The 57,486-nt window shown below is 43.7% G+C and carries 53 protein-coding genes, 7 tRNA genes and 2 pseudogenes (2 of these 62 only partly in view); 37 read left to right on the top strand and 25 right to left on the bottom strand.

The annotated features are described in order from the left end of the window. The 3 genes in view from DS891_RS22005 to DS891_RS21995 are tightly spaced (at most 45 nt apart) and all read right to left on the bottom strand, a layout consistent with a single transcriptional unit that may run on beyond the window. Nucleotides 1-71 carry the beginning of a PAS domain-containing sensor histidine kinase gene (locus DS891_RS22005; protein WP_010607885.1) on the bottom strand. It extends 1,225 nt beyond the left edge of the window, so 71 of the gene's 1,296 nt are visible here — the first part of the coding sequence; the start codon lies at nucleotides 69-71; its stop codon lies off the left edge, out of view. Continuing rightward, nucleotides 58-1,419 carry a sigma-54 dependent transcriptional regulator gene (locus DS891_RS22000; RefSeq protein WP_102055873.1) on the bottom strand — a complete coding sequence of 454 codons (1,362 nt, stop codon included), beginning with the start codon at nucleotides 1,417-1,419 and terminating at the stop codon, nucleotides 58-60. Before DS891_RS22000 ends, DS891_RS22005 begins: the two co-directional genes overlap by 14 nt. Nucleotides 1,420-1,464: 45 nt before the next feature. Next, nucleotides 1,465-3,909 (bottom strand): ABC transporter permease, encoded by a 2,445-nt coding sequence (locus DS891_RS21995; RefSeq protein WP_227387609.1) that lies wholly within the window; start codon nucleotides 3,907-3,909, stop codon nucleotides 1,465-1,467. Nucleotides 3,910-4,296: 387 nt separating this feature from the next. Here DS891_RS21995 and typA point away from each other — a divergent pair, with 387 nt between their 5' ends. Then, entirely contained in the window at nucleotides 4,297-6,117 is a 1,821-nt protein-coding gene (gene typA / locus DS891_RS21990; RefSeq protein WP_174170929.1) for a translational GTPase TypA, read from the top strand. Between the two features lie 97 nt (nucleotides 6,118-6,214). Here typA and DS891_RS21985 read toward each other — a convergent pair whose 3' ends face one another. From DS891_RS21985 to DS891_RS21965, 5 genes are all read right to left on the bottom strand, one after another. Further along, a complete protein-coding gene (locus tag DS891_RS21985) occupies nucleotides 6,215-7,063 on the bottom strand; it encodes a CZB domain-containing protein (RefSeq protein ID WP_010607888.1) in 849 nt (282 codons plus the stop codon). Between the two features lie 41 nt (nucleotides 7,064-7,104). Then, nucleotides 7,105-8,202 (bottom strand): ABC transporter substrate-binding protein, encoded by a 1,098-nt coding sequence (locus DS891_RS21980; protein ID WP_010607889.1) that lies wholly within the window; start codon nucleotides 8,200-8,202, stop codon nucleotides 7,105-7,107. Beyond that, entirely contained in the window at nucleotides 8,183-10,252 is a 2,070-nt protein-coding gene (locus DS891_RS21975; protein ID WP_174170928.1) for a GNAT family N-acetyltransferase, read from the bottom strand. The genes DS891_RS21980 and DS891_RS21975 overlap by 20 nt, the downstream gene beginning before the upstream one ends. Continuing rightward, nucleotides 10,230-12,395 carry a DNA helicase II gene (uvrD, locus tag DS891_RS21970; protein WP_010607891.1) on the bottom strand — a complete coding sequence of 722 codons (2,166 nt, stop codon included), beginning with the start codon at nucleotides 12,393-12,395 and terminating at the stop codon, nucleotides 10,230-10,232. Before uvrD ends, DS891_RS21975 begins: the two co-directional genes overlap by 23 nt. Nucleotides 12,396-12,540: 145 nt before the next feature. Further along, entirely contained in the window at nucleotides 12,541-13,485 is a 945-nt protein-coding gene (locus DS891_RS21965; protein WP_010607892.1) for a chemotaxis protein CheV, read from the bottom strand. 122 nt (nucleotides 13,486-13,607) lie between these two features. On the opposite strand from DS891_RS21965, the gene DS891_RS21960 reads away from it, so the two are divergent. Next, on the top strand, nucleotides 13,608-14,687 hold the full coding sequence (locus DS891_RS21960) for a potassium channel family protein (protein ID WP_010607893.1): 1,080 nt from the start codon (nucleotides 13,608-13,610) through the stop codon (nucleotides 14,685-14,687). Beyond that, nucleotides 14,687-14,869 carry a hypothetical protein gene (locus DS891_RS21955; protein WP_010374482.1) on the top strand — a complete coding sequence of 61 codons (183 nt, stop codon included), beginning with the start codon at nucleotides 14,687-14,689 and terminating at the stop codon, nucleotides 14,867-14,869. The genes DS891_RS21960 and DS891_RS21955 overlap by 1 nt, the downstream gene beginning before the upstream one ends. Here the strand turns inward: DS891_RS21955 and DS891_RS21950 are convergent. Continuing rightward, entirely contained in the window at nucleotides 14,866-15,327 is a 462-nt protein-coding gene (locus tag DS891_RS21950; RefSeq protein WP_102055875.1) for an EVE domain-containing protein, read from the bottom strand. The genes DS891_RS21955 and DS891_RS21950 overlap by 4 nt on opposite strands. A gap of 153 nt (nucleotides 15,328-15,480) precedes the next feature. Between DS891_RS21950 and tesB the strand changes: the two genes are divergently transcribed. The 4 genes from tesB to DS891_RS21930 all read left to right on the top strand — a co-directional run bounded on the left by tesB (nucleotide 15,481) and on the right by DS891_RS21930 (nucleotide 18,380). Then, nucleotides 15,481-16,338: an acyl-CoA thioesterase II gene (gene tesB / locus DS891_RS21945; protein WP_095728597.1), complete on the top strand. Its 858-nt coding sequence runs from the start codon at nucleotides 15,481-15,483 to the stop codon at nucleotides 16,336-16,338. Between the two features lie 334 nt (nucleotides 16,339-16,672). Then, nucleotides 16,673-17,341 carry a CsgG/HfaB family protein gene (locus DS891_RS21940; protein ID WP_174170927.1) on the top strand — a complete coding sequence of 223 codons (669 nt, stop codon included), beginning with the start codon at nucleotides 16,673-16,675 and terminating at the stop codon, nucleotides 17,339-17,341. A 36-nt stretch (nucleotides 17,342-17,377) separates the two neighbouring features. Beyond that, nucleotides 17,378-17,722: a DUF4810 domain-containing protein gene (locus tag DS891_RS21935; protein WP_102055877.1), complete on the top strand. Its 345-nt coding sequence runs from the start codon at nucleotides 17,378-17,380 to the stop codon at nucleotides 17,720-17,722. Nucleotide 17,723: 1 nt separating this feature from the next. Then, a complete protein-coding gene (locus tag DS891_RS21930) occupies nucleotides 17,724-18,380 on the top strand; it encodes a DUF799 domain-containing protein (RefSeq protein ID WP_174170926.1) in 657 nt (218 codons plus the stop codon). Nucleotides 18,381-18,384: 4 nt separating this feature from the next. On the opposite strand, the gene DS891_RS21925 is transcribed toward DS891_RS21930, so the two are convergent. Both DS891_RS21925 and DS891_RS21920 read right to left on the bottom strand, forming a co-directional pair. Continuing rightward, nucleotides 18,385-19,905 (bottom strand): DUF4105 domain-containing protein, encoded by a 1,521-nt coding sequence (locus DS891_RS21925; RefSeq protein ID WP_254606015.1) that lies wholly within the window; start codon nucleotides 19,903-19,905, stop codon nucleotides 18,385-18,387. A 333-nt stretch (nucleotides 19,906-20,238) separates the two neighbouring features. Next, entirely contained in the window at nucleotides 20,239-20,709 is a 471-nt protein-coding gene (locus tag DS891_RS21920; RefSeq protein WP_069023445.1) for a DUF3015 family protein, read from the bottom strand. A 180-nt stretch (nucleotides 20,710-20,889) separates the two neighbouring features. On the opposite strand from DS891_RS21920, the gene DS891_RS21915 reads away from it, so the two are divergent. After that, entirely contained in the window at nucleotides 20,890-21,690 is an 801-nt protein-coding gene (locus DS891_RS21915) for a VOC family protein (protein ID WP_010607902.1), read from the top strand. Here DS891_RS21915 and DS891_RS21910 read toward each other — a convergent pair. Next, on the bottom strand, nucleotides 21,687-22,415 hold the full coding sequence (locus tag DS891_RS21910) for a transporter substrate-binding domain-containing protein (protein ID WP_174170925.1): 729 nt from the start codon (nucleotides 22,413-22,415) through the stop codon (nucleotides 21,687-21,689). The two genes, DS891_RS21915 and DS891_RS21910, sit on opposite strands and share 4 nt — an antisense overlap. A gap of 157 nt (nucleotides 22,416-22,572) precedes the next feature. On the opposite strand from DS891_RS21910, the gene DS891_RS21905 reads away from it, so the two are divergent. The 3 genes from DS891_RS21905 (at nucleotide 22,573) to DS891_RS21895 (ending at nucleotide 26,031) form a co-directional block, all read left to right on the top strand. Beyond that, nucleotides 22,573-23,238: an SDR family oxidoreductase gene (locus DS891_RS21905; RefSeq protein ID WP_010607904.1), complete on the top strand. Its 666-nt coding sequence runs from the start codon at nucleotides 22,573-22,575 to the stop codon at nucleotides 23,236-23,238. An 87-nt stretch (nucleotides 23,239-23,325) separates the two neighbouring features. Then, entirely contained in the window at nucleotides 23,326-23,697 is a 372-nt protein-coding gene (locus DS891_RS21900) for a hypothetical protein (RefSeq protein ID WP_010374501.1), read from the top strand. Further along, a complete protein-coding gene (locus DS891_RS21895) occupies nucleotides 23,698-26,031 on the top strand; it encodes a fatty acid cis/trans isomerase (protein ID WP_174170924.1) in 2,334 nt (777 codons plus the stop codon). 39 nt (nucleotides 26,032-26,070) lie between these two features. On the opposite strand, the gene DS891_RS21890 is transcribed toward DS891_RS21895, so the two are convergent. Beyond that, entirely contained in the window at nucleotides 26,071-26,697 is a 627-nt protein-coding gene (locus tag DS891_RS21890; protein ID WP_069023437.1) for a peroxiredoxin-like family protein, read from the bottom strand. Nucleotides 26,698-26,811: 114 nt separating this feature from the next. Here DS891_RS21890 and DS891_RS21885 point away from each other — a divergent pair, with 114 nt between their 5' ends. Then, nucleotides 26,812-27,432: a dUTP diphosphatase gene (locus DS891_RS21885; protein ID WP_174170923.1), complete on the top strand. Its 621-nt coding sequence runs from the start codon at nucleotides 26,812-26,814 to the stop codon at nucleotides 27,430-27,432. Here the strand turns inward: DS891_RS21885 and yrfG are convergent. Next, nucleotides 27,429-28,088 carry a GMP/IMP nucleotidase gene (gene yrfG / locus DS891_RS21880; RefSeq protein ID WP_174170922.1) on the bottom strand — a complete coding sequence of 220 codons (660 nt, stop codon included), beginning with the start codon at nucleotides 28,086-28,088 and terminating at the stop codon, nucleotides 27,429-27,431. The two genes, DS891_RS21885 and yrfG, sit on opposite strands and share 4 nt — an antisense overlap. A 61-nt stretch (nucleotides 28,089-28,149) precedes the next feature. Between yrfG and nudE the strand changes: the two genes are divergently transcribed. From nudE to DS891_RS21850, 6 genes are all read left to right on the top strand, one after another. After that, on the top strand, nucleotides 28,150-28,713 hold the full coding sequence (gene nudE / locus DS891_RS21875) for an ADP compounds hydrolase NudE (RefSeq protein WP_010607909.1): 564 nt from the start codon (nucleotides 28,150-28,152) through the stop codon (nucleotides 28,711-28,713). Nucleotide 28,714: 1 nt separating this feature from the next. Next, nucleotides 28,715-29,518: a 3'(2'),5'-bisphosphate nucleotidase CysQ gene (gene cysQ / locus DS891_RS21870; RefSeq protein WP_010374513.1), complete on the top strand. Its 804-nt coding sequence runs from the start codon at nucleotides 28,715-28,717 to the stop codon at nucleotides 29,516-29,518. A gap of 241 nt (nucleotides 29,519-29,759) precedes the next feature. Beyond that, nucleotides 29,760-29,836, top strand: a tRNA-Met gene (locus DS891_RS21865). A 165-nt stretch (nucleotides 29,837-30,001) separates the two neighbouring features. After that, nucleotides 30,002-30,078: transfer RNA gene (locus DS891_RS21860), tRNA-Met, on the top strand. A gap of 165 nt (nucleotides 30,079-30,243) precedes the next feature. Next, nucleotides 30,244-30,320, top strand: a tRNA-Met gene (locus DS891_RS21855). A gap of 965 nt (nucleotides 30,321-31,285) precedes the next feature. Then, nucleotides 31,286-32,875 (top strand): methyl-accepting chemotaxis protein, encoded by a 1,590-nt coding sequence (locus DS891_RS21850; RefSeq protein ID WP_102055883.1) that lies wholly within the window; start codon nucleotides 31,286-31,288, stop codon nucleotides 32,873-32,875. 68 nt (nucleotides 32,876-32,943) lie between these two features. On the opposite strand, the gene DS891_RS21845 is transcribed toward DS891_RS21850, so the two are convergent. Continuing rightward, nucleotides 32,944-34,128: a dipeptidase gene (locus tag DS891_RS21845; protein ID WP_174170921.1), complete on the bottom strand. Its 1,185-nt coding sequence runs from the start codon at nucleotides 34,126-34,128 to the stop codon at nucleotides 32,944-32,946. Between the two features lie 177 nt (nucleotides 34,129-34,305). On the opposite strand from DS891_RS21845, the gene DS891_RS21840 reads away from it, so the two are divergent. The 4 genes from DS891_RS21840 (at nucleotide 34,306) to DS891_RS21825 (ending at nucleotide 37,455) form a co-directional block, all read left to right on the top strand. After that, complete coding sequence (locus tag DS891_RS21840) at nucleotides 34,306-34,947, top strand: hypothetical protein (RefSeq protein WP_174170920.1); 642 nt, start codon at nucleotides 34,306-34,308, stop codon at nucleotides 34,945-34,947. 117 nt (nucleotides 34,948-35,064) lie between these two features. After that, nucleotides 35,065-35,499 (top strand): IS200/IS605 family transposase, encoded by a 435-nt coding sequence (gene tnpA / locus DS891_RS21835; RefSeq protein ID WP_036970631.1) that lies wholly within the window; start codon nucleotides 35,065-35,067, stop codon nucleotides 35,497-35,499. Nucleotides 35,500-35,672: 173 nt separating this feature from the next. Continuing rightward, complete coding sequence (locus tag DS891_RS21830; RefSeq protein WP_174170919.1) at nucleotides 35,673-36,749, top strand: sensor histidine kinase; 1,077 nt, start codon at nucleotides 35,673-35,675, stop codon at nucleotides 36,747-36,749. Then, complete coding sequence (locus DS891_RS21825; protein WP_138582933.1) at nucleotides 36,727-37,455, top strand: LytTR family DNA-binding domain-containing protein; 729 nt, start codon at nucleotides 36,727-36,729, stop codon at nucleotides 37,453-37,455. The genes DS891_RS21830 and DS891_RS21825 overlap by 23 nt, the downstream gene beginning before the upstream one ends. Nucleotides 37,456-37,458: 3 nt before the next feature. On the opposite strand, the gene DS891_RS21820 is transcribed toward DS891_RS21825, so the two are convergent. The 5 genes from DS891_RS21820 to DS891_RS21800 form a co-directional block, all read right to left on the bottom strand. Continuing rightward, on the bottom strand, nucleotides 37,459-37,716 hold the full coding sequence (locus DS891_RS21820) for a YheU family protein (RefSeq protein ID WP_138582932.1): 258 nt from the start codon (nucleotides 37,714-37,716) through the stop codon (nucleotides 37,459-37,461). Between the two features lies 1 nt (nucleotide 37,717). After that, the gene (locus tag DS891_RS21815; RefSeq protein ID WP_039494704.1) at nucleotides 37,718-38,725 is read right to left on the bottom strand and encodes a hydrolase; all 1,008 of its coding nucleotides are present in this window, start codon (nucleotides 38,723-38,725) and stop codon (nucleotides 37,718-37,720) included. Nucleotides 38,726-38,972: 247 nt separating this feature from the next. Then, nucleotides 38,973-39,119: a hypothetical protein gene (locus DS891_RS21810; protein ID WP_010374526.1), complete on the bottom strand. Its 147-nt coding sequence runs from the start codon at nucleotides 39,117-39,119 to the stop codon at nucleotides 38,973-38,975. A 173-nt stretch (nucleotides 39,120-39,292) separates the two neighbouring features. Further along, nucleotides 39,293-39,742 carry a TIGR02444 family protein gene (locus DS891_RS21805; protein WP_174170918.1) on the bottom strand — a complete coding sequence of 150 codons (450 nt, stop codon included), beginning with the start codon at nucleotides 39,740-39,742 and terminating at the stop codon, nucleotides 39,293-39,295. Continuing rightward, a complete protein-coding gene (locus DS891_RS21800; RefSeq protein ID WP_174170917.1) occupies nucleotides 39,736-41,664 on the bottom strand; it encodes an ATP-binding cassette domain-containing protein in 1,929 nt (642 codons plus the stop codon). Before DS891_RS21800 ends, DS891_RS21805 begins: the two co-directional genes overlap by 7 nt. 130 nt (nucleotides 41,665-41,794) lie before the next feature. On the opposite strand from DS891_RS21800, the gene DS891_RS21795 reads away from it, so the two are divergent. Further along, nucleotides 41,795-41,995: a YheV family putative zinc ribbon protein gene (locus DS891_RS21795; RefSeq protein WP_010374531.1), complete on the top strand. Its 201-nt coding sequence runs from the start codon at nucleotides 41,795-41,797 to the stop codon at nucleotides 41,993-41,995. Between the two features lie 28 nt (nucleotides 41,996-42,023). Here DS891_RS21795 and DS891_RS21790 read toward each other — a convergent pair whose 3' ends face one another. Beyond that, nucleotides 42,024-42,236, bottom strand: a complete 213-nt coding sequence (locus tag DS891_RS21790) for a SlyX family protein (RefSeq protein ID WP_010374533.1) — start codon at nucleotides 42,234-42,236, stop codon at nucleotides 42,024-42,026. Then, nucleotides 42,233-43,246, bottom strand: coding sequence for a WD40 repeat domain-containing protein (locus tag DS891_RS21785; RefSeq protein ID WP_010607919.1), 1,014 nt, complete (start codon nucleotides 43,244-43,246; stop codon nucleotides 42,233-42,235). The genes DS891_RS21790 and DS891_RS21785 overlap by 4 nt, the downstream gene beginning before the upstream one ends. A 268-nt stretch (nucleotides 43,247-43,514) precedes the next feature. On the opposite strand from DS891_RS21785, the gene fkpA reads away from it, so the two are divergent. Continuing rightward, entirely contained in the window at nucleotides 43,515-44,267 is a 753-nt protein-coding gene (fkpA, locus tag DS891_RS21780) for an FKBP-type peptidyl-prolyl cis-trans isomerase (protein ID WP_026001096.1), read from the top strand. Nucleotides 44,268-44,343: 76 nt separating this feature from the next. Here the strand turns inward: fkpA and DS891_RS21775 are convergent, their stop codons facing one another. Continuing rightward, a complete protein-coding gene (locus tag DS891_RS21775; RefSeq protein ID WP_010607921.1) occupies nucleotides 44,344-44,814 on the bottom strand; it encodes an Rsd/AlgQ family anti-sigma factor in 471 nt (156 codons plus the stop codon). A 466-nt stretch (nucleotides 44,815-45,280) separates the two neighbouring features. On the opposite strand from DS891_RS21775, the gene hemE reads away from it, so the two are divergent. Beyond that, complete coding sequence (gene hemE, locus DS891_RS21770) at nucleotides 45,281-46,345, top strand: uroporphyrinogen decarboxylase (protein WP_010374544.1); 1,065 nt, start codon at nucleotides 45,281-45,283, stop codon at nucleotides 46,343-46,345. A 71-nt stretch (nucleotides 46,346-46,416) separates the two neighbouring features. On the opposite strand, the gene DS891_RS21765 is transcribed toward hemE, so the two are convergent. Next, nucleotides 46,417-48,261, bottom strand: a complete 1,845-nt coding sequence (locus tag DS891_RS21765) for a M1 family metallopeptidase (protein WP_174170937.1) — start codon at nucleotides 48,259-48,261, stop codon at nucleotides 46,417-46,419. 183 nt (nucleotides 48,262-48,444) lie between these two features. Here DS891_RS21765 and murB point away from each other — a divergent pair, with 183 nt between their 5' ends. The 12 genes and pseudogenes from murB to DS891_RS21705 all read left to right on the top strand — a co-directional run bounded on the left by murB (nucleotide 48,445) and on the right by DS891_RS21705 (nucleotide 57,185). Next, on the top strand, nucleotides 48,445-49,464 hold the full coding sequence (murB, locus tag DS891_RS21760; RefSeq protein WP_174170916.1) for a UDP-N-acetylmuramate dehydrogenase: 1,020 nt from the start codon (nucleotides 48,445-48,447) through the stop codon (nucleotides 49,462-49,464). Continuing rightward, a complete protein-coding gene (gene birA, locus DS891_RS21755; protein WP_174170915.1) occupies nucleotides 49,451-50,443 on the top strand; it encodes a bifunctional biotin--[acetyl-CoA-carboxylase] ligase/biotin operon repressor BirA in 993 nt (330 codons plus the stop codon). Before murB ends, birA begins: the two co-directional genes overlap by 14 nt. Then, nucleotides 50,440-51,132: a type III pantothenate kinase gene (locus DS891_RS21750; protein WP_010607927.1), complete on the top strand. Its 693-nt coding sequence runs from the start codon at nucleotides 50,440-50,442 to the stop codon at nucleotides 51,130-51,132. Before birA ends, DS891_RS21750 begins: the two co-directional genes overlap by 4 nt. 124 nt (nucleotides 51,133-51,256) lie before the next feature. Next, nucleotides 51,257-51,332: transfer RNA gene (locus tag DS891_RS21745), tRNA-Thr, on the top strand. A gap of 48 nt (nucleotides 51,333-51,380) precedes the next feature. Continuing rightward, a tRNA-Tyr gene (locus DS891_RS21740) sits at nucleotides 51,381-51,465 on the top strand. A 44-nt stretch (nucleotides 51,466-51,509) separates the two neighbouring features. Next, nucleotides 51,510-51,584 (top strand) — tRNA-Gly (locus tag DS891_RS21735). Between the two features lie 13 nt (nucleotides 51,585-51,597). Continuing rightward, nucleotides 51,598-51,673 (top strand) — tRNA-Thr (locus tag DS891_RS21730). A 137-nt stretch (nucleotides 51,674-51,810) separates the two neighbouring features. Continuing rightward, nucleotides 51,811-52,059 (top strand): annotated as a pseudogene (locus tag DS891_RS21725) (GTP-binding protein); the annotation flags it as partial. 1 nt (nucleotide 52,060) lies between these two features. Further along, the gene (tuf, locus tag DS891_RS21720) at nucleotides 52,061-53,245 is read left to right on the top strand and encodes an elongation factor Tu (RefSeq protein WP_119230648.1); all 1,185 of its coding nucleotides are present in this window, start codon (nucleotides 52,061-52,063) and stop codon (nucleotides 53,243-53,245) included. Nucleotides 53,246-53,276: 31 nt separating this feature from the next. Further along, nucleotides 53,277-53,495: pseudogene (gene tuf, locus DS891_RS21715) on the top strand (elongation factor Tu); the annotation flags it as partial. Between the two features lie 552 nt (nucleotides 53,496-54,047). After that, nucleotides 54,048-55,064, top strand: coding sequence for a TAXI family TRAP transporter solute-binding subunit (locus tag DS891_RS21710; protein ID WP_010607734.1), 1,017 nt, complete (start codon nucleotides 54,048-54,050; stop codon nucleotides 55,062-55,064). Nucleotides 55,065-55,100: 36 nt separating this feature from the next. After that, nucleotides 55,101-57,185 carry a TRAP transporter fused permease subunit gene (locus tag DS891_RS21705; RefSeq protein ID WP_174170914.1) on the top strand — a complete coding sequence of 695 codons (2,085 nt, stop codon included), beginning with the start codon at nucleotides 55,101-55,103 and terminating at the stop codon, nucleotides 57,183-57,185. A gap of 49 nt (nucleotides 57,186-57,234) precedes the next feature. Here the strand turns inward: DS891_RS21705 and plsB are convergent, their stop codons facing one another. Next, nucleotides 57,235-57,486: the 3' portion of a glycerol-3-phosphate 1-O-acyltransferase PlsB gene (gene plsB, locus DS891_RS21700; protein WP_174170913.1), read on the bottom strand. It continues 2,175 nt past the right edge of the window; only the last 252 of its 2,427 coding nucleotides appear in the window; its start codon lies beyond the right edge, outside the window; it ends in the stop codon at nucleotides 57,235-57,237.

The raw sequence follows: 57,486 nt of genomic DNA, 5'->3' as shown, positions 1-57,486 counted from the left end.
ATTTCAAGTACTACCAGCAGTAAAAACTTTACTACAAAATACCGAGCTAACGGTTCTTTAGTTAAGCTCATATTTCTCAAGGCGTCGGTAGAGTGCTTGTTTAGTAATACCCAGTAATTCAGCCGCTTGTTGTTTATTTCCTGCCGTATTATTCAAAGCCTGTGTGATTAATTGTTGTTCCGCTTGTTCTAATGTGATCAGAGGTAATGCTTCTGAATGATTTTGTGTAAGCTGCGATGGTGTGCTCATATGTAATTGCTCCGGCCCTATTTCATCTGTTTGAGCTAATAGAACTGCTCGCTCTAGTAAGTGCCCCAGCTCTCTAGTATTTCCTGGCCAGTCATAAAGTTTTAATTGATTGAGTGCTGCGGGAGTGAGGCTACATTCATTTTTCCCGTATCGGTTACCGTGGGTTTTTATAAAATGCTCTGCCAATAATTCAATATCCTCAGGCCGCGTTCTCAATGGAGGAATTTCTATGGTAAAAGTATTGATTCTATAGAAGAGATCTTGGCGAAACTCAGCTTGTGATATTAGCTGTTCAAGCTTTGCATTGGTGGCACTAATTAGCCTTACATTAGCCACTTCAGTAGTGCTTGAGCCAACAGGTTCATATTCTCTGGATTCTAATACCCGAAGTAACTTGCTTTGTTGCGCTAGAGGCAGGGTACCAATCTCATCTAAAAACAAAGTACCAAGATTCGCGAGTTTAAATCGTCCTGCACGGTCTGATTTAGCATCCGTAAATGCACCTTTTGTATGTCCAAAAAGCTCGCTCTCAAAGAGTTGCTCTGGGATTGTCGCCATATTGACAGAAATAAACGGATGCGTTGAACGGTGTGAGTGCTGATGGATCCACTGGGCTATAAGGCTCTTACCTACACCATTTTCCCCAGTCAGTAGAATATTAGCATCAGTAGGGGCCATCACTTCAAGCTGCTCCATGAGCTGCTTCATTGTTTTACTACGCCAAAGTACGGGTTTAGCATCTCCAGCTAGCGCGTGCTGAAGCCCTTGATTTTTATTAGTTAAATCACTGAGCTGTAGCTGATACCGGATTACTTGTTCGAAACGTTGATTTTTCCATGGCTTTTCTAAGAAATCAGCAGCGCCTAATTGCATAGCTTGCACAACAAGCTCTGTATGTGACCAGGCTGTCATTGCTACAATAGGTGTCGTATTGCCAAGCTGCTGCTGCTGTCTTAAAAACTTTAAACCCTCCTGCCCCGATGTTGAATCTAGTTCAAAGTTCATATCGAGCAAGATTAACTTAGGCTTATTCTGTGCTAGAAAAGTTAGTGCTTGTACTGGATTTTCAACTTCCTCGACAGCTAAGCCTAAATCTTCTAATACAAATCGTGCGGCCAACCTAACTTCTCTATTATCTTCTACTAGCAATATTAGTGGTTTAACGCTCACAGCAAGCTTCCTTGATTTATTATTATCATACCATCAACAGCCGCATTACTCTCCGCGAAGCGAGTGTAATGCTGGGCGGGTAATAATACTTTTTAAGGATAGTAGCGCAACACCAACGACTAGAATAACGACTAAAGTGAAAGAAACTAACCAATGGATAGCGCTATTTATTGTAACAGGTACAAGCGTATCCTGAAGCATCGAAATACTCAATAATACCAAGATTGAGGTGCATACGGCAGCTAGAATAGGTCGTAAATTATCCTTTAACACGAGTGAAAATATGGCAATCGGTGTTGCGCCTAATGACATTCTGACACCTAGCTCAAAGCGTCGTAATGCCATATTGTATTTACATACACCATAGATACCAAGCGCAGCGAGTGCAAGTGCAATCACAGAAAGTGTTAAGGTGAAGATACTGATTACACGTTCTTGCTGTAAATGTGCCGCTAGAAGCTCAGTTGTAGATTGGAAGTTGTAAACGCGCATCTGAGGGTGAATACGTGTTAATACTTGATTGATTTCCGCTCTGCTAATTGTAGAGTGAGGCTTGGTTTGAATTAAAATGAAAGGGTAACCTGTCGGTATTGCTGGTGTAAAAACTCTCGCGATGTGCAGCTGTTTAGGAAGATAGATATCATCAACGACACCCACCACTTCTAAACTCTCATGACTATTACGTGGGTATAATTTTGCACCTAGTACTTGTCCCTGTTCTTTCAGTCGTTTAGCGAGTGTTTGATTTACAATAACGACAGGATCACTATTAATGGCTTCTTTCATGGTAAAGGATCTCCCACTGGTAAGTTTAGCACCAAAGGTGTCGAAGTAAGTTGACGTACCAGTCGTGCGTTGATACTCAAAAGCATTCTTTTCTATTCCCGGTTCAAGTTGCATCTGGCGGTCAGAAAAACCAGGCAACCAGTAGGAAATTGGCGGGTAACCCCCAATACCAGCTGTTGCGACGTGGGGTAGCTTCGCCAATGAGTCAACGGCAGATAGGAGTAATTGTTGACGCTCTTCCCGACTCATTTGTTCTAATAGAGTGCCTAAGTTAAGCGCGACTTGATAGGTATTTTGTTCCCTAATCCCTGTATCACGTTGTAAGTTTTGCCAGCTTGTTTGGAATATCCCAATGCAAATAGTGAGGAGTGAAAGACAGATAAATAACTGAAACGAGATTAGTAAAGTGCGAGTCGTTGCAGAGATTTGAACGCTGGTTCCTTTACCACTACTTTGCAGTTGCTGAACAATATGGCGGTAGTTAAGTTGCCGGCTTACTATCCAAGAAAGGAGTAAGCACACCGTAATACTGACTAAGAAGGCAAATGCAATAGTATGCATCTCTAGATTGAGTTCTTGTAGGCGTGCTAATGGGCCAGCTACTCCTGACTTTAGCAGCTCGATGATCCCTTCGGCAATGAACAGCGACAATGCTGCGGCTGTTATAAACAGCAGTCCTAGCTCTATTGCAATATGCAAAAATAGGTGATTTGGTTTTGCACCCAAAGCGGCCTGAATAGCAAAGCTCTTTTGTTGCTCTGCTGCACGTGATAGCACTAAACTACAAATATTACTCAATGCTATTAACAGCAATACAAGGCTCCCTAACAACATCATAATACTCACTTGCGATGCTTCACCGATAATACGATGTTTAACGGGGATAAATTTGAGATGTACTTTACTGTTGGCAAATGCTTGTTCACCAGCAGTTTGTTGTTGTAGTTGTTCGTTGAGCCAGTTTTCAAGAGACAGCTTTGCGCGACGTGCATGTTGCACATCATGTAACTTTAGCAATTGATATGTCTGGATATTATTCCTTTGCCATGTCGGAGCTGGTGAATCATTGTAGTCATAGCTAATCCATACATCAGTATACCAGTTGGGTGTTGATAATACGGGTTCAATAAATTGCTTATCAGTAACACCTACTATTTTAAAACTAACGCCTTTGAATACGAGCGTTTTATCTAAAATATCAGGGTTACCACCGAAGTAACGCTTCCATACTTGGTATGAAACGATTGCAACGGGTTGCTGACTACCGACCCCTTCATCAGCACTAAAGTAGCGCCCCAATGCCAGTGGCGCATTGAGTAATGGCATAAACTCAGGGGTAATAGCACCGATGTTAAATGTAGGACTGCTCGGTAAACTTTGTTCAACATCAATACTAATATTCTGAATGGCCATGATTTCGATATCAGAGAATTGTGTTTGTTTGTTATATGCCTCTAAACTCCCCGCATGAGGAATAAAGTTGCTCTGTTTCACCTCATTATGGTCATCAACTAATTCACCACGCATTAGCATTAGGCGTTCAGAATCAGGATAGGGAAGCGGAGCTGCGAGAAGTTGATAATTTAGATTATACATTGATACCAATGCGCCTAGCGTCATTGCTAGAGTGAGCGTGATTGTTAACGCATAACTAATGTGGCATTGAAGTCTTTGCCAGGCCATTTTAATAGAATGTATTACCATTTTTACCCCAAATCCGCTCACGATATCCGTCTGTATTCTGTAACAGACATGTCACTCAAATAGAACAAGGTCAGCAACGCGTATGCCAGAATTTATCTTTTTGATAAATATAGAATTTACATTTTTATTGCAATCATTTAGTCCATTATCGGACGATAAAAGACCATAAATGGACTGTGACTGCGCTTAGACTGTGGTGATCCGATACTCTGCCATTGATTTATGAGTTTCTGATGAGGATTATTGAAAAAAATGTTGGATAAACTTTCATCTGTCACATTAATAGTAGATAATACGCGACCTTTAATTCTCAATCGGGCAATCTCAACGCGCATTTTTGCGTAGATCGACTAGGATCACTGAGGGCCAACTTCACTGAGTAATAATATGAGCATCGAAAAGTTAAGAAATATCGCGATTATCGCGCACGTAGACCACGGTAAAACAACGCTTGTAGACAAGCTACTTGAGCAATCAGGTACACTACAGCAGCGCGGTGGTAATGAAGAGCGAGTGATGGACTCAAACGATCTTGAAAGAGAGCGTGGTATCACCATCCTTGCAAAAAATACCGCAATCAAGTGGAACGACTACCGTATCAATATCGTAGATACTCCAGGACACGCCGACTTCGGTGGTGAAGTAGAACGTGTTCTTTCGATGGCTGACTCAGTATTACTACTAGTTGACGCGCAAGAAGGTCCGATGCCACAAACGCGTTTCGTAACGCAAAAGGCGTTTGCTCAGGGTCTTAAGCCAATTGTTGTAATCAACAAAATTGACAAGCCGGGCGCTCGTCCTGATTGGGTAATGGACCAAGTTTTCGACCTATTTGATAATTTAGGTGCAACTGACGAACAGCTAGACTTTAAAGTGATCTACGCATCAGCAATCAACGGTTGGGCAACACTTGATCTTGATGAACCGTCTGACAACATGGAACCAATGTTCCAAGCTATCGTAGACGAAGTTGAAGCGCCTAACGCGGATCCTGAAGGTCCGTTCCAGATGCAAATTTCTCAGCTTGATTACAACTCATATGTTGGTGTTATCGGTGTTGGTCGTATCAAACGTGGTTCAGTTAAACCTAACCAACAAGTGACTATTGTCGGTGCCGATGGTAAGACACGTAATGGTAAAGTTGGCCAGGTACTTGGTTATTTAGGTCTTGACCGTCACGAAGTTGAGCAAGCAACGGCTGGTGATATTATCGCAATTACAGGTCTTGGTGAGCTGAAAATCTCTGACACTATCTGTTGTCAGAATAATGTCGAAGCACTACCACCATTGTCTGTTGATGAACCGACAGTAACAATGACTTTCTCTGTGAACACGTCTCCATTCTCAGGCCAAGAAGGTAAATACGTAACCTCACGTAACATTCTTGAGCGTCTAGAAGCTGAGCTTGTGCACAACGTTGCACTACGTGTTGAAGAAACAGATAACCCAGATAGCTTCCGTGTATCTGGTCGTGGTGAACTTCACTTAGGTATTCTTATCGAGAACATGCGTCGTGAAGGCTACGAGATTGCAGTATCTCGTCCAGAAGTAATCTTGCGCCATGTTGATGGTCAGCTGGAAGAACCGTACGAAACAGTGACTATTGACTGTCAAGAAGAACACCAAGGCTCTATCATGGAACAGCTTGGTCTGCGTAAAGCGGAAATGACTGACATGTCTCCTGACGGCAAAGGTCGTGTACGCATGGACTTCATGATGCCTGCGCGTGGTCTAATCGGATTCCAAACTGAATTTATGACGTTAACATCTGGCTCTGGTTTGATGTACCACACGTTCTCACATTACGGCCCACACAAAGGCGGTAACATCGGTCAGCGTAAAAATGGTGTACTAATCGCTAACGCAGCAGGTAAAGCGCTAACAAACGCACTATTCAACCTACAAGAGCGTGGTCGCCTATTTATTGATCACGGTGTTGAAGTGTACGAAGGTATGGTTATTGGTATTCACAGCCGTGATAACGACCTAACGGTAAACGCGCTTAAAGGTAAGCAGTTAACAAACGTACGTGCATCTGGTACTGATGAAGCACAAAACCTTGTGCCACCTGTTGTTATGTCTTTAGAGCAAGCGCTTGAGTTCATCGATGACGACGAGCTAGTAGAAGTAACGCCTGAAAGCATCCGTATTCGTAAGAAATTATTGACTGAAAGCGAGCGTAAACGCGCTAGCCGCCAAGCTAAGTAACCTGAGCTTGGGATAACAAGTTATCTCGAAGCAGGCTACTTAGAATACAAAAAACGCCGCAATTTTGCGGCGTTTTTTTGTGCTCCATTTGCTGAATCTAAAACAAGCCGTACTCTTCTGTTTCTTCTGGCTCATAATTTTGTAAATGTTCTGGGCGGAAAATGGCGCTAGGGTCAATCAATACGCTGTGACGTTTTCCCATCTTGACCAAACCCTTCATCAACTTTTTGGTTTGCGCATCGATTTCAAAACCAATACTGGTCATTTCCTGTAGTGATTTAATATCGCTTTCGTCACAGTGAACGTTATCTTCTACCTTATCGACAAGCAAACCGATATGCGGACTTTGGCCATCTTGAGTGGTAAAGACGATGATAGGTTTATGGTCAAGCATGATCTGATCACGGGCTGATTCAAACAATCTTATGAGTTTATTAAAAGTGGTGCTCTTTTCACGAGCGAGAGTATCTATGGCTTCTTGTTTATGTCCCTGTGCGCACATCACTAATAGTTTATCCGCTAATGAATGTAGTTTTGCATGTGGTTCTTCGAAGCGACTCAGTAGTGCTTTAAGATCGTCATTTTCAGTTTTGAAGCCGTAATACCACTGTCCAAAAGCACATTGCTTTGGATCTTTGGCTTTAGTGAAGGGGACATCGTTAAAAATGCTTGCTTCGAGTGCGACAAGCCATTCTTTATGATCTTGCTCTCGCTGCTGTAGCATGCTGACCAATTCTTGATTGGTCTCATAGGAAGAGCGTTTGTTCAATATGATCCCTAAATCAAAAATAGGGGTCGGTACGCCCATGTAATCTTTGACGCCCAAGAAGCTGGGGTTGTCATTGGGTAAATCCGTTAAATTTTCTTCGTAGCGTTCAGTTAATAGAATATCGAGGATTTGCAGTGATATTGTTTTTTTCCCGACGCGAAAGTTAATTAAATCCATGTCAGCCTCGCATATGGTCAGTATCAACTAAGCATAGAACATTATTGGAAAAAGGAACGGTAAACTGGCAATTTCTTTTGCGCTGGCTGGAGCATAAATACCTCTTTAATAACGGTGTTATGCTCCAACTCGTGTTGTAATGCGTTTAGTAGGCAATTGCTGTCAATAGGCAGATCACATTGCTGGATAGCAGTCGTCAACAAGTAGGCATTGAGATAGCCTTCGAATACCTGTTCGTTTTGGGAAAGTGTGCTATTGCGAACTGCTTCGCGAAAAGTGTCACAAAGCTTACCCTTACAAATCGCTGGGTCAGGCACAACTTCGGTGACTAATACTTTGGGCTTGCCTCTGAGTCTAGCGAATAGCTCATTGGAGGAGGCAAATGAAACCGTGGCGTATTGTGTTTCTAGGCCAACTTCCATGGCACGATTGATAAACTTAGACAGTGGCGTGTAGGTGCCGACCATAGCCAAGCCTTCAATTTTATGGCGCTGTGCTTGCTCAAGTGCTCGCTCAATATCATCAGTATTTCGTCTAAAACGGGTTATCACAACAGGTTTGAATCCACGTTCAGCTAACGCTTTGGTAAGGCTTTTTTCTACGGTGAGACCAAATTCATCGGCTTGTATGAGTAGAGCGACTCGCTTGAGTTTTTGTTCATCGACGAAGTAGCGGATGATATCTTGAGCCTCTTTATTATAGCTAGTGCGGAGGTTAAACACATTAAAAGTAATAGGATCTTGGAGAAACTCAGCGCCAGTATATGGCATAAGAAAGGGAACTTTAGAGTGTTCTAAAATTGGTTTTATAGCGTAAGAGGTTGGGGTGCCCATAACGCCAAATAATGCATCGACCTTATTTTCATAAACGAGCTTACGAGCATTGGTTACAGTTTTGTGTGGCTCATAGCCATCATCTAGCACCTGCAACTCAATCTTAGCTGCGCCATCCGTTTTATGCTGGTTATAAAAGTTAAAATGTAGCTCAGCACCAGCCCTTAGTTGTTGACCAATCTCTTTTGCAGGACCTGAGAGTGCGGTGGACATACCAATCTTCACCACAGGTTGAGCGGAAGCTGCAAAGCTCAGTACAGCAGAAGCAAAAGTGAATAGTAAAAATTTAACACCGAAAATACTCATATACTTGCCGTACTGTCTCTCTTAGCGTTGTGGTGAGAGCTTTTTTACCAGATAACCCAAGCAAATTAATTACGACGTGGGTCGAATGTTGCTGTAATATTAGACGAATCACTAATGCTTTGGAAACTTTAGTTAAGTTTTTAAGCAATCGAGGATCGGTTGTGATCAACTGCCATAAAAAAGGACATACTTGTTGCTCAACCGGGTTGCTTTTACGTAAATAGCGCAAATAATCTAGCTGCTCATTAGCTATATGTTCAAAGGGTAAGGTCGCCAATAGCGCGCTCACCACCTCAGTATCGAGTTGTTGATAGTGCGAGCGCAACTGATAGAAAAAAGCTTGTTTGAATACTCGAGTATAGGCGTTGTCTAAGTCGCCTCGGATTTTTTTGAACATCAAAACTGCATACTCGCCACTGGCCTTATCTTGCTTAAATCCCAGTTTCATCGGCTGATAGTGACGTTGTGACCAAAACGAAAGCAATGGCGCTGTAAGGCCAAAACTGGTTCCTATGTAACTGATATCTTCTGGTAATGTGGTTTCAAAACATTCAAGTAATTGACTGCCAATTCCTTGCTGTTGTACATCCGGGTGCACGGCTATTCTAACGACTCTTGCGCTTTTTTCGGTGACAAAACGGCTATCACCCAAGCTTGTCGTTAGCTGCTGCGCCAAGAGATGGCCTGTGGGTCTTCGTTTTCCTACTAGAATATCTTCTGCGAGATCTGAAGCGAGTCCGCCTTCGATGACAGCAAGGCAAATGCCTACTAGTTCGTTATTGCAAAATGCACCTTGTAAGCGCAGATCGGGTGCATCTAACAATTGCCTTAAATCATCCACGCTGGTTTGATAATGCGCTAAAACGAGCAGTGAAAATACTTGCTCAAGTAACTGGCTATTTTCTACCAATTCACTCTGGGAAATAGCGCGCATTGTGGTTGATGAAGTGAGTATGGGTGATGTCGCCTTACACTCGAGTACAAATAAATCTCTGATCTGCTGCTCCAGTGGATCATCTGACGCATAACGAATAGGAGTCGACAAGGTGAAATCAAGATAACTTGGGTAATGTGATTCTAAGTAGCGTTTAAACCGTAACGTGTAGCCTCTACCATTACCCTCATAACCAACTAAGGTGCTGGAAAAAATGCAGCGAAAACCAAGTTGAGTGATTTGTATTAAAAATGGAACTGGCAGGGCAGCTGCCTCATCTACCAAAATAATCGTATTGCTATCAAGCGTAGAGGCTTGTTGTAGTAACGCATCTGGTGCCATATAGCTGAGATTAGCCAGCTTCTTCGTTTTTACATCAACCTCTGTATTGAGTGTTTGAGCAAACATGCTAAAGCAACTATGCAGCGCATGAAAATGGCGGCTACAAATAACAAATTGTTGTGTAGGATGCTTTGATGCCAAGAGACCTAATAACGCGCTCTTCCCTCGACCTCTATCTGCACTCAGTAATACAGGTGTTTGCTGGTTTTCCAATATTGCGGAGAGTTGCGCAAGTACAATTTGTTGCTCTTCAATACCACTAACCACTGAACTTGTAGCAAGATACGCTGAGGGTAATTGAGCTCCAAAGTGTTCACTGATATGCCAAACTGTTCGTTGCTGCCAGAGCTGCTGCCACCTTTTTAAAAAGTGGCTGTGTTTGGGCGTTTGCCCCTCTGAACACCAGCGGGTAATTGCAGGGTCTAGCCAGTGGTCAAGTTCATCTAACTCGGGAAGTAACAACAGCAGTAAGCCGCCTGCTTTTACCGTGCCCGCTGCCGCTGCGATTTTGTTAGGCACAATACCGCTAAAGCCGTCGTAGACTAGGTTGCTAAATTCTTGTCCGAGTATTTGGTGTAAATGCTCAGGCCAAACGGCATTTTCTAATGTCTTATTGCTACTTAGGATAAGATTATCGTTTGAGTTTGCTAGTAGCTGCTGACACTGCGCGTAACACCAAGCTTGGCTGCCGGTGATAAGCAAGAGTTGCCGATGGCGGGCATCGGCAAGCTGAGAACGTAATTGTGAAAGACTAGAGTGCTTGAAGTCTTGCATAGGCGGTTACTAACCACTTACTACCAACATCATCAAAGCTAACCTGGATGCGTGATTGAGCACCTGCACCTTCATAGTTAAGCACTGTACCTGCACCAAATTTGGCATGGAGGACGCGCTGGCCTAAATTAAAGCCGCTATCTTCAAAGGTCGCGTGACTGATTGATGGGCTGAATCGACCCGAGTTAGCCGGACGAGAAATTTGCGTTTTGATCCGGATTTCTTCCATGCAGTCTTCAGGAATTTCACGTAAGAACCTTGAAGGGCTGTGATGTTTTTCTTGACCATACAAGCGGCGACTTTCTGCGTGGCTAATGTAAAGCTTATCCATGGCACGTGTCATACCGACGTAGCACAAGCGGCGCTCTTCTTCCAAGCGGCCTGACTCTTCATTACTTTGTTGCGATGGGAACATGCCTTCTTCCACCCCAACCATAAAGACCAATGGGAACTCGAGACCTTTGGCCGAGTGCAGCGTCATCATTTGTACCGCATCTTCGTGCTCGTCTGCCTGGCCTTCGCCTGCCTCCAAAGAGGTATAGGCTAAAAAGCCTTGTAATGGTGAAGTAAAATCTTCATCGATAGGCAGCTCATACTGACCACAAGCACTGATCAATTCTTCCAAGTTTTCCACTCGAGCGCGGCCTTTTTCGCCTTTTTCGGCTTGATACATTGCCATGAGACCTGACTGCTCAATGGCTGTCTGTGCTTGTTGTGCCAGTTCAAGCTCGGCAATTTTATCGTCTAGCTGCTCGACTAATTCAATAAATTTTGTCACCGCCGTAGCTGCTCTTCCCGCTAAATGCTTTTGCGCAAGTACGGCTTTGGCTGCATCCCAAAGTGAGAGTGATTCGTGACGTGCACAATCGCGAATATGACTTAACGTTTTATCACCAATACCACGGGTTGGGGTGTTTATCACACGCTCAAATGCCGCGTCGTCATTACGATTACTGATTATACGAAGGTAAGACAGGGCATCTTTAATCTCTTGGCGTTCGAAGAAACGCATACCGCCATAAATACGGTATTTTAGCCCTTCTTGAAGTAAGGCTTCTTCTAACACTCGGGACTGTGCGTTGTTTCTGTAGAGTACCGCGCTGTCGCTGAGCGCATTGCCAGCCTGTAACCAAGATTTAATTTTGCCAACCACAAAGCGTGCTTCATCAAGTTCATTAAAAGCGGCGTAAATTGAAATTGGCTCGCCTTGGTTACCGTCAGTCCAGAGACTTTTACCCATTCGTTCGGCGTTGTTTTCAATGAGCGCATTGGATGCTTTTAGAATGGTTGCAGTAGAACGATAATTTTGTTCAAGTCGGATCGTTTCGGCGTTAAAGTCGTCCAGAAAACGTTTGATGTTTTCAATTTTTGCACCACGCCAGCCGTAAATACTCTGGTCGTCATCCCCTACGATCATGATATTGTTGTCACTACCTGCAAGCAGGCGTAGCCACAAATATTGAATGCTGTTGGTATCTTGGAACTCGTCCACTAGCATATGGCGGAAGCGTTGTTGATAGTGACGTAGCAAGGTAGGTTGTTGCTGTAATAGCTCGTAGCAGCGCAATAGGATCTCGGCAAAATCAACAAGGCCGGCTCTATCACAGGCATCTTGGTAAGCACTATATACATTTAACATCAGCTGTTCATTGACATCGTATGCTTGAATATCTTTGGGTCTTAATCCTTCGTCTTTACGCGCGCTGATGTACCAGCTTAACTGCTTAGGTGGCCACTTTTTCTCATCAATATTCATGGCTTTGAGCAAACGGCGGATCATTCGTTGCTGATCATCGCTATCTAGAATTTGAAATGACTCTGGTAATTTAGCTTCACGGTGATGGGCGCGTAACATGCGGTGGGCAAGGCCGTGGAAAGTGCCTATCCACATGCCACCAACAGGGCCGTTGAGCGTCGCTTCAACACGAGCACGCATTTCTTTGGCTGCCTTATTGGTAAAGGTTACCGCGAAAATACTAAATGCAGAGGCGTGCTCAACTTGCATAAGCCAAGCTATACGATGAACGAGTACTCGTGTTTTACCTGACCCCGCACCAGCGAGCACTAACATGTTTTGCAGAGGTGCGGCGACTGCATCGCGCTGTTTGTCGTTGAGGCCGTCGAGTAATTCTGATACGTCCATTGCTTTGCCTATTTGCTCAAATGATGGCAAGTATACCGAGTCGCTGCCGTAAATCCCAGCATATCGCAAAGCAAACCTAACCGAATAAAGGTAACGTTATGATTTATAAAGAAACATAAACTGGTTTTTTATACAGTATCTATATTTATTTTTGCAAAACGTCCTTCAACCGATTTTGTACCTCTGTAACCAATAAATCGGGCTGGAATTTTGATAGAAACGCATTACAACCCACTTTTTCGACCATGGCATGATTAAAGCTGCCACTGAGTGAGGTATTGAGAATGACATAAAGGTCTTTCAGGCGACTGTCATTGCGAATTTCATAGGTGAGTCGATAACCATCCATAACCGGCATTTCTGCATCGGTGATCACCGCAAGTAACTCTTTTTGTACGTCGATACCTTCGTCGGCCCAGTGCTTTAACACATTGAGCGCCTCTTGGCCGTCAGTCGCTGGGATGATTTCTATGCCCAATTGTGCCAAGGTATCGGCAACTTGACGACGAGCAGTCGGCGAGTCATCGGCATGTAGAATTTTACGGCCATGAAACTCGTTGATGATATCTTTATCTAGAATGTCTTGCGGGATCTCAACTTTGTATTCAACGATTTCGGCAAGTACCTTTTCTACATCGATAATTTCAACGATGTGTTCAACGCCGTCACGTTTGATTTTGGTCAGTGCGGTGAGATAGTGATTGCGGCCAACAGACTTAGGGGTTGGCATAATATCGGACCACGTAGTATTGACGATTTGGTCAACTTTACCAACTAAGAAAGCCTGCACTGAGCGGTTGTACTCTGTGATCACTAAGTTGCAGTCTTTGTCTCGGTCGCATGGCGGCATGCATATCGCTTGTCGTAAATCGATAACCGGAATAGACTCGCCACGGATGTTGGTTACGCCACACACTTTAGGGTGTGCATTGGGCATTTTGTTAAGATGAGGGAGCTTAACAACTTCTTTTACCTTGAAGACGTTGAGCGCAAAAAAGTGGCGGCTATGAAGATGAAACAATAGCAACTCTAGGCGGTTTTCACCCACCAGTTGTGTGCGTTGATTTACTGAGGCCAATACGCCAGCCATGTTAACCCCTCATTACTTCTTGTAACCTTTTCTAAGACTATATCAAAGAAGTCGATATGTCGTGTTGTTTTTTGGCTAAAATCTGCAGTAAGGTAGCAGTATGTATTTGATAGGGAAGCAATATGCCTATAATTTTTAAGCGCTTAGTTGTTTTGATGCGGGCTCATGTGGATAAGGCCAGCTGGCAACTGTTATTTATGGCAACGCTCATTCATATGTCAGTGACCTGGGGGTTATTATGGCTCAGCAATGAATCGGCGTTATTACCACTGAGCACGTTCTTTTATTACTACGTGGTGACGACTTCAACAGTTGGCTACGGAGACTTTAGTGCAACAACGGATTTTGGCCGTTTAGTCGTTGCCATAATACAGATCCCATTTGGCCTTGCGCTATTTGGTGTGTTATTGGGAAAAGCTGGACAATTTGTGACGTATTGGGTGAGAAGAGGCATGACAGGGGAAAAAGACTTTGCACATTTGCAAAACCACATTGTAATTTTTGGTTGGCATGATGTTAGAACAAAAAAAATGGTGGATTACATTTTAGGTGACAATAAACGCGAAGATAGAAAAATCGTATTAGCCGTCACCGAGGCCATGGAGCATCCGCTGTTGAGTTATCCGGAAGTCGCATTTGCGCGTTTAACCAGCTTTACTGATGACGAACAGCTAAGTCGGATTAACATTGAGCGGGCTGACAAAATCATCATTGATGGCGATGATGATAACCAGACATTTACCACCGCGCTAAAGCTTAGTCGGGTAGTAAAACCCGAAGCACATATTAGCGCGCACTTCTTGGACGATAGCAAAGCACTACTTTTAAGAGAGCATTGTAAAAATGTTGAATGCTCAGCATCTATGTCTGCGGAAATCTTAGTGCGAGCCATGCAAGACCCAGGCTCAAGCCGAGTACAAGAGGAATTGCTGTCGACGCTACACGGCGATACGCAATTTAGCTTAGCCTTACCTGCAGAGGTAAGCTGTTTAACCTTTGGTGATATTTTTGGTTATTTTAAACAGCATCATGATGCGACGCTGCTCGGTGTTGCGCACGATATAAATGCGCTAAATATGGATCTAAACCCACCTCTGGATTACAACATCACAGGGGGAGATATTTTGCACTATATTGCACCACAGCGAGTGCTTGCATCAGAGGTTGACTGGTCATCACTATGTTCGAAGAACTCTTTTTGATGATTGCTGTTGTGTGCGCTTACTTACTTCCTGTCGCTTTGGTTGCAGGAAGCAAGCGCAGCAAAGGGCATGAAAAAAACGGCTGGCTGATAGGAACGCTACTGTTTTCTTGGGTCGCTTTGCTGCTATATATCAGCATAGTGCCTAAGCACGGGCGACAAAAAGGCAAAGCAAAACGTTAGCTTTGCCCCGACATCTCTAAAATAACCTGCCACTCAGGTTCGATGATGGGCATGATGGATAACCTCCCCCCTTTTTTTAGAGCCAGCTCGGTGAGCGCAGTGTTGGCTTTTATCGCTTGCAGGGTCACCGGGCGTAGGTGCCGCTCATATGCTAGAGTGACACCTACCCAGCGAGGGTTATCAGTGCTTGATTTAGCATCATAATAATCACTGCTTAAGTCAAATTGATGTGGATCTGGCTCTGCTGCTTTCACCACTTTGGCAATACCGACAACCGCAGGGACTTTACAGCTTGAGTGGTAAATAAACACTGAGTCACCCACCTTAACCTCGTCACGCAGGAAGTTTCTTGCCTGATAATTACGAATTCCCTCCCAAAAAGTTTGCTGCTCAGGCGCGTTTTTTAAGTCATCAATGGAAAATGCATCGGGTTCTGTTTTAAACAGCCAATAAGCCATATGGGTTAGTCCAATAGTTTGAGTTATGATGTATTATACTCATTTGAGCAATGTACTTGGTTTGCTACCAGTCCGAGTCTTACTTGGATTTGGTAAAAGTATTATCTCATTATAACGACTATCGCCAGTTCTACTAGACGTTCGGAGTGCAACATGAGTCAAGTGTTACAAAATCTGTTGGATTTGCTCAGCCTTGAAGAAATTGAGCAAGGAATATATCGAGGTCAAAGCCAAGACCTTGGTTTTCCTCAAGTGTTTGGAGGTCAGGTGATGGGGCAGGCGTTGTCCGCAGCAAAATACACCTTACCAGAAGGGCGCTTTGTTAACTCGCTGCACTCTTACTTTTTGCGTCCTGGTGATGCAAGCAAGCCCATCGTCTACGATGTCGAAAACATTCGTGATGGTCGCAGTTTTAGCACTCGTAGGATCAGTGCCATTCAATATGGTAAGCCGATATTTTACATGACTGCCTCTTTCCAAGGGGATGAACCCGGCGTTTCTCATCAATCTTTGATGCCGGATGTGCCAGAGCCTGAAACATTGAAGTCATCACTTCACTTTTATCAAGAACATGCGGACCTCATTCCAGAATCACTTCGAGCGAAATTTACGCAAGAAATGCCGCTGGATATGCGCCCTGTAAACTTTCAAAATCCATTCAAACCTAAAAAACAGGACCCGGTGAGAAATGTTTGGTTTAAAGCCAATGGTGACATGCCGGACGACAGAAGGATCCACAACTATTTGCTGGCTTATGCCTCTGATTTTGAATTTCTACCAACTGCACTACAACCACATGGTTTGTCGTTTATGCAGCCAAATATGCAAGTCGCGACAATAGACCATGCGATGTGGTTCCATCGTCCGTTTAGAATGGATGAATGGATTTTATATAGCGTTGATAGTCCGAGCGCGTCTAATGGCCGAGGCCTAGTACGTGGTCAATTTTTCAACCGCCAAGGTGAGTTAGTTGCGTCGACTATTCAAGAAGGCGTGATGCGCCAACGCTAATTTGTTGGAAAGTGTATGGCGCTTTTTAACAGTAATCTTGCTTGGTGCTTTGTGCAGTACTAAGCAAATCACAAACTTACAAATCCATAACTATTTGTTATAAAAATGAATTTAGGTTTGTTGATGGCCGCTTCTTAAGTCGTCTGCACTACTTTTTCCGGTGCTGTACTCGGTTTTATTTTGCACTATCTTTAAAATCCCATCTAGATGTAGCGTTATTGCATTTTTCCCAAACAAAAATTAACACTAAAGTCAGCTAAATTTATCTACATTGTTATTAACAAAACGAATCGCTGCGTCACAGACTGGCGCATATGACTTTAGGAGAATGATAATGAATAAACCGCTTGCCACAGTAATTGCATTGACGTTTGTCGGATTAACCGCGGGTTGCGCAACGGAAGCATCAAGAACGGTAGAAGCACCTAAAGTGGCCTCATATAATCAGACATATAATGGACCAAAAAGTCAGTTAGCGGTTGGTAAATTGCAAAACCGTTCAGCTTTTCACAATGGTGTGTTTAGTTCAGGACCGGATCGCTTGGGTTCTCAGGCTAAAACTATTCTGACCACCCATTTACAGCAGAGTAATCGCTTTATTGTTTTAGATAGAGAAAACATGACAGAGATTGCTCAAGAAGCTGGATTTGCGGGCGCAAAACAAAGTATTAAAGGCGCTAACTTTGTGATCACGGGAGATGTTTCCGAGTTTGGTAGAAAAGAAGTAGGTGATAAACAATTGTTCGGCATCCTAGGTAAAGGAAAATCGCAAATTGCTTACGCTAAGGTAAATCTGAATATCGTTGATGTGACTAGTTCAGAAGTTGTCTACTCAGTGCAAGGTGCTGGAGAATACAGCTTATCTAATCGAGAAATGGTTGGTTTTGGTGGCACTGCGGGGTATGACTCAACGCTAAACGGCAAGGTATTGGATTTAGCTATTCGTGAAGCCGTTAATAACTTGGTGAGTGGCATCGAGAAAGGCGATTGGAAGCCTTTATAGACAATCCCCACAGCTAATCTAAACCTCAGGTAAATTATGAAGCAAATGATATTTGTGGCGACTTTACTATTGATATTGTCTGGTTGTCAGAGTACGACACCACAATATTATTACGGTTCTTACGAACGTAACCTCTATGAGTTCTTTCGAGGTGATGGGCAGTCGCTTGAGCAGCAGATCAGTCAGTTAGAGTCAAGCATAGCGCGCGCAGAAGTAAAGCAGATCAGTCCAGCACCAGGTATGTATGCGCATCTCGGTTACTTATATTTGATGCAAGGGGATAACGGCAAAGGGTTTGCGTATTTTGAACAGGAAAAGCAACTGTATCCTGAGTCTCGACAATATATCGACTTTTTACTAAAAAATGCGCAGGGAGAATAAGATGAAATGGATTAAAGCGAGCTTGGTGCTTTTGACTTTTGCCATATTGAATGGCTGTGCGACAGCACCTAAACAGGATTATAGTGCCTTTATCCAAAGCGATCCTAAGTCGATACTGGTGTTACCGCCTATCAATAATTCCAATGAAGTTGTTGCGCCTTTTGGGGTAATGGCGACAGTAGTGAAGCCACTTGCCGACTCTGGCTATTATGTTTTTCCAGTATCTTTGGTTAATGAGACTTTTAAAAATAACGGCTTAACTGTGGCTCATGATGTTCACAGTGTCGCGATAGACAAGCTCTATGAAATCTTTGCTGCGGACGCCGCCTTATACATAGAGATTCAAGATTATGGTACGTCATACGTTGTATTAGATAGTGACACTACCGTAGCGCTATCGGCAAGGTTGGTTGATTTAAAAACTGGCCAAGTAATTTGGCGTGGTAAATCAAAAGCGTCAAGTAGTGAAGACAGAGATGACCGTGATAGCAGTTTGGCTGGCGCATTGATTGGCGCGGTACTAAATCAGGTGATTGAAAGCACTTCAGATAAAGGATTTGAAGTTTCACAGAAAGCATCACAGAGATTATTATCAGCGGACTCAAGCAATGGTTTGCTTTATGGCGTGCGCTCACCTAAGTATGGGCAGCCGAAGTGAGCCACTAATCCCAATAATAATTGAACTGTAATGAAAGTCGGGATGTTTCTGCATAGTCCCAACCAATTCTTACATCGGATTGAGGCGAAAGCCGGTTTGCGAGCTCAAGTTTGACATGTGCTGCGTGATGAGTGTTTTTCGAGATAGAGGTTCTGAATGCAAAAGAATTATTTAGCCTTGAAAGTAAGCCAACTTCAATACCAGGGCTGAGATAGTAATTGTTATTTATAGAAAAAGTTTCTATTGTTGCGAGAGCAAATGTGATGCTGCTAGCATTTAGCAGATGGGCGTAGCCTGCAGCAGTATTTAATCCAACAAAAGCGCAATCATTACAATAAGCCTGCTGCTTTTCATAGCCTAAGCGTAGGCGCCAAGCCCAGTTTTGGTTATCAAACCCTTTTGCATAGCTTGGATTAAAGGACTCTAAATCCAGCACGTCAAACTTGTAAATATCTATGTCGTTATCAGCTAGCGCAAGTTCTACATCCAGCATTTCTAAGTTTGAAAATTTAACTCTAGCAGTGTCTGGAGAAAGCGAATCAAAATATGTCAATCTAAAGCCAAACCTCGCAGTATACTCTGAATCGGGCTGTGACTGAATGGCTAGGCTTACTTTCGACGGTTTTGTTGCCAAGTGTGGTGCTTTGTCACTTGGTGTTATAGCCGAGAGGGATTTCGCCTTACTGATGCCTGCTGGAAGCTTTATTCGTTCTTTTAGCAATACACGTTTAAACTCGCTGTTGCGTTTCTCGTCTCTTTCTAAGGTAAGTTGCAGCTGTACAAAGCTCATCAATACTTCAAGTAATATTACTTTTTGCTCAGTTGGAAGCTGTTGATACTTTTCATTATTGAAGTCTTTTTGATGGTGATAAAGATGGATTGCCAACGATCTGAGCTCAGGACTTAATTTCTCATATAAGTTGTAGAACTCACTGCTTGTTGAAGGAATATAATGAATCGCTGACACTAAAGAATTATCTTGGTGCTTAGCTTGATTCAATCTATCAAAAATAGTGACAGGGATCACCCAAGGCGGTAGGTCAGTCGTTAATGGCTTATCAAGCACAAGTTCAATAAGTTGTGCGATATGAAATGCGCAATTTTCGTCAGCAAAGTAATAATCAAATTGAGCGTTTAGTAATTCCCAAAGGTGTTTTGTAATAAATTCGACTTCATCTGGTGTTAAATTTAATTTGTACTCCCAAAGGTCACGCAGCTCGTCCGCACTGTAGTTATGGTGATGATGAAAAAATCGCTGATCTGAAAAGCCAGCCTGATAGCCGCCAAATAACCCTCTAGCTATATAAACTAACCCATTTTCGTCCTCTGGAACGATTGCGCCATAATTGACACTCCGGTCTAACAGGATATTGTGAGCTGATTGAGAGCCGATTTTAAGTAACATATGCCCATACAGCGAGGCCGGGTTGCTCATGTATCCGGAGGCAAACACTAAGCTGATAGAATTCCAGTCACCTTCATTTTTCCATCCATCAAAAGCCACGCAAGCTGGCGCTTTTGGCAACGGAACGCCTTGGGATCTTAGCCACTTGGCTCGAGCCGGAAATTGGCACTGTGAACTAGGCTCACGTTGAAAAGCTGCAATAGTTGCATTAAGTTCGTTCGCTGGTGAAAATTGGGTGTGATCAGATAGAAAAAAAGAAGCTGATTTTATTAAACTGTGGCCATCTTTCTTTAGATGGAGAAGTTTTTGCCACGTTGTGTTTTGGGCCAGCTCGTTGGTATCAAAGCTTAATGTGGCTGTACTATAAAACAGTAAGCTGTAAGCTGAATATTTGAGAACGATCTTCATCAAAAAAGTGAGCACAGCGCTATTAGGTGTGCTCACCTATACTATTTAGCTTGCGTTACACTGAGCTGAATAGCTAGTCGAAACGCGAGTTTCTACGATGTTGTATAGTGCTTCAGCGTTATTTGCAGGCTGCGCTGCGTAGTCATTTCTGATAGCGGTTACAATGTCAGCTGTTGCTGCTGCGTCACAGCCACGTACTGCTAACATCGCAGACACGTATTCACCTTGGCCTTCCGCAATTTCTTGCTCCAGTGTAGGGAATGTTTGCTGAATAAACATTGCAGTTTTTACTTCACGACCAGCACAAGATTCTACAGATGAAATCTTTGTAGAAACAGCAGTCGTACCAAGGTCCCAAATGATATTCGAAATTGCAGCAGCTGCACCATTATCTGGGAAGATGATTGCACCGATACCACATTCTTGCCAAGGGTTTACAGAATCAGAAGCGTGTGCAGCTAGAGGGGCAGTCATTGCGCCAACGACGATTGCTGCAGCTAGAGTAGTTTTAAACATTTTACATCCTATAGTTGTTTTTATTTCGCCTAGTCTTCAAAGGCGGAACGGGATTCTATAGGTTAATTTTTAATTCCACAACAATAAACCTCCCACACTTGTAAATTTGTGTAAATGCCTCAGGCGGCTTTAGGCTACTGCTGCTATATTCAATACACTTGAATGAGTTTGGTGCTTATCATGGCAATAATTAGTGAATTTAGACCCGGTTATTTTTGTTGGATTGAATTGTGTTCAAGCGACTGGCAGTCAGCAAAACCTTTCTATAGCCAACTATTTGATTGGCAAATTCTTGACCAGCCCATTGGTGAAGATTGTTATTACACCATGTTGCAAAAAGAAGTCGATGATGTCGCAGCGATGTATCAGATGACCGCTGAGCAACAACAAGGAGGCATGCCTAGTCACTGGCTTGCTTATGTGGCGGTAGACAATGTCGATGAATGTCTAAACAAAGCCAACGAGCTCGGTGCTGAAGTGCTTGCAGGCCCTCATGATGTCCCAGGGGCAGGGCGGATGGTGATGTTAAAGGAGCCAGGTGGCGCGGTGTTTGCGTTATGGCAAGAGGGTGGCCATATTGGGACGCAACGTCATCTTGAAGCGAATACCCCTTATTGGTTTGAGCTAGTGAGTAAAAACAGCGCCAAAAGTCGTGACTTTTATTCCGCATTATTTGGGTGGCAAATCGAAGTCAAAGACATGGGAAATATGGACTACACCTTGTTCAAAGTAAATGAGCAACCCGTCGCTGGCATGTTAGAAATGACGGCTGAATGGGGTGAAGACATTCCTCCGCACTGGATGGTTTACATTGCGGTATTGGACTGCGATAGTAAAGCTGAATATGCCCAAAAGCTTGGCGGAGAAATTTGTGTACCGCCGACAGATATACCAGATGTAGGTCGCTTCAGCGTGATAACCGATCCTCAAGGGGCGGTATTCTCTATCATAGAATCTGCCATGGATGATATTTCAACTTAATGCATTTCTAATTCAATCACTTTGCCATGGCAAGTGGCAAAGTTCTCAGAGAGCCGGTTTAGAATAGTATCGCGCTCTCCACTACTATTTAGCTGCTTGATAGACGCTGTTAATTTCGGCAGTAGGTCTTGGTGTTTACGATTGATATAGTGATAAATAGGATAACTCGCATCTCGTAGCCTACGCACATAAACTGCGGCGAGTCCTGACTGACATAGCGCACCAAGCGCAAATAAGTCATCAGCTAAAATTTGTTCTACATGACCTTTTTCAAGTGCTTGAAACGCAGAAACATCGTTAGAGACCGCGTTACAGGTCAACCTTTTACGCTGACAAACTTGCTCCGTTATTAAACTGCCTTGTATTACCACATAGTCTTGCCGGGTCGACAAAGTACAACGCTCCTTCTTGAGACAAAACACCGCCATTCGCACGGTTGCAAGTGGTTCGGGTATTTGCAGTAAGTTAGGATAGGCATTTGCAATAGCGCTAGTGCGTCCTGCCTCCGCATCATAAAACCCTTGATCTACATATTCTAATCCGCGCTCACTGGGTAACACGACAAGTGTGGGCGTGATGTCCAAAGGTGCGTATATTTTTTGCATGAGTTGTGCGATTTGCTGTTGGCCAAGCTGATAAGCGACCAGCTCACTGACATTGATTTGGTAGGCGAACGTCGCCTTGTGGATAAAGAAAAGCAAGAGGGTGCTAAGTGCGAGTTTCACAACATATCCTTACGGTTGTCAGAGTTATAACTGTAGCAAAGTTGTCAGAAAGTGAAAAAGTACATCATAAAAATGAATTCAGTCAGGATTGACCTTGAGTTTAGTAAACTCATACCAATTGTAATAGTTTGAGCATAAAAATCGTGAGGAGAAGGATATGACACTACATGTTTTGGTGACCGGTGCTAATCGTGGGATTGGATTAGAGTTTTGTAAACAATACTTATCTCTAGGCTGCAAAGTAACTGCGGTTGTTCGCAAAGCATCGGCAGAACTAGAATCTCTAGGCGTGGATATCATTGAAGATATAGATGTTGCGACGGAAAATGGCGCGAAAAAGCTATTGGCGGCATTGGGCTCGGAGAAAATAGACATTCTTATTAATAACGCTGGAGTATTTCACAATGAAACGCTAGCGGAAATGGATTTTGAAAATATCGACCACCAATTTAACGTTAATGCGCTAGGACCAATTCGAGTCACTCATGCACTGCTCGATAACCTCAAAGCCGGTAGTAAAGTTGCCATGATCACAAGTCGTATGGGTTCGATTGCAGATAATGGTTCTGGTGGTTACATTGGTTATAGAATGTCGAAAGCAGCATTAAACGCGGCGAGTGTGAGTATGGCTCACGAGCTGAAAAACCAAGATATCGCTGTTGGACTATTCCATCCTGGCTTTGTACAAACGCAGATGGTGGGATTTGCAGGTGATATTGGTCCAGATGTTGCCGCGGAACGTTTAATTAAGAGAATTGAACACCTAACTATCGAAAACAGTGGTGGTTTTTGGCACTCCAATGGAGACACGCTCCCTTGGTAATCAAGCAGGGCGCATCGTCGCCCCCTTTTCAGCCATCAGCCATCTAACTGTGCTAATATAAAGCAAATACTCAGATGGTAACCTTTGATGGAATTACAACAAGATACCCCATTATCACTGCCGCTTTTTTTGTTAGACGATAACATCGAGAATCGTGATATCGACTCTCCAGATGCTGAAGTATCAGTGATGTTGAGTGAGAACCTCCTTGCTCATTTGTGCCAAAACCCAAAAGAAGATGAGAATATTAGCTTGCATATTGATGACTATGCGCTCAACAACATTAGTACGACAGTGACTGAGTTGATAGGTGCGGAACATCAGTTGCAATTGCTCATTAATCGCGGGCCTATTCTCAGTGCTGTGCTGAGCACCAGTAGCGATGCATTATTTGTCTCGCCTCCAGTAGAAATGATGCCGACTTTTGATCTTGGGCTGGATGACGACGAGGGCGAGTAAATGTCTAAACGTGCACTGTTTTGTGCGGTGGTTGTCGCCGTGCTTTCTGGCTGTGTGGCTTTGGGTGTGTCTAAATATGATGATATGTTTGGACCAGAGCAACCCCAAGCACGAATCGAACAATATCACCAAGGCGGTGCACGTTACTTACAAAGCGTGAAGCCCATTTTGGAGTCGCGTTGTGTGGTTTGCCATGGTTGTTATGACGCACCTTGTCAGCTTAAACTGTCATCTCCAGAAGGAATCGATAGGGGATTGTCAAAGGAGTTAGTGTATGACGGCACGCGGTTGTTAGCACAAACACCAACCCGGCTGTTATTCGATGCCCAAACCACGACACAGTGGCGTGAGCGTGGTTTTACCCCAGTGCTGAATGAGCGCAATCAATCTGAATACAGCAACCTAGCTGGAAGTGTGCTTTACAATAGCTTGCTGTTAAAAATGTCTCATCGTTTTCCTGAGCAAGGTATTTTGGGTAAAGAGTTTGATTTCTCTTTAGATCGAACGCAGTCTTGCCCAACCATGGATGAATTTTCTACCCTTGCGAAACAACAGCCTCATGCGGGGATGCCCTACGGCTTACCAGCGCTCACGCATGATGAATTCAAAACCTTGGAAGCATGGCTGCAAAGTGGCAGTAAAATGAGCCAGATTGCAAAGCCAAGTGTTGCAGCACAAAAAGAAGTGAAAAAGTGGGAACAATTTTTTAATCAGGACTCCAATAAACACCGCCTTGCCGCGCGTTATATTTTTGAGCATTGGTATTTAGCCCATATCCACTTCCCTCATCTGGATGACCCCGCGTTTTTTCAATTGGTACGCTCAAGCACGCCGCCGGGCCAGCCAATCGCACTGGTGAGTTCGGTGCGTCCGTTTGACGATCCTAAGATCGATAGAGTGTATTATCGATTGATGCAAGTGCGCAGTACCATTTTGTCAAAAACTCACATGCCACTGGCATTGAACGACGCTAAGCTATCACGGTTACATCGGCAATTTTATGTAGCGGATTATCACGTGGATGAACTGCCAGGTTATGAGCCAGAGCTTGCTGCAAACCCATTTAAGGTATTCAAAGATATTCCGGTCAATTCTCGTTATCAATTTATGCTGGATGAGGCCGAGTTAATTGTAAAAGGCTTTATCAAAGGCCCTGTATGTCGAGGTCAAATAGCGCTTAACGTCATTAACGACCATTTTTGGGTGGCGTTTGTTGATCCTGAAAAAAATAGCAATGAAGCGGTGAACCAGCTGCTGCTTAAACATGATGAAGATTTGGTGCTACCTGCGGCTGAGCAAAGTAATGCGTTACCGCTTTCCAGTTGGGCGAAATACGCCACTAAGCAGCAGGATTACTTACGTGCCAAAACAGAGCTTGCAGATAAGATGTTTGCCGATGGGCAGCGTCTCAATATGGACTTGATTTGGCGTGGAGAGGGGGAAAACCCGAATGCAGCATTAACTATCTTCCGTCATTTTGATAGCGCAACGGTGGTTAAAGGTTTTATCGGCCAGCCTCCCAAAACAGCTTGGGTATTAGACTATGCCTTGTTCGAGCGCATTCACTACTTGCTGGTGGCAGGTTTTGACGTGTATGGCAACATTGGTCATCAGTTGATCACACGCTTATATATGGACTTTTTGAGGCTTGAAGGTGAGCAAAACTTTTTAAATTTACTGCCACTTAGTCATCGACAGGAAATTAAACGCTATTGGTATCGTAAGTCACACTTGAGCTTAAGTGAGTTTATCAATCGCAAATCACTAATCGGTGCGCCAACGGGGATAAAATACGAAACGGACGATCCAAAGCAAGAGTTGTATGACAAACTACATGCTGTGCTTAAGCCGATTCTAAATAGGGATTATGACTATCAAGCCGTCGGCAAGCCACTGCAGGCACTCAATAGCATGTCCGTTAGGGCGATTAATTTGCTTCCTCAGGTCTCGTTTATTATTACTAAGCAAAGTGACGGTTCACATCAAGCGTTCTCGCTATTACACCATAATGCCCACTACAACATCTCCAGTTTGTTAAATGAAGAAGGGCAAAGAGCGTATACAGAAGACACGGCGACGATTGTGCCAGGCTTTATCGGAGATTACCCAGAGGCAATTTGGTATTTAGAAAGCGAGGTAGCACAAGAGGACTTCGTCTCATCATTTAGCCAAATGAATAGTGAGTCTGATTACCGAGCGCTACGAGCGCAATATGGGATCCGCAGGACTCACCCAGAGTTTTGGCGTTACAGTGATTTAATCCACGATATTGCCAAGCAAACACGTGGCGTTGAATATGGTTTATTTGACTATAACCGGCTAGAAAACCGCTAAAAAATGGAGTCTTCGGACTCCATTTTTTATGTGCTTTTTCTATAGTTGACTAGCTGCTTTGACCGCGGCTAGTAGCACACTTTCATCCAATCTCACTTTGTAATTTGGGTTTGCGTATTGAAATTGGATCAAGCCCTTCTTATCGACTACAAATACCGCCGGCACCGGCAAGGCAACTTTATCGTTCCCCTCAAAATCAACAAAATTTACGCCCAACTTGTTGCGATAAGCAAGGGCTGTTTTATCATCTAGGAAATAGGCGAGACCTAACGCTTGGCTCATACGCATTTCGTTATCAGACAACAGTTGGTAGTGAGGGGATTCAATTGTACTTTTTGCCAGCGCCTCAGGTGAGTCTGGTGCGATAGCAATAATTTGTGCCCCCATTTTAACAAGCTGTGGTTCAATTTCTTGGATCCCCGCGAGCTGTCTTGAACAGTATGGACACCAGCCACCACGATAAACCACCAGTACGGTGATATTTTCTTTATAGCGTGTCGCGAGGTCGACAGTTTTACCTGACTTATCTTTGAGTTGTAATGCAGGGGCATCAATGCCTGGAAGGAGTGGGCTCACTTGCTCAGGTGCTGCGGCGATATTAGTGATTTCAGCTGCGCTGACAAAGGCTGAACAAGCCAAAGCGAGCGATAAAATAAAATGACGCATAAAAAGTTCCTAGGGTTTCAAGTTGATATCGACTCAGAAGACCTAAGCGCTGGCGAAAATCTTTCACTTCGGTATGATATCGCTCGTAATTGATTTCCATGAAGAGAGAGCACAATGTCTGCAAACATCACTAAGCTTGTGGTTATGCTAGAAATGCAACATGCCATGAATACCAAAGTACACCAACAATGGTTTGAACAAGGGTTTGAATGGTACCGCGCAATTTGGGTTGAGTGTGCAGAAATGCTAGATCACTACGGCTGGAAATGGTGGAAAAAGCAAACGCCAGATACTGAGCAAGTGATTTTAGAGCTAGTGGATATTTTTCATTTTGGCTTGTCTTTACGTATCGATGGCGAAACGTCATTTGAGCAACTAGCGATTCAATTAGAGGCTGAATTGGCAAAGCCAACTACCGCAGAAGACTTCAAGGAAACCCTTGAATTACTTGCAAGCGCGGCTGTGACCAAACGTGAGTTTGATGCCCATGCGTTTGCGGGTTGTATGCAGCAAATCGGGATGTCTATTGATGACCTATACCGTGGATATGTCGGTAAAAACACGCTTAACTTCTTCCGCCAAGATCATGGCTATAAAGATGGCTCTTACATCAAGGTATGGAATGGCCAAGAAGATAACGAACACTTAGTCGAAGTGGTGAAAAGTCTAGATACAGCGCACCCAGACTTTAAAACACACGTGTACGACGGCTTAAAAGCTCGCTACCCAGCTTAATCTATAATAGGTAGCAAGGTATGGTAATCGGAGACTGAGAGGTATTCAGTGATCTCTCGCTCTGGTTGCCGACTATCAGGATTAGCAACGGCAAGCAAATGGCCAATACCAAATTCTTTCGCAGCATTTAACACGCTAATGCTATCGTCCACAAATAAAGTGCGGGACTTATCAAAGCCCAAATCACGCTCTACCTGTTGCCACAACATCTGACTTTCTTTACTTACGCCATATTCATGGGTTGAAACCAATTTGTCGAGATACTTATCGAATTGGGTACGCTCAATTTTCAAACTTAGACTGTTTGGGTGAGCGTTGGTCAACAAGATAAGCTGTTTTCCACTCACTCTTAAGGCCTCTAAAAACGCTGGTACATCCTCACGAATTGAGATCAAGTGTTGTACTTCACGTTTAAGCTCCATAATAGGGAGCTGTAGTTGCTCTTGCCAATAATCTAGGCAATACCATTCTATCTGGCCCATTACTGCGTCATAACGCGCGAGGATGTCGGCCCTTGCAGCCTCAAGGGTTAAGCCTTGACGTTTTGCGTGTGCCTTAGGCACAACGTCGAGAAAAAAGTGATTATCAAAATGGAGGTCGAGTAATGTGCCATCCATATCTAACAAAACGGTATCGATATTTGACCAATTTAGCATAGGCATTTAACTTCAAAGGCTTTATGATTAGGTTATTCGCCATGATAGCAAATAATGATCTATGTCACATAAAAAGCATCCCACACCACCAGAAATTTTAGCTTGCGACGTCGTGGCTAAAAGCAAATTGTTCACGGTAGAAGCACTTTCGTTATCTTTTTCGAATGGCGAGCAACGAGAATACGAAAGAGTCCGTGGCGGTGGCCGTGGCGCAGTAATGATCGTGCCCATAACGGCTGATAATGAGCTATTATTAGTGAGAGAATACTGTGCAGGAACACATGACTATCAACTCGGCTTTCCCAAAGGGCTAATTGACCCAGGCGAAACCCCGGTGGAAGCGGGTAATCGAGAGCTAAAAGAAGAAGTAGGTTTTGGTGCAAATGCTTTCTCTGAACTCAAAGTAGTGTCACTGGCACCGAGTTACTTTAATGCCAAAATGCATATTTTGGTCGCTAGTGAACTTTACCCTGAACAGCTTGAAGGTGATGAGCCAGAGCCATTGGTAGTAGTGAAGTGGCCGCTAGATAAATTATATGACCTGTTACAGCAAGAGGACTTTACCGAAGCAAGAAGTGTCGCGGCACTACTGTTATTAAAAGCACATTTGAATCTGGAGGCGTAAATTGCAGTCCTATTTAGAGCCTTGCATCGCACTGGCACAACGTGCCGGTGAAGCCATTATGGCAATCTATCAAGCTGATGATATTGGTAAAAAAGAAAAGTCTGACCACACTCCTGTTACTGCCGCAGATTTGGCATCTAATGAGATCTTAATGGCGGGTCTTGCTGAAATAGCACCTGACATTCCGGTAATGTCTGAAGAAACACCAATTCCACCATTGAGTGAGCGACAAAGTTGGCAGCGCTACTGGTTACTCGATCCTATGGATGGCACTGGGGAGTTTATTCTTGAAAGCGGTGACTTTGCCGTCAATATTGCGCTCATCGAAAATAATCATCCTGTGTTAGGCGTCATTTACTGGCCATCTCAAGGGCTGACATATTACGCGAGCAAAGATGAAGGTGCGTTTAAACGCAGTGACTCAGGCGAAAGTAAACGTATTTTCGTCTCGCCACGAGAAACGCTGACATTGGCAGTAAGTCGCAGACAAAAGCTTGAAGCGGTTAGTCAGTACTTAAATAGTCAGTTCGACACTGTGGCACTTGGGTCATGTTCATTAAAAGCCTGCATTATCGCAGAAGGTAAGGCGGATTGTTTTTTACGAGTAGGGCCAACGGGAGAGTGGGATACTGGCGCGTCACAAATCATCGTCGAAGAAGCCGGAGGTTGTATTACCGATGCTGAGTTTAACCCGCTGACCTACAATCGACGAGAAACTACCGAAAACCCAGACTTTATTGTTATGGGGCATCCCGATTGGCAATGGCAAAAGTTGATCAGTCCACATCATCGAACGATAGAATAAATAACGGTTTAAGTTGAAGGTTGTGGGATTTTTGCGCACTTGAATTGTTTTAAGCATTAAATCCCTTGCAATAAAATTTTAATCCATTATTATAGCGGCCTCTTGAAAGGGAAGTCCTTTTTAAGAGTTTACAGGCGCGGGATGGAGCAGAATGATAAATCATTCGTCGAGCTCGCTAAACCTGAAAAGAATCGAAGGTCGTCGGTCTCCGACGAAGAATAGATTCACAAAAATATACAGGCGCGGGATGGAGCAGCCTGGTAGCTCGTCGGGCTCATAACCCGAAGGTCGTCGGTTCAAATCCGGCTCCCGCAACCAACATTAGTTGGATGTATAGAGTCTCAAGTACAAGACTTAAAATTAAGTACAAATACAGGCGCGGGATGGAGCAGAATGATAAATCATTCGTCGGACTCGCTAAACCTGGAAAGAATCGAAGGTCGTCGGTACCCGACGAAAAGTAGGTTCACAAATATATACAGGCGCGGGATGGAGCAGCCTGGTAGCTCGTCGGGCTCATAACCCGAAGGTCGTCGGTTCAAATCCGGCTCCCGCAACCAACATCAGTTGGATGTATAGAGTCTCAAGTACAAGACTTAAAATTAAGTACAAATACAGGCGCGGGATGAAGCAGAATGATAAATCATTCGTCGGACTCGCTAAACCTGGAAAGAATCGAAGGTCGTCGGTCCCCGACGAAGAATAGATTCACAAAAACATACAGGCGCGGGATGGAGCAGCCTGGTAGCTCGTCGGGCTCATAACCCGAAGGTCGTCGGTTCAAATCCGGCTCCCGCAACCAATTTTTAATTGGACTGCACACTCTAAAGAACTAGTACAAAAGTCGTCGGTTCACTCTTCATAAATTAATGGCTCCCGTAACCAATTTTTAATTGGACTGTAAAATCTAAAGAACTCCTCCGAAATTCGTCGGTTCACTCTTCATAAATTAATGGCTCCCGCAACCAATTTTTAATTGGACTGCACACTCTAAAGAACTAGTACAAAAGTCGTCGGTTCACTCTTCATAAATTAACGACTCCCGCAACCAATTCTTAATTGGACTGCACACTCTAAAGAACTAGTACAAAAGTCGTCGGTTCACTCTTCATAAATTAATGGTTCCCGCAATCAGCCTTTTTAGTTCAGTTACCTAAAACCCTCTCAATGGACAGTCAGTTTTCTTCGCTATATACAGAGAAATAAATCATCCACTTTTTATTATTCAAAGCCTGAGTGTTGCTGTTGTTTGATGCATTTCTTAAATTGGAATTAATCTTAATACTTACACTGTGAGCAACAACCTATACGCGGGTTATGGAAACCCGCTGTTAAAAAGTGAATAGATTTAGCAAAGGCAGGTGAATCCGATTTGACAGCTAGCAAGATCGGAGTGATTGCAACAAGCTGAGATGTCTTGGCGAGATGCACATTTCATCGTGTCCTGACATCCGTAAACTCTCGTATAATCACCTCCGGCTACTTGAGGAGTTGCTTCCTGAGGTAGTTTGTTATCTTGAGTGAGTTTTTTTAGCTGCTTTTTTTGGAGCTTTATTTTCATTTTCAATATCCTTTTTATAGATTTATTAAGTTTGTTATCACGAAACCGATAGCGTGATCTGTTTAAAAATAATACAAAGAAGTGTTGTTGTAAAACAAATAATGAAATGTAATTATTTTGTTTTCTTTTGAATGGGTGAAGATTATTTGTCTATAAATCTTTATATGGTCTAGGCTTTTACTATCTCTTGTTTGAGGTGTATGAAGATGGATTTACATAGTATTCGAGTCAAAAGTTCGTTGCCTACGGCTATGTTGACGATCGTGTTGCTATTTGTGTTTTTTGGTTTTTCGGTGTTGCTCAATAAAGTGCAATCGGCACTTGAGATCCAAACTGAAAACTATTTAAAAGCCGTGTCAGTGGTACTCAATGCGGATAGAGACTTTTATCAAGCTCAAGAAGCCTACCTCAAATTATTAGCTGGTGAAGATAAGCGGGCGGATTTTGAAGAAAACGCCGAGCAGGTGAAACAGCGCTATCAAAAGTATCTTCAGTTTATGTCACTCCACCAGAGTGAGCTGGGTAGTTTTGCAACTTTTGACGCGGACTTTCAAAGTTGGTATCGCGTGACGGTGGCGAGTATTAAAACCCCGACAGATAAAGCGCTTCAAACTGAGTCGGCTAAGTTATTTGGTGCAGTTCGTGATGTGCTTGATAAAGCCGGTGAATTAGCCGATGGAAAATCTGCTGCAAGTCGCGCGTTAGTCGTTGCTGAGGTTACTCAGATAAAGTGGGGTCTTGGTGTTGGTGCCTTGCTCCTACTTGGTATTGCTTGTTGGATTGCTTATCGAATCCCTCGTCAGCTAGCAAAGCAGATAAACTTTGTGTCAGATAGGATCTCTGAAATCGCCTCTGGAGACGGAGACTTAACTGGTCGCATTGAAATCAAAGGAAATGATGAGTTTGCAAAGCTATCGCTAAACTTTAATCATTTTCTCGAGAGTTTACAGGCGATGGTTACAGCACTTGTGAAAGATGGTGGCGAGCTGTCGAGTTTGTCGTCAAAACTCAGTCATTATGCCACACAGTGCCATGACTTAATCGACTCGCTTGGTAAGTCATCACATACCATTGTTAGCGCGGTGAATCAGCTTAGTCACTCAAGTCAAGAAGTCTCGTCGGTGGCAGAAAACTCATTGAAAGAAGCTGAAGCTTCACATCGCTACGCAGCACAAGGTAAAACGGTGTTGGCTGATTCAAAACAAAAAATCACTCATCTTGCTGATAATATGGAAGCGGCACTCTCCAGTTCGTTAGCTTTACAAAAAAACTCTGAAAACATTACGCAAGTGCTTGATGTTATTCGCGGGATCGCTGAGCAAACCAATTTATTAGCGCTCAACGCGGCAATAGAAGCGGCAAGAGCAGGCGAACAAGGTCGTGGATTTGCAGTGGTAGCTGACGAGGTTAGGTCACTGGCCACTCGAACACAAGACAGCACTAATGATATTCAGAAGATGTTGGAAGCATTCTCCCATAGCGTAGAGGACTCACAAAAGACCATTGAAGATGGTAAGCAGTATGTTGATGTTGCAGTAGAAAGTTTTACGAAGGCAACGGAGCTATTGGAGTTAATTGCACAAAGTGCGGTGAAAGTGACTGAGCTTTCAGAGCAAACCGCTCATGCGACTCAGCAGCAAAATGCAGTGTCTACTGAGGTTAGCAGTAATTTAACTGATTTAAATGACAAAACATTGGACGGCGAGCGGTTGTCTGGAGAAACGCACCAAATTTCGGATGATGTGCTGCGAGTCACCAGTAAATTGGTGAATGAATTATCTCAGTTTAAAGTCTAAGGTCTTGTAAGGTATGCCGTGCGGCACACCTTATAAATCAGTGGTTTGAACAGTTATTTAACCTGAGGTTATTTAGCGAACTTCTTTGCGTAAGCCTCAGCTTGTTTCCACACGCGCAGGGTATTGCCACCTAAAATCTTTTTGATATCAGCGTCGCTGTAACCTCTATCCAAGAGACCTTGCACAAGATTTGGATACGTTGACACGTCTTTCAGGCCAACCGGTAGTGAGTCACCCACACCATCGTAATCTGAACCAATCCCTACGTGATCTATCCCTATCAACTTAACGACGTGGTCAATGTGATCTAGCACTTGATCAAGTGTGGCAAATGGAAACGGATTTTTTGCTCTAAACGCCGCTCTAAAATCGGTGCGATCTTTGTCTTTGGCTTCTTTTTGTGCTTCGTCACGCTTGTCATACCAAGCTCCAGCTTTTGCCGTCACAAAGCTCGAGCCAAAGTTAATTTGGATCACGCCGCCATTTTTTGCCAAGGCTTTGAGCATTTTGTCATCCATATTGCGCTCGAATCCTGGGGTGTATTTGCGCAGGGATGAATGTGAAGCAACGACCGGTACTTTTGAAATGTCCATAACCTGATAAAAGGCGTCATCGGAAATATGTGATACATCAATGAGCATACCAATTTTGTTCATTTCAACCACAAGCTCTTTACCAAATGGGCTTAAGCCTTTCCATTTGCGGCGTACATCATAAGAAGAGTCAGAAATATGGTTGCTTTGTGAGTGTGCTAAGGTGATATAGCGTACGCCACGGTCATAAAAATGCTTAAGGTTTTTCATCTCACCTTCAATGGGCGAGCCATTTTCCATGCCCATCGCGATAGACATAATACCACTGTCAAATTGCGCATAAATGTCGTCGGTATTGTAAGCCATTGCAAATTTATCTGGGGCGCGATGTGCTAAGGCTTCCATACCGTCAATCAGTTGATTGGCGAGTTGATAGCTTTTACCTTTACCTTCAAATTCTAAATTAGCAGGAATATAAATAGACATAAATGGCGCATTAAGACCGCCTTTTACCGCGCGAGGGTAATCAAAATCACCGCCTTCGGTTGCTTGGCTAACATCATCCCATTTACTTTGGATGCGATATGGAACGTCGATGTGTGTATCAATTAGGATGTTATCGTGAGCGAGTTTAACTGCGCGCTCAGAGGCTTTGTATTCAGTTGCATAAGCGCTAGAAACAGCCAGCGCTAGGGCGCAAAGAGCAGTGCCGAGCTTCATAAAATTGCCTTTCCTTTATAGTTATAGAAATCTGATTGTAACAAGTATACGTTCATCCTCAATATTTTACGTTTATCACTTTTTTTTACCGCTCGTCATTATCTACAACTCGAGTGGTGGGGAGCTCGTTATTATTTTTTCCAGACAAAACAAGTAATGAAAATAAAGGAAAGAAAAATGAGAGCGTCACTACAAAAGAAAACACAAGCTATGTTATCACTTGCTCTATTGTTGGCTGGAACGACTGTACAAGCCAGTACACTTGAGGAAAATATCCATGCTGAAGCGTCAAATGTTATGGCGGGCGGCTTCGGTATCGATGCAATTTATATAGATGTAGACAATGCAGTGGCTGACTTTGGTCTAGGGCTTAACTACCGTAAGGCAATTGATATTACGCCAACAAAGTTAGGCGTCGTTGATACTGCGACTGCATATTTTCGGGTAGATTACCGTATTGCCTCAAAAGAGCAGAACACGGTTGAGCAGAAGGAAATGGAATTTGGTTTGAATTTAACCTTTTCTGACTCGTTGCAAATATTTGCTGAAGTTGGTGTGCTATATGACAGCCTAGAGCTTTCTGGTCACGCTTCAACTACACAATATGATACATCAGCCTTGGGTATGCGTCTTAATTATTTGGGTGATTTTACAATTGTACCAGCTATCGAATACAGAAATAGCGATCTAACAAGTGACTTTGGATACTCTATTACGTTTGAGAAAAAACTTGCAGAGGGCGGGATCAAGCCAAGTTATGGTTATAAGCAAATTGGTGATGAGAAGAGTGTATTTGTTAACTTACTTTATCGTTTTTAATTTTCGGCCCTAAACCACCTACTTCAGTAGGTGGTTATCATCATTTAGGCTTTGCCTGAAAAAATACTCATGTTAATTCCTTACTTGATTTTTAGCGAAGTCATATAAGGAAAAAACATGAGTAGATACGAGAAAGCATCGCATGTGTATTGGCGATGTCAATATCATATAGTCTGGACACCAAAGTATAGGTTCAGAATATTGAAGAACAAAGTAGGCAGAGATGTTTACAGGTGCATACAAGTTTATTGTGAGCAGTTAGGGTGCAAAGTAGTCGAGTTAAATGTGCAGGTTGACCATGTTCATTTGGTAGTAAAGATACCGCCGAAGTTATCAGTCTCGAAATTAATGGGTGCTTTAAAGGGAAAAATAGCGTTAAAGCTATTTAGCAAATATCCATACTTAAGGAAAAACAAGTTATGGGGAAACCATTTTTGGCAGAGAGGGTACTTCGTAGATACTGTAGGGATAAATGAAGAAATAATAAGGCGGTATGTCAGGCACCAAGAAAAGGAAGAGGTGCAAGAGCAGGCGCAGTTAACACTCCAGTAAACAACGCCCCCTTCTAGGGGGCTAATGCAAAGCCACCTTCTTTAGAAGGTGGATCTTTTACTGCAGAAAGGGTTAACAAGTTGGCCTCTTTGAGACAAGTTTTGCGGTACTATTTATTAATTTTCAGTATGATGGCCTCCAACCAGATAAAAGATAAAAAGAGGAGGCCACCGATGCGTACATATTGGAAGTGTCAGATTTTTGTGTTCTTAGCAATGATCTCAACCAACATGTTTACTGCAATATTAATGTTTGATCTCGGTGATGAAAGATTATTTCTACTATTCCTTCGCACGATATTAGGTGCACTTAGTTTTATATTAATTAGTCACTTTGTACTTCGTAATTTTGCGAAACGCTGGGCAGTATACCGAGGTAAAGCAAGAGCGAACCTTCTTACATTGATGCTGATATCACTCATGTGTGCCCCTTTGCATTTTGCGCTCGGCGTCAAACTTGTGAAGCAGGTTGTTACAATAGAAAGTACGGAAGAAGTGTCTAGTCTAAGAATTCATGACAATGATGAGGCGCTCGGAGGGGAAAAAGTAAAAACCAGTGACTTGGCGACACTACTATTTTATATCGGCTACTTTTGGCTTTGGTCAGGTTGCTATTTGGGGATTGTTACAAGGCGGGAAAAGAGAGTGTTAGCAAAGCAACTTCAAGAACAACAGTTAGCCAATCTTATGAATCAGGTAAACCCTCACTTCCTTTTCAATTCCTTGAATACGATCCGAGCGTTGATTTATCAAGATAAAGATAAGGCCGCAGAAGTGGTAACTCAGCTCTCAGAGCTATTTCGCTATAACTTAATGCAGGATATGCGAGCACTGGTCACTTTAAAAGAAGAGTGGAAAGTATGTGAGGATTTTCTTGGTATAGAACAAGTGCGACTAGGTAAGCGCTTATCAGTTACAACTCAGGAACTAGAGAACTTTTACAATATTCACATCCCCAGTATGTCGCTGTTTACTTTGTTAGAAAATGCGGTGAAACACGGTATTGCACATCTGCCAAAAGGAGGGGAAATTGCAATTCAGGTGGTTAGAAAAGCGCAAAATATTCACATCTCAGTGACTAACCCGTATGATCCCACTCGCGTTCAAACTGGCACCCAGCAGGGGCTAAAGAACATTCAAGCGCGTTTAGCCTTGATGTATAACAAAAATACAAAGTTAACAGTAAATGATGGAGGTGGGCTTTTCCAGGCCACATTGGAGATCCCGTATGAATCAAAAAACAACAATTAATGTGATGCTGGTTGACGATGAGCCGTTAGCAAGGGTGGAATTGAATCGCTTGCTAAAAGCCCACCCGCAAGTGAAAGTCGTTGCTGAAGCTGAAAACATTATGGAAGCGGCACAATTATTAGAGCTACATACGATAGATGCCTTATTTTTAGATATTGAAATGCCTGGCGGCACAGGCATTGAGTTGGCGCAGCAACTGCAAGGTGAAATACCTATTGTGTTTTGTACTGCGTATAACGAGTTTGCTGTCGACGCTTTTTCTCTTAATGCAGTTGATTACTTATTGAAACCAGTGGTGGCTACTCGGCTGCAAACCGCACTCGACAAGCTTCAGGCTTTGGCCGACCAAAGCGAGTCTGCTGCTCTTGAGGATGAGTTTAAACTGATGGTAAAGATCGCAGATAAAATGAAGATTATTCAGCTTGGTGATATTACACGTTTTGAGAGTATTGGTAATCACGCTGCTATTTACACCGCTCAGGGTAAAGCTTATCTTCACAGTTCGTTATCTAAAATTGAAAGTAGGCTCAATTCTAACCAGTATTTCCGCGCAAGTCGCAGTGATATTATTCGCTTGGACGCCATTGAAGAGTTAGAAGAAACGATTAACTATGGTTTACAAGCACAGCTTACCTATGGTGGTGAAGTTGAAATCTCTCGTCGCCAAGCGGTTAAGCTTAAAAAACAGATGAGTTTGGCGCTATAGCACCTACTCTATGCGTTGATACTCGTAATCTTCTTGTGCTTGCATTGCTTGAAATTGTTGTTTGCTAACAATATTCACCGACTCATGTAATTCCGAGAAAACGATCAGTGCTTCTCCGGATTTTAGTTGTGCTTTCACTTGCGCTACTTTGCTCTCGGTGCTGACTTCAGTATCGCCATAGTCTGTTCCTTCACGAAGCACATAGTGCTCAATAAGGTTGTCCAGTGTCTCTTGTGGAAGTTGTTGATAGGGAATGAGCATACTACTTAGCCTTACTATAAATTTGCTGTAAATATTGTGGAATAACGCTTTCTAGCCAAAACTTAGGTTTAAGGGGGTTACTTCCCGAAATAAACCCTACGTGACCACCGTGGGGACTCACTGCGAGCGTCACCGGTGAGTTAACCTGAGCGGCTGTAGGCACGGCTTGTGATGATAGCATGGGGTCATCTTCGGCGTGGATCAGGAGTGTTGGTGTCGTGATCTGGGTTAAGTAGGGCTGCGAACTTGCTTGTGCGTAATAGTCTTCCGCGCCGTTAAAACCATGCAGCGGTGCCGTTATCTTATCGTCAAATTGCCAAAGGTCATCAATGGCATAAAGGGCAGGCTTGTCTATCCTAATTTGCGACTGGATGGTGTCTAGCTTACGTGAAAAAGATTTCTTCATCCTGTCTAGCAAGTATTTTTGATAGAGCTTAAAACAGCTCTTTCTGATCACCTGACAAGAGGAAGAAAGGTGATAAGGCGCTGAGACGACAACACCAGCTTCAAGACCGCTTTGCGATTTGGTTTCTCCCAAGTATTTGGCAAGTACATTACCGCCGAGCGAGAAGCCAACCGCAAATAATGGCCGTTTAGGAAAACGGGCTTTTAGCGTATCTATAAAAAAGCCAAGATCTGAGGTTTCGCCGCTATGATAAGCCCTGGCTTGGCGATTTACTTCACGTGAGCAGTTGCGAAAGTGCATCAGCACGGCATCAAAACCATGGTGTACCAACGCTTTTAATAGGCCTTTTGCATAAAAGCTGTTGATATTGCCTTCTAGCCCATGCAATACCACAACCAAAGGTGCAGATTTGTCGCCGTGTTGTGCCCATGCAAGTTCTAAAAAGTCATCGTCTGGTGTGTCTAGTGTTTCATAGTCGACGGGCACCTGTAATCTCGGCCTAAAGAATCGCGGAAGTATGGTTTGGGCATGGCGGTTGCGCATCCACCAAGCGGGTTTAAATTCGTAATTATCGGCTGTTATTGTTTTCATGGCTTGATTCATAATAGAAACTGCGTCTTTTTGACGGTTGCTCGCAAAGCAAAGAAAGGAAGCTATCCAGTTGCAAAACACGTTTTAGCCAGTTTAACGTATTATCAGTTGAGGGTTAAGCAAATAAAAAGCACCCGACCAGTAAACTGATAAGGTGCTTTGTGCGTCGTGCTTAATTCTGCAAGTTGGGGAACTACGTCGAGCCGATCTTCTACTACTTATTCTTCAATCGCCCCAAGGTAATACATTTAAATCTGTTCTATTGTTCGTTAGGTACTTCAGCGTCCATGACTTTTTTAATGAAAAAGTAGACGTAATAACAGCACAGCAAAATTACAATCCCTAAAAAGCCAAAAGACAGAAACAACACAGGGTCGGAAAAAAAGTCTCTAAAGAATACGTTCATGGCTGTGCCTCCTAATTTGTCGATGAGTAAATAGTAGTGGAGGTCTGAGGGGCTTGATATGATCAAGATCAAGTTTCAATCCTGAGTGAAATTAAACCTAGGCAAAGGCTTGATCTCGATCAGGTTTTATATCTAAGTTGGGTAAATATCAGGGCTTATATTTATTTAATGGCTTAGAAGTCAGCCGTATTGAATAAAGCGTCGTACTCACTCTGGCTCAAATAGAGCAGCACATTGCTACTTGATTGCAATGGCGCAAACGAAAAGCGTTTTAATGTCTCCAGCAATAGCGCTTGTTGACGCTTTTCAAGTTCAAGCTCTGCAGTCAGCATTGCAGCTCGTAACTTTTGATAGTCTTGATAGTCTTGATGATGTGTTTTTAGGGTATGGCGGATCGCGCGTTGGGGTTGTAGCACCGCTTGGTCAAATTGCTTAGCAGTCTTTACCAGTGCGGCTAGGGTGTCGGGGGTAATCGTCAGTGCTAAAGTGTCTAGGTAACAAAGTAACAGGCACAGGTTGATATTTTTGCCTGCAGCATCTTGCAAATTCAGCAGCCGCGATTGCATTTGCGGGCGGCTGTAGAACTCACAGGCAAACTGCCAAAAGTCTTCACGACTTAGCATATCTCTCCAGTCTCATCGAAATGATTTTGCTTTTCTTCTAACTCTTCCAATGCCATTAATAAGTTTTCTTCTGTGTCATTAAGCTCTGGGGTTATCTTGGCTTGTTTTGCCAGTAAGTCACTTAATTTTGCTTTGTTCTCGTCCGTGTATAGGCTGTTGTCAGCCAAAGCTTGCTCAATTTCCTCTGCTTGCTCAGTGAGCTTGTCGAGCTGTTTCTCGAGCTTTTCAATCGACTTTTTCAACGGCTGAATGGTTTTTCTGAATTCGGCTTCAAGACGCTTTTGCTCTTTACGATTGGCATTAGAGTTTTGCTTTGGTTCAGCCTCTGAGCCACTTGGTTTCGCTTGCTCTTTATTGGCATTCATAAGCCATTGGTAATAGGCATCTAAGTCATAGCCGAACTGAGAAACGGTTCCATTATCAACTAAATAGTACTCGTCAGCGGTATTTTTCAGCATGTGGCGATCGTGGGAAACCGTGACCATTGCACCCTCAAAACCTTGCAAGGCCATCACAAGTGCGTGTCGCATTTCTAAATCTAGGTGGTTGGTCGGCTCATCGAGTAACAGCAGGTTCGGCTTTTGATACACCAGCATCGCAAGTACGAGTCGTGCTTTTTCGCCACCAGAAAACGGCGCAACGGGTTCGAGGGCCTTATCACCATGAAAAGCGAAACCGCCCAAGAAATCACGAATAAGCTGCTCTGGTACTTTAGGGTCTAGACGTTGAATATGGGTAACCGCACTGGCCTCAAGATCGAGAGACTCAAGCTGATGCTGAGCAAAATAGCCGACATTTAATCCTTGGTGTTGAAATACTTCACCTGCTTGTGGGGTTAAATCGCCGGCAAGTAACTTGATTAGGGTCGATTTACCAGCACCGTTACGGCCAAGTAACGCAATACGGCTACCTGGGACCAGATTAAGCTTGATGTCATGCAAAATGGTAACGTCACCATAGCCCGCTTTGGCTTGCTCTAGTGTCATCAATGGATTAGGCAAGCTCGTTGGATCTGCAAATTCAAAATTAAATGGTGAATCTGCATGAGCGGGCGCGAGCATTTCCATGCGTTCAAGGGCCTTCACTCGACTTTGCGCTTGTTTTGCTTTACTCGCTTTCGCTTTAAAGCGGGTAATAAACTTCTCTAAATGTGCAATCGTTTCTTGTTGCTTCTCGTAAAGCGCTTGGTGCTGTGCCATGCGCTCTGCTTTTTGACGTTCAAACTGAGAATAGTGACCTTTATAGACGTTGATCTGCTGTTGGTCGATATGCCAAATCTCGCCAACAACTGCATCTAAAAATTCGCGGTCGTGAGAAATAAGCACTAATGTACCCTGATAGGCGCGCAAAAAGCGTTCTAGCCAATAAACAGCGTCCAAGTCCAAGTGGTTGGTTGGCTCATCCAGAAGCAATAAATCGGCATCGCGGATCAGCGCTTGCGCAAGGTTCAAGCGCATGCGCCAACCACCAGAAAAGTCGCTAACGGCAAACTCAATCTGTTCATTGCTAAAGCCAAGGCCATGGAGTAGTTCACCCGCTTTGGCTTCAATACTATACCCTTTGATATTCTCTAGCTGTTGGTGTGCTTGTGCTTGTAGTTCACCATCACCGTCCCGCTCCGCTTGTTGTAGTTGCGTTCTCAAAACATAGTATTCAGGGTGTCCCTGAAGTACATACTCGAGGGCGCTAATGGAGAGTGCAGGAGTTTCTTGTTTTACCGATGCAATAGACCAATCTTTTGGAATAGAAAAATCACCAGAATCGAGTTGCAGCTCACCTTTTAGCAGCGCAAAGAGAGATGATTTACCACAGCCATTGGCACCGACAAGGCCCGCCTTATGTTGCGGATAAAGCGTTGCATTAGCTTGTTTTAGCAGTGTTTTACTGCCACGAAGTAGCTCGATATCAGAAAGTTGGATCATAATTCTAAAAGTCTGTCTAAATTGCGCGCATCATAGCATGGATCCAATCCCTTACTCCAAGCGTATCATGACAAATAAAATTAGGATAAAATGACAAACCTTAAACTCGGTGTTCATTAGAGGTGTAGAGTTGAAAGTTAAGAAGCGTTTTATTGCAGGGGCAAGTTGTCCAGAATGCCAAAAAATCGACGTAATGATGCTCTACAAAGAGCATGATGTTGAAAAAGTTGAATGTGTTGAGTGTGGCCACGTAATGTCACAGCCGAAAGACGCGGTACAGGCTTCCACACGCCAGTTTGAGCAAGTCATTGGGGTGTTCAAACCGGAGTGAGTGTTCACCCCGGTTTTCAATTTATTTGTTAGTAGTGCGGTGGTGGTGGCTCTTGATGTTGAGGCATTAAACCCGGATCGCGGCCTTCCTTCATTTTCTCTGCCAATAGCTCAATTTGTCGTTGCATTTTAGCCAAGCGCTGCTGATGTGCCTTTAGCTCTTCATTTAAGGTTTCGATTGTATCTTCTTGAAAGGCAAGCTTAGCCTCAAGCTCAGTAATTCTGTTTTCGATTTCATTCATGGCTTTTTCACCTGCGCAAATTTTTCCAGTAGTCCGCTGGAACTTTCGGTTAGCAATGCAGTGTCTTGGTCTTGAAAAGCAACGTCAAATACAACCGCAGACTTAGGGCGGCTGCCTTCTCGAGGTTGTACACGCCAAGTTTGCAATCGTTCGCCATCACTCACTTGCCATAAAATAAGCTCGCGGTTAGGTGAGCCGGTAGCCAAGAGCGTTGCGTCTTGATTAAAGCGCACTGCACTGAAAATTTTCTGGCGAGCAATATACTGTAATTGCGCTTTGAGATCACCAGAAGTTAATTGCCAAATGCTCGCTTTTTTCATGCTATCTGCGGTAAAAGCAAATCTTCCTTGGTCATCTAATGCAACTTTGGTCACACGACTTGGGTGGTTAAAGCGGTGGATCACTTGCCCCGTTCTAGTATCCCAAAAGTAGGCGGTATAGTCGTTGCCTCCGGTTAAGGCAAAGTGACCATTGGGAGACATGGCAATAGAATTGATATTTTCTTGATGTCCAAGGAACTCTATCCGCCTTCCACTCTCTAAGTCGAGGTGAACGACAACGTTATCACTGCGGGCATAGAGTAAATATCGGCCCGCATTGCTAATTGCGATATCTCGAATAGTGCCAGACTCGATCTCAAAATATCCTAGGTTTTGACCGCTTTCGATGCTCCAGATGGCGAAAGTCTTATCAGTGGCAGTGACGGCCGTGGAGTTGTCATTAGCTAAAGCCAGTGAGTGAATGAGATCATCGGGGACATCGGAGTGACGCCATTGAAATTTGAGGCCTTGCTCTTGATTATCCCAAAGTACGGCCCCATGCTCTATGGAAGAAACAAGGCTGTAGTGACCGTCCGTAGAGATTGCTGCAGAAAATGCGCCTCTGCTGGCATGTTCCACGGTCATAACGGCTTTTGAAGTGTCAGGGCCACAGCCGGTTAAGGTGAAGCAACTTAGCATCGCGCATGCAAAGAGGAGGCTTGTCCACTTAATGTTGACGAGTTTGACCATAAGTTAGGTAAATCCTCCTTAACTCCGAAGTCTATCACAGGTAGACTAAAGGCACTAAAAACAAGATATTATTTTGATATTAGCGTATTAAAAGCGTAATGTCGTTACGCGATAATGGCAAGCAAATGCATATTGGCATTCTGATTAGAGAATGTTAATGTGGCTAGCACCTTTTCTTATTAATATAAAATTAACAATGGCACCGCATATCAAGCTCTCTTGCGCGAGCATTGGTGTTTTGATAGTAGGGACTGTCGGAGAGTTGAGAATGAAACAGACGATTAAACTGTCACTCGTTGCTGCTTCAGTGTTAGCACTAGTAGCGTGTAATAAAAAAGCAGAAGAGCAGAAGCCTGCTGAAGTTAAGCTAGATACAGAAGTGCAACAGCAAGCATACGGTATCGGTGCTTCAGTTGGTAACTTTTTGCAAAAAGACTTAGCGGATAAAAAAGAGCTAGGCATTGAACTTGATCAAGAGTTATTAATGCGTGGTTTTAAAGATGCACTGGCTGGTGAAGCTAAGCTGGATGAAGCAAAAATTCGTGAAGTACTCACTTCACTAGATTCTTCTGTTCGTGAAAAGCAAGCTGCTAAGGTTGAAGCTGACGCGAAGAAGAATAAAGAGGAAGGTGATAAGTACCTAGCTGAAAACGCGAAGAAAGAAGGCGTTCAGGTGACTGAGTCAGGTCTTCAATATGAAGTGCTAAGCGAAGGCGACGGTAAAAAGCCAGTCGCAACAGACAAGGTGACAGTACATTATAAAGGTACGTTGCTAGATGGTTCTGAGTTCGATAGTTCCTACGCACGTAATGAACCTGCTACTTTCAACCTAAATCAAGTAATTGCAGGTTGGACTGAAGGTCTACAGTTAATGAACACTGGCGCTAAGTATAAGTTTACTATTCCTGCGGAGCTTGCATACGGCACTCGTAACCTTGGTAAAATTCCAGCTAACTCAACACTGGTATTTGAAGTTGAACTGCTAGGTATCGAAGACGAAGCTGAAGAAGCTGCTGAATAATTTGGCAGTGTCCGTAAAGAAAAAGGTGAGATAGCTATCTCACCTTTTTTTATATTTTGGTGCCCGCAAATTTAGACTATTCAGTGTGATTAGAATAAAGGTTATCGATCAGTTCGTCTTCCAATTGGAAGCGTAACTCAAGCGTTTCACCTAATACAGACAAGTCGTTATCGAAGTCTGCTAATTCTTGCGTTTCTTGATTTACTTCAGCGTATTTGTCGTTGAAATCAAGTGCGGTATCAGTCGTATCTGTGATCCGAGGGTACAGTGACTGAGCTAATTTTGCGCTTTCAGGGCCTTTTTCTTGGCAGGCCTCAACAATGTTGTCATAAATTTCAAAATGACCAGCTGAAAGATAGTCCATCAAAATCTGGCAGAATGACTGAATGTCAACTTGCTCAGGAAGTGCTTTACCATTTCGAGTTGGTGAGCATCCTGCAACTTTATAATATAAAACCAATAGTTCCTGACGCTCTGCTAACCATGCATCAATAACACTATGGCTACCTCCCCATTTCTGTTGGGCTTGTTCTAACTGCGAAAGCATAGTGATTCTCCTTAAGCGGGTTACCTACCTCTATGGAAAGGGAAACGGGGCAAAAGGTCAACCAATTTTTTCTGTAAAAGCGTAAAAAGATCAAAAGATTATTGGTTTGATTATCGGGAATGTTAACAAATTCAGGAGGATAAAAATAAAAAAACCACCGAGAGAAACTCAAGGTGGTTCAAAATAGCAGTTTAGCTTGTTGCGTAATGTTGTTATTTTTTTAATTGAAGGTGTTTTGTTGTTATTTTTCTAACGCGGTAATTTTATACCAACCTTTTAATCGTGTTGCAAACAGTTTAATTGCTTGTTTCGGTAACTTTTACACAAGCTTATGAATTTGTTCCTAATAAAGTGAGGTTTAATCTAGATCATGACGAGGCGCTGGCAAGGATAGTTTAGATAGTGCCCATGTGCACTTAGTGATACAATCCGCACAATTGAATTTAAGTATTGGAATAGAGACGCTATGAGCGAATTAAAAAACGATCGTTATTTACGAGCGCTATTAAAACAACCAGTTGACGTCACACCAGTATGGATGATGCGCCAAGCTGGTCGTTATCTACCAGAGTATCGTGCCACCAGAGCACAAGCTGGTGACTTTATGAGCCTTTGTAAAAATGCAGAGCTGGCATGTGAAGTGACATTACAGCCGCTTCGTCGTTATCCACTAGATGCGGCGATTCTGTTTAGCGATATTTTGACTATTCCAGATGCAATGGGACTTGGACTTTACTTTGAAACCGGTGAAGGTCCAAAGTTTGAGCGTCCTATCCAATCGTTAGACGATGTTAAAAAGCTACCTAAATTGGATCCAACCGATGAGCTTGGTTATGTAATGAATGCGGTGAGCACAATTCGTCGTGAGCTTAAAGGTGAAGTACCACTTATTGGTTTCTCAGGCTCACCATGGACACTAGCGACTTACATGATTGAAGGCGGTAGCAGCAAAACATTCGGTAAGATTAAAAAGATGGCGTTTGCGGAGCCGCAGACACTACACCTACTGCTAGATAAAGTGGCTGATTCGGTTATCGACTACCTAAATGCGCAAGTAAAAGCGGGTGCTCAGTCGCTAATGATCTTCGACTCTTGGGGTGGAGTATTAAGCCCGCGTGACTACAAAGAGTTTTCACTACAATATATGCATAAAATTGTAGACGGTCTTATTCGTGAAAATGACGGTCGTAAAGTACCTGTGACATTATTCACGAAGAACGGCGGTCAATGGATTGAAGCGATTGCAGCCACTGGATGTGATGCAGTTGGCCTTGACTGGACGATTGATATTGCCGATGCAAAACGTCGTGTAGGCGATAAAGTTGCACTACAAGGTAATATGGATCCTTCAATGCTACACGGTACCCATGAGCGTATTCGTGAAGAAGTTCAGCATATATTAGCTGGCTTTGGCGAAGGTAATGGTCATGTGTTTAACTTAGGCCATGGTATTACGCCTGATGTTGACCCTGAAAATGCAGGTGTTTTCATCAACGCGGTTCACGAATTTAGCCGTCAATATCACAAGTAATTTAAGTTTGAACTTAAACTTAAAATGGAGAAGAGCGCTCACAGAAGCGCTCTTTTTGTTTTTGAAATGTATTATTCAAACAAAGCGTCGATGGTGCCTTGAGCAAGCGGGTGGTATCCCGGACGTGCTTGTTGGTAAACACGGTAAGCCCAGTCACGTTTGCCATGCTTAATGAGAGACTTGTATAAATTCACAATAAGCTTGCGACGACCAATACTTACTAGATGCTTTTCAAGGTCTGGGTAAATAGCTTGGTAGCCGTTACCTACTGCTAGCATATACCAAGCAAATGCGCGTTCAGCGTTGGTCGATTGCGTCAGCTTAAATGCCTTGTCCAATGCTTCCATACGCTCAATGGCGAGATCTCTTGGTAAGTTATTAATAAAGTGCAGCCATTCATGTACTGTCCAAGCGTCGGTCGGTAAATCTGCAAGTGTTTTCTCGTCTTTTAGCCAAGCTTGAGTTAACGCATCCACTTTTTCAAAAGCATCAGAAGTTGGGTTCGGTGCGTCGCTTGGCAAGCCTGGCTCATAAATCCACTCTTTGGCTTTTTCTAAGCTTACGATACCAGGATATTGCTGTAGCAAGTTTTTGTCTAAGTACGCAACGAATTCATCAGTAGTCAGAGATTTAAAAGAGAAAGTGTTAAAGTAGGTTTTAACAAACTTGTCGAACTTGTCACGACCAAACTTTTCTTCTAGATAAATAAGGAATAATTGACCTTTAGTGTAAGGTACAGAGCTAAACGCATCGTCAGGATCGCGGCCATTAAGCTCTAAATTCATGCGTGTATCAGGGGCGGCAATAGTTTTAAGTTGTGCGCGTAGGCCTGCAGCGTCAAGTGCTTGTTCCATCACCGCACGGTCACGCCCAAACACTTCTTCCATAATGCGGTTTTCAACGTAAGACGTGAAACCTTCATTTAGCCATAAATCTTCCCACGTCGCATTGGTTACTAAGTTACCAGACCAAGAGTGAGCAAGCTCATGAGCAATTAGGTTTACTAAGCTTTTATCGCCAGCAACAACCGTTGGTGTGATGAATGATAAACGTGGGTTTTCCATGCCACCAAATGGGAAGCTTGGCGGTAGCATTAATAAGTCATAACGACCCCATGCGTATTCGCCGTACATAGCGTTCGTTTTATCGATCATCGCTTGCGTGTCGTTAAACTCAGCAACTGATGCATCTAAAATGGTTGGCTCTGCAAAGATACCTGTTTGCTTAGACATGGCTTTATATTCTAAGTTACCAGCACCAATTGCAATTAGGTACGGTGGGATAGCTTGCGGCATATCAAACCAATAATCGCCATCTTTGATCAATGCGCCGGTATTGTCCGCACTCATTACCGCACGCACATCTTTAGGCGTATGTACGCGAGCAGAGTAAGTCACACGCATTGCTGGCGTATCCTGCACAGGGATCCAACTACGAGCATGAATAGCTTGAGACTGGCTATACATAAATGGGTGAGATTTACTTGCGGTTTGCTGCGGTGTTAACCACTGTAGACCTGATGCTACTGGCAAGCTGTTGTAATAAATCCGTGCTTTTTTTGCTTGCTCTTTAAAGTGAATAGTTAACTTAGCACCTTTCACATCATCGCGCTTGGCAAGATCAAACTTGGCGGTATGCCATTTATCATCTCTACCTTGATACATCACTTTGTCGATTTCGAGGTCACGCGTATCTAGTACCAGTGTTCTTGCTTGGCGGTTCTGCCAATCTAGCGTGTGTTCAACAAAACCTTCTAGCTGCTTATCTTCAAAGTCAACGTCTAGGTCTAAATGCAAGTGTGTGGTAATAACATCGTTAAGATTGGCGTAAGTGTGTTGGTCAACGGCTGCGTTTACATCAGCAGTGTGGACAAGGCCAGCCATGGCAAGGCTGAGCGTAAGTGCCGAAAGTTTCATCATAATGCTGCTCTTATAAAAAGAATATTCCCAATTAGAACGGCTAACATAACTAATTTCTAACCATTTAAACAGTATTAGCCGATGGGTTACATAAAATGATGGGTAAGATGACGTTAATGCGTAAGTCAGGGCAATGCGCTACACTAGCGCCAGTTTAGTTAATATTGGCAAGGTGCTGCAGTGACTAGTTTGCAGTCTTATCACACTTTTTCGCTGCCGTCGGGTTGCGAGTCCCTTATTGTTATCACAGATCCACATGCGCTGGTTGAGCTCGATTTCAATCGTCCTTTCTTTTTAATTGGGGAAGGGAGTAATACCGTTTTTCTGGAAGACTATGCTGGAACCGTTATTAAGCTTGCGACCTTAGGTGTCGATATCGAGCAACAAAATGATGATTATGTCGTTACAGTCGCAGCTGGAGAAAACTGGCACCAGCTCGTTACAAAGCTGCTTGATAACGGAATTGATGGGTTAGAGAACCTCGCATTGATCCCTGGTACCGTTGGTGCGGCACCGGTACAAAATATCGGCGCCTACGGTGTTGAAGTATCACAATTTATCACCGCCGTTAGAGGGTTTGATATCGCCGAGCGGCGCTTCACGACATTAACAAATGCAGAGTGTGAATTTGGCTATCGAGATTCAGTCTTTAAACACCGCCTAAAAGATAAGTTTGTTATTACTGAAGTGACATTGACTTTGCCTAAACGTTGGCAGCCAACGTTAAGTTATGGCCCTCTACAAAGCTTGAGTGATACAGCAACCGCGCAAGAGATTTGTGAAGCGGTGATAGTTACTCGAAACAGTAAATTGCCCGATCCTGCGACGCTTGCAAATGCCGGGAGCTTTTTTAAAAACCCAGTAGTTGATAGGGCGTTTGCAGCTCAGTTGCAAAGTAAATTTCCAGAGATGCCAGCGTTTGATGTGGACAATGACCATGTAAAACTTGCGGCTGGCTGGTTAATTGACAAAGCGGGTCTAAAAGGCTGCCACCGTGGAGCCATTCGTGTGTATGAGAAACAAGCACTGGTACTTGTTCATACTGGTGGCAGCACCGGTGAAGATTTAACACAGTTAGTGAGCCATATTCAGCAAACCGTTTGGCAAAAATTTGCTGTGTTACTCGAGCATGAAGTGCGCCTTATAACAAAGCATGGTGAATGTCAGTTACAAAGTGTGGAATGCCATGAAAACGCCTGATCATAAAAAGCAAACGATTTTAGCGGCCTTGAATAAAGGAGAATTTATCTCAGGGCAAGAACTTGGCGAGCAATTAGGTATTAGTCGCGCGGCTATTGCGAAGCATATAGCGGCGTTGCAAGAGATGGGCGTGGATATTTTTCGAGTCAATGGCCGCGGTTATAAACTCAATTATAGCTTACCGCTTATTCATCAAAGTAAGTTGAATACTCTATGGCAACAGCAGTTTCAAAGTGAGTGTCCAATCGAATATCACGCAATTATAGACTCAACGAATAGCGAGCTAATGCGTCGTTTGCAGGACAAGCAGAATATAGGCTCAGGCCATGTCTTGGTGGCTGAAATGCAGCAAGCTGGCAGAGGGCGCAGAGGTCGGGTATGGCAATCGCCCTTTGGTGCTAACCTTTATTACAGTTATTACTGGCAGTTTGACGCTGGCATGCAAGCGGCGATGGGCTTATCCATTGCTGTAGGACTTGCAGTATATGATGCGTTAAAGGTCCTTTATGGTATTTCCGTTGAACTAAAATGGCCAAACGATATATATCTCAACCAGCAAAAACTGGCGGGGATCTTGGTTGAACTAGAGGGGCAGGTGGAAGGGCCTTGCCATCTCGTGATTGGGATTGGGCTAAATATATGCATGCCAGAATCTGCCTCTAAACACATCGATCAAGCTTGGACAGATCTGCAAACGCACTTAGGCCAAATTGATAAAAATCAGTTAGTGGTGCAGCTCACTCACTCTTTGTCTGAGCGTCTTGCCCAGTATAAAGAGTCTGGACTGAGCGAAATGGTGACCGAATGGAATAGTCTAAATGCCTTTAAAGGTGACGCAGTGACCTTGAGTACAGGACAAAGAGAATGGCGTGGGATCTGTGAAGGCATCGATATGCAAGGAGGCTTATTGCTTAGGCAAGATGGTGAGCTTAAAGCTTTTTATGGCGGTGAAATTTCGTTAAGAAAGGTGATATCGTGAAACTGCTAATCGACGTAGGTAATACTGCAGTTAAATATGCGCTTGAGCATGAAGGCCGTATTAGTCCAGTAAAAGAAAGTGATATTGAATGGCAAAAGCTAACCGCAATTGTCTGCTCTCAGGTTGGTAAGGTGGCGGGATTACAGTGGGTGGAAAGTCGTGCCTCTGAGTTTGGTCTTGTGCTAGAGCAAGCACAAGTATCGGCAAGGCGAGCTGGGGTAACTTGCGCCTATCCTAGTTTTAAAAATTTGGGAATTGATAGGTGGCTTGCGGTACTCGCCGCGCATGCTCTATATCCAACACAAGATATTATCGTAATTGATTCTGGCACTGCGACCACGGTTGATGTAGTGACTGCACATGGGATACACATGGGAGGGTGGATTTTACCAGGTATCGATCTCATGATTTCCAGTATTACCGCGCGTGCAGAGCGGGTATTTTGTGATGAGAACACGCCTTTTGCCGCAGAATTTGCTAAAAATACACCAGAGGCGGTGAAAAATGGTGCGTTAGCCGCAACACTTGGGCTCGTACATAGTGCAAAACAGCAACTTAATAATGAGTCTGCGTTGGTATTGTGTGCAGGTGGATATGGCGAGTTAATAAAAAATCATGTGGCGTCAGCGGTTTTTGATGACCTTTTGGTATTCAAAGGGCTGTCAGTTTGGTGGAAAAACCCACAATAACTGTAAAAATGTCATGGGATTGGCTTAAAACTGAGCGTTTGAACAATAAATTTAAATTTTTTTGCATATTCCTGTTGCATCAAGTCAATGGTTGCTCTAATATCTCGCCCCGTACTAAAGCAGTGCCGACTTAGCTCAGTTGGTAGAGCAACTGACTTGTAATCAGTAGGTCATCCGTTCGACTCGGATAGTCGGCACCATCTTTTTACCCTATCTTGTATAGGATGCTTTAGGAAAGAATTTTACGTGGAGGGGTTCCCGAGCGGCCAAAGGGATCAGACTGTAAATCTGACGGCTCAGCCTTCGCTGGTTCGAATCCAGCTCCCTCCACCACTTTATTCTTGACGGTTAGAGGTAGTTAAGAACAGGTTCCTAAAGCGGGCATCGTATAATGGCTATTACCTCAGCCTTCCAAGCTGATGATGCGGGTTCGATTCCCGCTGCCCGCTCCAGTTCGTCTGGCGTGCTGATATAGCTCAGTTGGTAGAGCGCACCCTTGGTAAGGGTGAGGTCGGCAGTTCAAATCTGCCTATCAGCACCAGTCTCCGAAGAATCTTCTCAAATACTTCCTTTGAATTGTCGAAAAAATATTTATAATAGACTGAATAATTCTAATCCACACTCGTCGTGGATTATTTTTATATGTAATCTAGATACACAAAACTTATAGGTTTCGTCATGGCAAAAGAAAAGTTTGAACGCGTAAAACCGCACGTAAACGTAGGTACAATCGGCCACGTTGACCACGGTAAAACAACTCTAACTGCAGCAATCACTAACGTACTTGCAAAAGTATACGGTGGTGAAGCAAAAGACTTCGCATCAATCGATAACGCTCCAGAAGAGCGTGAGCGTGGTATCACAATCTCAACTTCACACGTTGAGTATGACACACCAACTCGTCACTATGCACACGTAGACTGTCCANATGGCAAAAGAAAAGTTTGAACGCGTAAAACCGCACGTAAACGTAGGTACAATCGGCCACGTTGACCACGGTAAAACAACTCTAACTGCAGCAATCACTAACGTACTTGCAAAAGTATACGGTGGTGAAGCAAAAGACTTCGCATCAATCGATAACGCTCCAGAAGAGCGTGAGCGTGGTATCACAATCTCAACTTCACACGTTGAGTATGACACACCAACTCGTCACTATGCACACGTAGACTGTCCAGGACACGCTGACTATGTTAAAAACATGATCACAGGTGCTGCACAGATGGACGGCGCGATCCTAGTAGTTGCAGCTACTGACGGTCCTATGCCTCAAACACGTGAGCACATCCTACTTTCTCGTCAGGTTGGTGTACCTTACATCATCGTATTCATGAACAAATGTGACATGGTTGACGACGAAGAGCTACTAGAGCTAGTAGAGATGGAAGTTCGTGAACTACTTTCTGAGTACGACTTCCCAGGTGATGACCTACCACTAATCCAAGGTTCAGCGCTTAAAGCACTAGAAGGCGAAGAGCAGTGGGAAGCGAAGATCGTTGAGCTTGCAGAAGCACTAGATTCTTACATCCCAGAGCCAGAGCGTGACATCGATAAGCCATTCATCATGCCTATCGAAGACGTATTCTCAATCCAGGGTCGTGGTACAGTAGTAACAGGCCGTGTAGAAGCTGGTATCATCAACGTGAACGACGAAGTAGAAATCGTAGGTATCAAAGAAACTACGAAGACAACTTGTACGGGTGTTGAGATGTTCCGTAAGCTTCTAGACGAAGGTCGTGCGGGTGAGAACATCGGTGCACTACTACGTGGTACTAAGCGTGATGAAGTAGAGCGTGGTCAAGTACTATGTAAGCCTGGTTCAATCAAGCCACACACAAAATTCACTTCAGAAGTATACGTACTTTCGAAAGATGAAGGTGGTCGTCACACTCCTTTCTTCAAAGGTTACCGTCCACAGTTCTACTTCCGTACAACAGACGTAACTGGTGACATCCAGCTACCAGACGGCGTAGAAATGGTAATGCCAGGCGACAACATCAAGATGACTGTTGAGCTAATCGTACCAATCGCGATGGACGAAGGTCTACGTTTCGCTATCCGTGAAGGTGGCCGTACAGTAGGCGCTGGTGTTGTAGCAACAATCGAAGAGTAATCTGTAGATTGTCGTAACACACATAAAAANTTTCTTCAAAGGTTACCGTCCACAGTTCTACTTCCGTACAACAGACGTAACTGGTGACATCCAGCTACCAGACGGCGTAGAAATGGTAATGCCAGGCGACAACATCAAGATGACTGTTGAGCTAATCGTACCAATCGCGATGGACGAAGGTCTACGTTTCGCTATCCGTGAAGGTGGCCGTACAGTAGGCGCTGGTGTTGTAGCAACAATCGAAGAGTAATCTGTAGATTGTCGTAACACACATAAAAAAGGTCGTTCTCTGATAAAGAGTACGGCCTTTTTTAATGCCTTGTAGATGCGATTTTATATCGCGATCAATGAAAGGGTCATTCTCCAATAAGGCGTACAGACTTTTTAATGCCTCGTAGCAGCGATTTTATATCGCGACCAGTGAAAAGGGTCATTCTCAAATAAGAAATACAGATTTCTTAATACCTCGTAGCAGCGATTTTAGATCGCGATCAATGAAAAGGGTCATTCTCAAATAAGAAATACAGACTTTTTAATGCCTCGTAGCAGCGATTTTATATCGCGACCTGCGAACAGGGTCATTCTCCTATAGAAGCATCATTCCTGTCATTGTGATGTTTATAACGAACAACTCGATAATGTTCTTATATTTGCTTTCGATAGCTTAAAATCCATATTCTCACCATTTAATCTCCCTATTCTATATGCTGATATCCTGCCACCAGCCACGTAAAAATTTGGTTAATTGCGTAAAGGTGTGCACAATAAGCCCATATAAAACCTAAAATTAGGGAGTGTAAAGATGTTAGGTCTTTCGGCTCGCACAATTTCTGCTGTGCTCAGTATCACAATGTCACTATGTACTTTTGCAAGCTTTGCTAATGTAGATAAAGACAGATCCTATATTTTGGCAACAGCCTCATCTGGTGGCACTTTTTACCCAGTAGGCGTCGCGATTGCGACACTAACTAAGCTAAAAGTCACGCCGCAGCATGGCATGAGTGTCTCGGCCATTACCTCTGCTGGTTCTGGTGATAACCTCAAACTCATGCGTAATAAAGAAGCTGAACTGGCTATTCTACAGGGTCTTTACGGTGCGTGGGCGACGCAGGGGACGGGGGCAATGGCACCCGTTGGTAAACAAGATTATCTGCGTTCTGTGACTATGCTGTGGCAAAACGTAGAGCACTTTGTCATTGCTAAGAAGTATGCCAAAACGGGCAACGTCTCAGATTTGAAAAACCTATATTCACAAGGGTTTGGCATTGGTAAGCGTAACTCTGGAACGGAAGGTTCTGGGAAGCACATCATGGCTGCACTGGGCGTTGATAGTGACAAATTCACTTTGGTGCATAAAGGTTACGCGGGCTCTTCTAGCGCCCTACAAAATGGTCAGATTGCGGGAATGAATATTCCAGCAGGTGTACCTGTCAGCGCTATTACAAGTGCTTATGCAGCCGATGCCAATGGTATCGCGGTGCTGGATTTTACTGATGAGCAGCTAAATAAAGTCAACGCTGAGGTAGAGCTATGGTCACGCTTCGAGATCCCAGCTAACACTTACCCCGGCCAAACTAACGCAATCAAAACGATTGCCCAGCCAAACTTTCTTGCTGCACATAAAGACATGAGTGAGGAAGATGTATATCTGCTCACCAAGGCAATTTATGAAAATTTAGTCTTTCTTCAAACCATCCATAAAGCGACTAAAGCCATGGCGATAGAAAAGGCACTCATGGGACTGCCTGCAAAACTACATCCCGGTGCGCTGAAGTATTATAAAGAAATAGGTATTGCCGTACCTGCTCATCTGCAGTAGCGCCGTCAACTAAGTAAAACGGGATAGTATCTATCAATGAGTAATAGTAGCAATGAGCAAAGCACATTAGTAGCACCAACAGCAGCTCGTGAGCGGATCGCTTTTTATTTAGCGATACTCACGAGTTTGTTGCACCTCTATTTTAACTTGGTCGCCACTTGGCCGGATAACTATATTTCAGCCATTCACTTCATGCTATTTGGTAGCATTATCTTGCTCACCTTGCCACTTAGAGTTGGCAAATTAGCAGTGCTTTCTTGCGTTATTGATATCGGGCTGTTTATCGGTTTAATCGTGAGCTGTGGCTATCTTGTTCTGTACAGTGATGCGCTGGCTGCGCGTAATTATGAATTTGCTGCGGCTGACTGGATAGCATCTTCCACCGCTGTACTCCTCGCGCTTGAGTTGGTCCGGCGCTGTATGGGCTGGTTTATCCCGATGATGATCCTACTGGCGATGAGCTATGTATTGTTTTTGGGACAGTATATCGATGGCGTGTTTCATTTTGCTGGTTTAAGCGCAGAAACTATTTTATTTCGCAATTACTTTGATGACGGCTTGTTTGGACCTATTGCTAAAATTTCTTGGACGTTTGTTTTTATGTTTATCCTGTTTGGCGCATTTCTAGTCCAAGCCGGAACAGGGGACTTTATCATTCGCTTTGCCAATGCGCTTGTCGGTCGCATGGTTGGCGGACAAGGACTTGTTGCTGTTGTGAGCTCGGGTATGATGGGCTCCGTATCGGGCTCTGCTATCGCGAATACAGCGGCGACTGGGGTGATCACCATTCCATTAATGAAGAGAGCTGGCTTTCCTGCAAAGTTTGCGGCAGCAGTTGAAGCCGGAGCATCGACTGGAGGTCAGCTGATCCCGCCGATTATGGGGGCAGGTGTATTTGTGATGGCCTCTTATACTCAAATTCCTTATCTTACGATAATTTCGGCGGCCTTTGTTCCCGCACTGCTTTATTTCGCATCTATTGCCATCTTTGTACGTATCCAAGCTAAACGTTTGAATATCCAGCCAGCATTAGAGTCAGAGCAATTAAGTGCTTGGCAAGAACTGAAGTCCGGTTGGCATCATTTATTACCTATCGTGTTGCTCGTAACATTGATGATTTATGGCTTTACGCCAACTTATGCAGTTAGTATTGCGACGCTCAGTGTGTGTCTGTTTTCTTTGTTTTCATCTTCGCCGATGAGGTGGTCAAAGATTTTGGCTGCGCTTGCGAATGCAACTGAAAACAGCGCTAAGACAGCAATATTATTGGTGGCCATTGGTATGCTGGTTAATTGTATTTCGATCAGCTCCTTAGGGGTTACTTTTTCTCTAATGATAAATGAATGGGCGGGAGCAAGCTTGATACTGTTGTTGGTATTGATTGCATTGGCCTCGTTAATTATCGGTATGGGACTGCCAGTGACGGCATCGTATATTGTGTTGGCAACGCTTTCTGCACCGGCTTTGTATGGCTTGATCAGCCAGTCAGCACTGGTAGAGATCATAGTAAATGGTCAACTCAATGACACTGCGACGATGATGATGAGTATGATGGCGCCAGCGCTAGGAGAGATATACAACCAGCCAAATATTACAGCGGCTCAAGTGTCTACTATTTTGGCAAGCTTGCCGCCAGAGGCTATTGATATTATTCGCAGTAGCCAATTTGATGCCACGCATTTGGCCATGATGCTACTTTCTGCCCATATGATTATTTTTTGGTTATCGCAAGATAGCAATGTGACACCGCCGGTATGCTTAGTCGCTTTTACCGCCGCGGGAATTGCCAAAACACCGCCGATGGCAACAGGTATAGAAGCATGGAAAACGGCCAAAGCGCTATACATCGTTCCCTTACTGTTTGCTTATACACCGTTTATTGGGGGGAGTAACTTCGAGATCATGCAGGTTTTTTTCACCGCGCTTGTGGGAATGTACGCTTTGGTAGCAGCGATATACGGTTATGCAGAGGCGAAGCTCAATAAACCAATCAGGATGGTGTTAGCGCTTTTAGGTATCGCTTTAGTTTGGCCGCATCAAATGATCTCTGTAGATATAGCGGCGGCACTATGTGTTATTGCTGTTGTTATAAAGCAAGTAGTAGATAATCGTCTAACTTAAGCTTTGCTATGCACCATAAAGTAGGCCCCTAAATTGGGGCCTTATGATATTAGACGATATGCTGAATAGACTGATGTATTCGAGCAGGTAGCAGGGTTTTTAAGTACCGCTCTAAAGTATGTAGTGATTCTGTGCCGCGAATGCCCACGGCTTCATCTTGTTCTATAAAGCCTTGCTCTTTTAGACTAGTAACAAACGCACTGAGCACTTTTTTATCAAAAAACTCTGGGCTTTTGATACCGTGTAAAGTTCCTAGTCGGTCGGCAAGAAGTGCACTTTCTTTTTCAAGCTCGCTACGACT

Origin of the sequence: Pseudoalteromonas sp. JC28 (assembly GCF_013319255.1) — a bacterium.
In the GTDB taxonomy this organism is placed as follows: Bacteria; Pseudomonadota; Gammaproteobacteria; order Enterobacterales; family Alteromonadaceae; genus Pseudoalteromonas.
This window is presented reverse-complemented; position numbering and strand designations above follow the sequence as displayed.

Bases quoted from the DNA above. Each gene is read 5' to 3' on its own strand.
- DS891_RS21995 (WP_227387609.1), bottom strand. From the start codon at position 3,909: ATGGTAATACATTCTATTAAAATGGCCTGGCAAAGACTTCAATGCCAC.
- typA (WP_174170929.1), top strand. From the start codon at position 4,297: ATGAGCATCGAAAAGTTAAGAAATATCGCGATTATCGCGCACGTAGAC.
- DS891_RS21985 (WP_010607888.1), bottom strand. From the start codon at position 7,063: ATGGATTTAATTAACTTTCGCGTCGGGAAAAAAACAATATCACTGCAA.
- DS891_RS21980 (WP_010607889.1), bottom strand. From the start codon at position 8,202: ATGAGTATTTTCGGTGTTAAATTTTTACTATTCACTTTTGCTTCTGCT.
- DS891_RS21975 (WP_174170928.1), bottom strand. From the start codon at position 10,252: ATGCAAGACTTCAAGCACTCTAGTCTTTCACAATTACGTTCTCAGCTT.
- uvrD (WP_010607891.1), bottom strand. From the start codon at position 12,395: ATGGACGTATCAGAATTACTCGACGGCCTCAACGACAAACAGCGCGAT.
- DS891_RS21965 (WP_010607892.1), bottom strand. From the start codon at position 13,485: ATGGCTGGCGTATTGGCCTCAGTAAATCAACGCACACAACTGGTGGGT.
- DS891_RS21960 (WP_010607893.1), top strand. From the start codon at position 13,608: ATGCCTATAATTTTTAAGCGCTTAGTTGTTTTGATGCGGGCTCATGTG.
- DS891_RS21955 (WP_010374482.1), top strand. From the start codon at position 14,687: ATGATTGCTGTTGTGTGCGCTTACTTACTTCCTGTCGCTTTGGTTGCA.
- DS891_RS21950 (WP_102055875.1), bottom strand. From the start codon at position 15,327: ATGGCTTATTGGCTGTTTAAAACAGAACCCGATGCATTTTCCATTGAT.
- tesB (WP_095728597.1), top strand. From the start codon at position 15,481: ATGAGTCAAGTGTTACAAAATCTGTTGGATTTGCTCAGCCTTGAAGAA.
- DS891_RS21940 (WP_174170927.1), top strand. From the start codon at position 16,673: ATGAATAAACCGCTTGCCACAGTAATTGCATTGACGTTTGTCGGATTA.
- DS891_RS21935 (WP_102055877.1), top strand. From the start codon at position 17,378: ATGAAGCAAATGATATTTGTGGCGACTTTACTATTGATATTGTCTGGT.
- DS891_RS21930 (WP_174170926.1), top strand. From the start codon at position 17,724: ATGAAATGGATTAAAGCGAGCTTGGTGCTTTTGACTTTTGCCATATTG.
- DS891_RS21920 (WP_069023445.1), bottom strand. From the start codon at position 20,709: ATGTTTAAAACTACTCTAGCTGCAGCAATCGTCGTTGGCGCAATGACT.
- DS891_RS21915 (WP_010607902.1), top strand. From the start codon at position 20,890: ATGGCAATAATTAGTGAATTTAGACCCGGTTATTTTTGTTGGATTGAA.
- DS891_RS21905 (WP_010607904.1), top strand. From the start codon at position 22,573: ATGACACTACATGTTTTGGTGACCGGTGCTAATCGTGGGATTGGATTA.
- DS891_RS21900 (WP_010374501.1), top strand. From the start codon at position 23,326: ATGGAATTACAACAAGATACCCCATTATCACTGCCGCTTTTTTTGTTA.
- DS891_RS21895 (WP_174170924.1), top strand. From the start codon at position 23,698: ATGTCTAAACGTGCACTGTTTTGTGCGGTGGTTGTCGCCGTGCTTTCT.
- DS891_RS21890 (WP_069023437.1), bottom strand. From the start codon at position 26,697: ATGCGTCATTTTATTTTATCGCTCGCTTTGGCTTGTTCAGCCTTTGTC.
- DS891_RS21885 (WP_174170923.1), top strand. From the start codon at position 26,812: ATGTCTGCAAACATCACTAAGCTTGTGGTTATGCTAGAAATGCAACAT.
- yrfG (WP_174170922.1), bottom strand. From the start codon at position 28,088: ATGCTAAATTGGTCAAATATCGATACCGTTTTGTTAGATATGGATGGC.
- nudE (WP_010607909.1), top strand. From the start codon at position 28,150: ATGTCACATAAAAAGCATCCCACACCACCAGAAATTTTAGCTTGCGAC.
- DS891_RS21850 (WP_102055883.1), top strand. From the start codon at position 31,286: ATGGATTTACATAGTATTCGAGTCAAAAGTTCGTTGCCTACGGCTATG.
- DS891_RS21845 (WP_174170921.1), bottom strand. From the start codon at position 34,128: ATGAAGCTCGGCACTGCTCTTTGCGCCCTAGCGCTGGCTGTTTCTAGC.
- DS891_RS21840 (WP_174170920.1), top strand. From the start codon at position 34,306: ATGAGAGCGTCACTACAAAAGAAAACACAAGCTATGTTATCACTTGCT.
- tnpA (WP_036970631.1), top strand. From the start codon at position 35,065: ATGAGTAGATACGAGAAAGCATCGCATGTGTATTGGCGATGTCAATAT.
- DS891_RS21830 (WP_174170919.1), top strand. From the start codon at position 35,673: ATGCGTACATATTGGAAGTGTCAGATTTTTGTGTTCTTAGCAATGATC.
- DS891_RS21825 (WP_138582933.1), top strand. From the start codon at position 36,727: ATGAATCAAAAAACAACAATTAATGTGATGCTGGTTGACGATGAGCCG.
- DS891_RS21820 (WP_138582932.1), bottom strand. From the start codon at position 37,716: ATGCTCATTCCCTATCAACAACTTCCACAAGAGACACTGGACAACCTT.
- DS891_RS21815 (WP_039494704.1), bottom strand. From the start codon at position 38,725: ATGAATCAAGCCATGAAAACAATAACAGCCGATAATTACGAATTTAAA.
- DS891_RS21810 (WP_010374526.1), bottom strand. From the start codon at position 39,119: ATGAACGTATTCTTTAGAGACTTTTTTTCCGACCCTGTGTTGTTTCTG.
- DS891_RS21805 (WP_174170918.1), bottom strand. From the start codon at position 39,742: ATGCTAAGTCGTGAAGACTTTTGGCAGTTTGCCTGTGAGTTCTACAGC.
- DS891_RS21800 (WP_174170917.1), bottom strand. From the start codon at position 41,664: ATGATCCAACTTTCTGATATCGAGCTACTTCGTGGCAGTAAAACACTG.
- DS891_RS21790 (WP_010374533.1), bottom strand. From the start codon at position 42,236: ATGAATGAAATCGAAAACAGAATTACTGAGCTTGAGGCTAAGCTTGCC.
- DS891_RS21785 (WP_010607919.1), bottom strand. From the start codon at position 43,246: ATGGTCAAACTCGTCAACATTAAGTGGACAAGCCTCCTCTTTGCATGC.
- fkpA (WP_026001096.1), top strand. From the start codon at position 43,515: ATGAAACAGACGATTAAACTGTCACTCGTTGCTGCTTCAGTGTTAGCA.
- DS891_RS21775 (WP_010607921.1), bottom strand. From the start codon at position 44,814: ATGCTTTCGCAGTTAGAACAAGCCCAACAGAAATGGGGAGGTAGCCAT.
- hemE (WP_010374544.1), top strand. From the start codon at position 45,281: ATGAGCGAATTAAAAAACGATCGTTATTTACGAGCGCTATTAAAACAA.
- DS891_RS21765 (WP_174170937.1), bottom strand. From the start codon at position 48,261: ATGAAACTTTCGGCACTTACGCTCAGCCTTGCCATGGCTGGCCTTGTC.
- birA (WP_174170915.1), top strand. From the start codon at position 49,451: ATGAAAACGCCTGATCATAAAAAGCAAACGATTTTAGCGGCCTTGAAT.
- tuf (WP_119230648.1), top strand. From the start codon at position 52,061: ATGGCAAAAGAAAAGTTTGAACGCGTAAAACCGCACGTAAACGTAGGT.
- DS891_RS21710 (WP_010607734.1), top strand. From the start codon at position 54,048: ATGTTAGGTCTTTCGGCTCGCACAATTTCTGCTGTGCTCAGTATCACA.
- DS891_RS21705 (WP_174170914.1), top strand. From the start codon at position 55,101: ATGAGTAATAGTAGCAATGAGCAAAGCACATTAGTAGCACCAACAGCA.